The following is a 56,571-nucleotide window of genomic DNA, read 5'->3' as shown; positions in this document are numbered from 1 at the left end:
GGCGATGGCCTCGATCACGCGATCCTCGGCGGCCTCATGGGCCTTCGATTTCACCTCTTCGCGCATGTAGTCGCGGGTCTGGGCGATGGCCGCATCGACCAGATCGCGCACGATCTGTTCCACGTCCCGGCCGACATAGCCCACCTCGGTGAACTTCGTGGCCTCGACCTTGATGAAGGGCGCGCGGGCCAGTTTCGCCAGGCGGCGCGAGATCTCGGTCTTGCCGACGCCCGTGGGGCCGATCATCAGGATGTTCTTCGGATAGACCTCTTCGCGCAGGTCATCGGGCAGCTGCTTGCGCCGCCAGCGGTTGCGCAGGGCCACGGCCACTGCGCGCTTGGCGTCCTTCTGGCCGATGATGAACCGGTCGAGTTCGGAGACGATTTCACGGGGGGTAAGGTCTGTCATGATGTCCTTGCCTGTCTGTCTGTTCATGCCGGGCCCCGCGGGGCCCCGGCTGGCCCGTCAGGCGGGCGTCGGTGTTGCGATTGCGGTCTTGTAGGGGGGCAGCCGGTGCTTGCCGGGGAAGTCCGGCAGGGCGCGCATGATCTGGCCGCGCGCCTCGATCCAGAAGCTGCCCAGAAGGGTCAGCAGGACCCCGGTGCCGAGGAAGACGAAGACCCAGCTGCGTCCCTCGCCCGAACGGTCGGTGACGTAGAGCAGCAGGAAGATCAGGTAGCCGATCCCGGCGGTCAGGAAGCTGCGCCGGTCCAGCACCACGGCCAGCAGGGTGATCAGCGCCAGGGCGATGGCCATCAGCACGTACCCCAGCCCCGGGCCCATGGTCAGGAAGGTCTGAGCCACGGTGTTCACCAGAGCGGGCGCCGCCACCAGGTGCAGCCAGAAGCCCGACGACGACATCCGGCCCAGCCGGTGCGGGTCGCGCATGTCGAACCATATGCCCCCGGCCAGCGCCGCCAGGCCCAGCACCAGCGTGCCCCAGGCCACGGTCGAGCCTTCCAGCAGGTCGAAGGGGTTCTCGGTGCCCGCGATGTCGCCGGTGGCGCCCGCGATGGACAGCACCGCGAAGGCCCCGGTGACCCCCAGCAGGAACATGGTGAAGGGCACCCGGAAGACGCGGAACCAGGCGATCAGCCCGGCGGCGGTCACCGCGCAGACGACCAGGTGCTGCGTCAGGCTGGTGCGCGCATCGCCGAACAGGTCGTACATCGACGAGAACGGGTTATCCACGGACATCAGCGAGCCCACGATGGCCGCCAGCGCCGTGGCGAAGGCCGTCACCAGCAGGATCGAGGGCAGCATCATCCGCCGCCGCAAGGTGAAATAGCGCCCGAGGAAATAGAAGGCCACGATCGCTAGGGCCATGACCACCGGCACCGACAGGGCCAGCGCCAGGCCGAAGCCGCCGGCGATCAGGATGCCGAGCCCCACGGTGACGAAGATTTCCGAAAAGCCGCGAAACAGCTCGAAGGGTTCATCCTCCGGCGTGCGCAGCCCCGCGCGGGTTTCCGCCAGGGCCTTCAGCGACGCCGCCTGCGCCTCGGTCAGGTGACCGGCGGCGATGGCGGCGCGCAGATCCTCGGGGGTGATGTCAGCCGTCAATGGCTTCCACCGTCAGGTTGCCATTGGTGTAGACGCAAATGTCGCTGGCAATCGCCATGGCCTTGCGCGCGATCTTCTCGGCGTCGTCTTCGTGGTCGTAAAGACCGCGCGCGGCGGCCAGGGCGAAGTTGCCGCCCGATCCGATGGCGGCGATGTCATGTTCGGGCTCCAGCACGTCGCCCGCGCCGGTGATGACGAACAGGTCCTTGCCGTCGGTGACGATCAGCATCGCCTCCAGTTTCTGCAGGTACTTGTCGGTGCGCCAGTCCTTTGCCAGGTCGACGCTGGCCCGGGCCAGCTGGCCCGGCGTCGCCTCCAGCTTGGCCTCCAGCCGTTCAAGCAGGGTGAAGGCATCGGCGGTGGATCCGGCAAAGCCCGCCACCACGTCGTAGCCCCCGGGGCTGAGGCGGCGCACCTTCTTGGCGGTGCCTTTGATCACGGTCTGGCCCAGCGAGACCTGCCCGTCGCCTGCGACCACCACGCGCCCGCCCTTGCGCACGCCGATGATGGTGGTGCCGTGCCAGCCGGGAAATTCGCTTTCTGCCATGTCTGCCTCCTTTGGTCTGTCAGGCTATATGAGGGCGCCTGCGCCCCGGGGCAACCCGGACGCCCTCTTGCCCGGCCCGCAGGCGCAGCCTAGCCTGCCGCAATGGATGCGTCCCGTGACTTTCGCCTTTACCTGTCCCGCCGCCTGATCGCCGAGGTCGAGGCCGGGCGCCATGCCTTCCTGGCGCAGGTATCGGGAGTGCTGGAAAGGGGCGGCTATCGCGTGCGGCTTTGCCGCAATGACGCGGCGGCGAAGGAGGCGGCGCCGGATCAGCCCGGCTGGGCGATGTTTCACATGGAACACCCGACCCATGATCGCGCGCTGGTCTTCCGCAAGGTCTATCACGGGCCCTTCTGGGCCATCGAACGCCAGGCGCAACGCTGGCGCTGGCCAGTGGCGCAGGCGCGCTTTCCCCAGCACCGCATCGACCCGGAAAAGGCCGCCGCCTTCCACGCCCGCTGGCAACGCCGTCTCTTCGGCGAGGCGCCACAGCAGGCCCGGCGTGACGGGTTCGTCTACATCCCCCTGCAGGGTCGCCTGCTGGAACACCGCAACTTCCAGGACTGCGCGCCGATCGAGATGCTGGAACGGGTGCTGGAGGCGGAGTCCACGCGCCCGCTTCTGGCCACCCTGCACCCGAAAGAGAGCTACTCGGCCGAGGAACGCGCCGCGCTGGATGGCCTCTCGCGCCGCTTCCCCCGGTTGCAGCTGACCGAACGGCCCATGGCCGACCTGCTGGCCCATTGCGATTATGTGGTGACGGAAAACAGCTCTGCCGCCTTCTTCGGCTTCTTCTTCGGAAAGCCGGCGATCACCTTTGCCCGGATCGACTTTCACCACATCTGCCTGGGCCCGGAGGATTTCGACCGGATCGCCGACCATGCCCCGGATTATGACCGCTACATCTGGTGGTTCTGGCAGAAGATGAGCATAAATGCAGGCCGTCCCAACGTGGAACAGCAGATCGCCGCGCGGCTGCACCGCCTGGGCGTGCCGCTGGAGATTGACCCGGCGGACATGAAAAAGGGCGCCCCGTCAGAGGCGCCCCTTTCCAATTGATAGCCCGGTGCGGGTTCAGATCGTTTCGTCGATCCAGCTTTGCAGCGCGGCCTTGGGGGCGGCGCCGGTGCGGTTCGACACGATCTCGCCGTCCTTGAAGATGAACAGCGCGGGGATGCCGCGCACGCCCATGGACATCACGGATTGCGGGTTCGAGTCCGCGTCCAGCTTCACCACCTTCAGCTTGCCGTCCATCTCTTCCGAGATTTCTTCAAGCGCCGGGGCGATCTGGCGGCAGGGGCCGCACCACTCGGCCCAGATGTCGACCAGGACGGGGGTGTCGGATTTCAGGACTTCGGCTTCGAAAGTGTCGTCGGTGGCGTGAACGGTAGCCATTGATCTCGTCTCCATCGAGGGAATGTTGAACCGAACCTAGGTATCCGTGGGATAGGGGTCAAGAAGGGTCGCTGCGGCGCAGGGCCGCCATGACGAGATCGTGGGGCAGCTCCATCAGGGTTGCTGAACGGGTCCACAGAAGGGCGGTGCGGATGCGGTGATCGGGATAGATCTGCGTCAGCGCGGCGGCATAGGCGCCCATCTGGCGCAGCAGGCCTTCGGGGGTGTCCTCCGGCCGGTCGGGGATCGTGACGTTGGTCTTGAAATCCACCGCCCAGATCTCGGCTTCGCCGACGATCAGCCGGTCGATGGTGCCGTGGATGCGCCGCCCGTCCAGTTCTGCCAGCGTGGCGGTGACGGGCACTTCGGCCAGCGCCTCGGTGGCGAAGAACCGTGCGGTGGCGGGTTTCGACAGCACGCCGCGCGCCTCGGCCAGCAGCAGGGCCAGTTCCGCCGGTTCGGCCCGGTCGGGGCCCTCGCCCAGCAGGGTGTCGGCCATCGCCTCCCAGGTCTCCGGGTCGCTTCCGGGCAGGTGTTCCAGCAACAGGTGCACCTGCCGTCCGCGCCGTTTCGCGGCCTCCTCGTCCAGCCCGTCCTCTCCGGCCAGGGCCTTGGCCCCACCCAGATCGACCGAAGGCGACAGCGTCTGTTCCGGCCCCTCCGCCGGGGGCGCCACCTGGCGCGCCCAGTCGGGCAGCATGGGCCGCGGGCGGGGCGTGGGCGGCGTGTCGTCCATCGCCAGCCCGGCCCAGTCGCCGTTTTCCAGCCGCAGCCCTTCGCCGCCGGGGAAGGCGTGTTCGCCCGCGCCCATCTCGGCCATCTGGTCCTCGATCCGGGCGTACCAATCGCTGCGGTCCTTGGCGATCTTGCCCGCGCCGCAGACGATCAGCCATTTCTCCGCCCGGGTCATGGCCACGTACAGCAGCCGGTCGCGTTCCTCCTCGGCACGGGCGCGCCGCGCCTCGCGGGCCTCACGCATGGCGGCGGGCTCCTCAGTGGCCTTCACCTTCCACAGCGGCATGTCCAGCGTCGGCAGCACCTGGGCGCGGTCCTGGTCAGGGGAATTCAGACTGTCGGGCAGGATCACCACCGGGCTTTCCAGCCCTTTGGCACCATGCACCGTCATCACCCGGATCTGGTCGCTGGCGCTGTCCGCCTGCCGCTTGATCTGCAGCTCGTCCGCCTCCATCCAGACCAGGAAACCGGTCAGGCTGGGGATCTCGGTCTGTTCATAGACCAGCGCCTGACCCAGCAGGGCGTCGAGGCCATCCTCGGCCTCCTCCCCCAGCCGACCGAGCAGCTTGCGCCGCCCCTCGTGCCGGGTCAGCAGCCGTTCGATCAGATCGAAGGGCCGCAGGAAATCCGCCTGGTCGCGCAGGTCGTGCAACAAAGACAATTCGGCGGCGTAGGTTTCCGGGTTCTGCCGCAGCACCTGCCACAGCGTCCGCCGCCCCCGGCCTTGCGCCAGGTCGAAGAGGCGCTGTTCATCCCAACCGAACAGCGGTGATTTCAGCACCGCCGCCAGGCTCAGGTCATCCTGTTCCAGCGCCAGGAAGTTCAGCAGGGCGGTGATGTCGCGCACCGCCAGTTCCGCGGCCACCTTCAGCCGGTCGGCCCCGGCCATCGGCAGGCCAAGCGCCTTGCAGGCGGCGATCAGATGCGGGAAGACGCGCGAGCGCGACCGTACCAGGATCATGATGTCACCGGGCCGGATCGGCCGCGCCCGATACTGCCCCGTATGCCCCACCTCGACGGGCACCGGCACCCGGTCGTGCAGCATGCGCTGGATCTCTTCCGCGATCTGCCGGGCCAGCAGGACGTGGTGGTTGTTCTGCCCCGGCTTGTCCACCGGATCCCACCAGTCTTCCTTGTCCTCGACCTCGGGCTTTTCCACCAGCGGCCACAGATCCACGCGCCCGGGCATGGCATCCTTGAACGCCTTGTGCCGCTGGTCAGTGGTGAACCCGGCCTCTTCACGGCCATCGAACACGCGATCGACCAGCCCCAGGATCGCCCCGGCGGAGCGGAAGGAATACTCCAGTTCCAGCACTTGCAGGGGCTGGCCCGTCTCGGCTAGCTGGGCGCCGAAATCGGCGCGCATCCGGTCAAACCCCGAGGGGTCGGCGCCCTGGAAGGAATAGATCGACTGTTTCTTGTCGCCGACCACGAAAATGGTGCGTTCCACGCCATCGCGGGCGCCCGCGCCGGAGGTGAACTCGCGCGCCAGCGCCGCGATCACCTGCCATTGCACCGGGCTGGTGTCCTGCGCCTCATCCACCAGGATATGGTCGATGCCGCCGTCCAGGCGCCAGAGAACCCATTGGGACACAACGGTATTCGTCAGCAGCTCTCGGGTGCGCAGGATCAGGTCATCGAAATCCAGCCAGCCGCGTGCCTCTTTCGCGCGGGCATAACGGGGCAGGAAGGCGCGGGCGAAATCCTGCAGCACCTGCGCCTTGTCCCGGGCCAGCAGGGCCACCCGCAGCTCACGCGCCTCGGCCACGCGCGCCTGCCAGTCCTCGATCTCGGGCATCAGATGGGCGTTCGCTTTCTTCACCCCGGCAGAGGGGAAGCGGGAGGAGGGCGAGAAGGGCTCCTTCGCCGTGGCGCCGGTGAGGAAGACATCCTCCAGCACCGACAGGGCCGCCAGCGACGGCTCGGACAGCACCGACAGCTTGTGCAACGCGGTCTCATCGCCCTTGGTGGTGCCGCCGCGCAGCGCCTCGACCAGATGACCCAGCCGTTCCATGTCGGCGCGGGTGAAGGCCAGATCCAACACCGCCTCGGGGGTCATCCCCGGCGGCAGGTCCAAAAGCTCGTCCAGCGCGTCTCCATCCGGTTCCGTATCGAAAAGGTCGCGGTACTGGGCGATCTCGCCGGTCAGGCCGCGGAAATTCTCATCCGTGGTCAGCAGGGCCGCGCGGCTGAGGACCCCGGCGTCCTCGCTTTCCGCGATCTCCTCGACCACGGCGTCGCGCAGGATCAGGGCGTTGCGGTCGTCGACCTCCTGGAACTGCGGCGACACCCCGGCCTCCAGCGGGAAGCGGCGCAACAGGGCGGCGCAGAAGCTGTGAATCGTCTGGATCTTCAGCCCGCCGGGCGTCTCGATGGCGGAGGCAAAGAGCGTGCGCGCCCGTGCCAGCCGGGCGCCGTCGATCACATCCTCGACGCCCAGGCGCTGCAAGGCTTCGCGCAGATCAGCATCGTCCAGCATGGCCCATTCGCCCAGGCGCTGGAACAGGCGGTTCTGCATCTCCGACGCGGCGGCCTTGGTATAGGTCAGGCACAGGATGTTCTGCGGCGACACGCCGCCCAGCAACAGCCGCGCCACCCGGTCGGTCAGCACGCGGGTCTTGCCCGAGCCGGCGTTGGCGGCCAGCCAGGTGGAGCGGCCAGGTTCTGCCGCACGGATCTGCCGGTCGGAGGCGGGATCGCGTTTCATGGCTCGCCCCCTCGCATCACCAGCGGCGTTAACAAGGCCGCGTCGGTGTCGTCCCATTCGCCGAAGCGCGCCAGCTGGTCGTAATCGCTGCCCGTGCGCATCTCTTCCATGGCGCGCCGCGCGGTGTAGCCCTTCACCGGATCGGCCCAGGCGCGGGCCAGCTCGGTGAATTTCTCCCAGACCAGCGCCGGGCTTTCCTCGTCCAGCGGCGCCTCGACCTCCTTCGGGTTGGTGCCCAGCCCGATGTAGGTGGCGCGGGCCACGTCGCGGGGGCCGATGCGGGCAAATCCGGCCTGTTCGGCAATCGCGGCCTCCAGCAGCAGCTGCTTGTCGAAGGCCTTCTGCTGCGCCTTGCTGGGCGGCTCGCCGGTCTTGTAGTCGAAAAGATGCACACGGCCCTGGGCGTCGATGTCCACCCGGTCGGCCTTGGCGGCCAGGGTGATGCCCAACTCCGCAATCGTGGCTTCACCCTTCTCTTCCGTATAGACGGTCACGGCCTCAGCCTGGCGCGCCGCCTCGCCGGCGATGAACCAGTCGGCGTTGCGGTCCAGCCGCGCCAGCCACAGCGCGCGGGCCTCGCCCCAGGGCACGTCGGCGTCCAGCACATCGGCCACAGTGGACAGCAGCGCGCCGCGGGTCAGCGGGATCTGCCCGGCGTTGACGCCCTGCACAAAGGTTTCGATGGCGGTGTGGGACACGATCCCGCGCATCATCGCGTCGGGGTCGCGCATCAACGGGTTCAGCCGGCGCAGGCGCAGGATGCGCTTGGCGTAGATCGCGTAGGGGTCGCGGATCAGGTGGCGGATGTCGGTCACCCAGTAGGTGCGCGGCCGCGCGGCGACGGGCGGCGCGGGCGAGGGGCGCGGGGCCTTGGGCGCGCTGATCGGCGCCTCTACCTGGCGCACCAGGTCCAGCCAGTGGGCGCCGCGCGCCTCCATCTCGGCCAGCGCCTCGGGGCCGCCCTGGCCGGGCAGGCCGTTCAGCAGGTTGGTCAGCCGGTTCAGCCAGCGCGAGGGGACGGTTTCGGCGTCCTGGTTTCGGGTGGCGCGGGTCAGCCAGACCTCGCGCGCGGCGACGGCCTGTTGAAAATCATGGGCCGAAAGTCCGATCTTGCGTTCCGGCAGCAGCAGCCCCGCGGCCTTGCGCATCTGGCGGTTCAGCCAGGGATCGGGCTGTGTCGCCTCGGGCCAGCTGCCCTCGTTCAGCCCGCCCAGGATCACCAGGTCGGCGCCCTGCACACGCGCCTCCAGCGTGCCCCAGATCAGGATTTTGGGGTGCGGCTCATCGGGGTTGCGGACCTCCTCGGTGGCCAGAATGGCGCCGGCCAGATCGCCATAGTCGCGGGCCGAGAGAGCATCGCCATGGGGGGCATCCTCGGCCAGCCGGTCCATCACGCCGCGCGCCTTCTCGCCCGCGTCCCGCAGCCAGAGGGTGCCGCTGCTGGCCGGATCGGTGCCGCGCGCGATGGCCTCGGCCAGGGCGATGTGATCGGCCACGCGATCCTCCAGCGGCACCGGGTCGGGCGTCGCGGCGGCGAAGGCGGTGGTGCAAAGCCACTCGGCCCAGGGGGTGGCCAGCGCCTCTTCCCGGGTGGCGGCAAAGGCGCGGATGTCATCGGGGCCGGGATGGGGCCGCGCCTCTCCACGCAGGTAAAGCTCCAGCCCGCGCGTCAGGTCCAGGTGTGTGCCGCGCCCCTCGCCACTATGCGTCAGCGGATGTTTCAGCAAAGACAGCAGCTGCACCGCCGTCGGCGGCGCGTGCAGCAGGTCCGCCACCTGGCGCAGCAGGCGGCCCGGCGCGGTGGTTTGCAGGGGCGTGCCGCCGCTGTCGTCCGGGGTGATGCCCCAACGGGTCAACGCGGCGGAGACCTGGCGCGTCAGCATCCGGTCGGGGGTGATAAGGGCGGCGGTCTGTCCCTCTTCGGCGGCCATACGCAGGCGCAGGGCGATGGCCATGGCCTCGGCCCGCGGGCCCGGCGCCTTTACCAGGGTGATGCCTTCGGTGGGCGGGCCAAGGGCGCCCAGCCCGGGGCCTTCCTCCAGCCACTGGTGGGTGACGGGCGCGGGGCGCAGGGCCAAGGACAGCAGGCGGTTGCGCGCGCTGTCCTCGGCCTGGTCGGCGGCGGCGCCCTCGACCCAGTTGCCCACCTCGCCGGGCTCCAGTCCGAGGCCCAGCATCAGCTTGCGGAACCGGTACTGCGGGTGGTCCTCGCCGGTCAGCGGGTCGTCCAGTTCCGACCAGATCGCGTCGGGCAGGTCGAAATCATAGCCGGGCAGTACCACGGCGCCCTGCGGCAGCCGCGCCACGGCCTGCATCAGCAAGTGGGTGGCGCCGCGCGACCCGGTGGAGCCCGCCAGGATCACCGGATGCTGCGGCGGGTTTTCCTCCCACTCCGCGATCAGCGTCTCGACCACGCGGCGCTGGCGTTCCTCGGGGTCCGGCAGATCGTCGCTGCGCGGGATCTGCCCGACGATCTCCAGGAACCGCTGCGCCCGTGCCCAGTGGCCGGACAGGTCAGACACGTCCAGCGCGGCGATGTCGTCCAGCGTGACCCGCTCGCCCTGCATCTCGTCCAGCAGCCGTGCCAGGCTGTCGGCCAGGTCGTAAAGCGCGGCGCGCGGCGCCAGGTCCGGTTCCGCGTCCAGCAGGGCGGAGATCAGGCGGATCAGCTCCAGACGCCTGCGAATGGCAGAGACAGAGGGCGGGATCGCGGCGCGGCAGTCGAGGCCGGTCAGCAGGTCGATCCGCGGCAGCAGCCGGGCCGGGCCGCTATCGTAGAGGCGGCGCAGGCGACGGGCCATGCGGCGAGTGTTCACCACGATCTGCACCCGGGCGCGGGCATGGGGCGGGGCGTCGCCCAGCCGGTCCTCCAGCCCCCGCAGCAGTTCGGCGGGGAAATCCGCGCCGGGCGGAAGGCCGAAAAGGCGCGGCCCGGGCCGGTCGAAGAGGCGCAGCTCAGTCATCGGCCAGCATGTCCTCGGCCATGGGAATGCAGTCTGGGCGGCCGACGTCGCACCACAGGCCCGGGTAGGCCAGCAGGTAGAGCCGGTCATGGGCCAGGGCGCGGCGCCACAGCTCCCACATGGAGAAGGTCGGGCCCTCGATCCCGTCCATCAGCCGGGTGTCGATGATCTGTGCCCCGGAATAGATCGCGCCGGGTCCGGGGGTGCCGCGCCCTTCGTTGTCGGTGGTGAAATCCCCCGGTCCGACATGGCCGCGCGCCTGATCGCGCGGCACGCACAGCAGCAGGGCGTCCATCTTCGCCGGGTCCCAGGCGCGCGCGAGCAACGGCAAGGCGGCGGGGCCTTTCCAGACCGCATCGGTGTTCAGGGTGAAAACCGCCCCCTCGCCCAGGGCTGGCAGGGCATTGCGCAGACCGCCCCCGGTGTCGAGGATCGCGGGCGCCTCGCGCAGCACGGTCACGTCACTCCCGTCGAAATGCGCCTCTACCTGCTCGGCGCGGTAATGGGCATTGGCGACGGTCTTCAGCCGCAGGTCGCCGCGTTGCGCCAGGGCGTGGTCGATCAGCGGCCGGCCCGCGACCTCGACCAGGGGTTTCGGCCGGTCGTCGGTCAGGGGCCGCATGCGCGTGCCCAGACCGGCGGCGAAAAGCATCAGGGCTGCGGGACGGTCGCGCATTTGTCTCTCAGGGTCTGGAGGATCTCGGGGGTGGGCTCGGGCAGGTCGGTCAGGAGACGCTCGCGCAGCGGCTCCAGCCCCGGCCGATCGAGGCTGCGGCACAGCAGGCCCCAGACCCGGGGGATGAAATCGACGTAGCGCGGGCGGCCATAGTGCATCGACAGCCGGGCGAAGACGCCGAGGATGCGCAGGTTGCGCTGTACGCCCAGCAAGTCATAGGCGCGGCGGAAGGTGTCCGGGTCGCGGCCCGTGGCTGCGGCGAAACGGGGCACCATGGCGTCTTCCAGCGCCGGGTCCACATCACGCCGCGCGTCCTGCAGCATCGAGACGAGGTCATAGGCCGGGTGCCCCAGCATGGCGTCCTGGAAATCCAGCAGGCCGGTGCGGGCGGCGCCCTCGCGGTTGGGTAGCCACAGCAGGTTCTCGGCGTGGTAATCGCGCAGGATGACGACGGGCGGTTCGTCCTCCAGCGTGGCCAGCAGCGGTTGCAGGGTTGTGACGAAGAAGGGCAGGTTGCGCACCCCCTGCCCCGTGGCGCCCGCCTGATACCAGGTGTAGGCCAGCACGCTCATCTGCGTCATGGTGCCGGTGTCATAGGCGGCCAGCCGCTCGGGTGGTGGCGCGGCATGCAGCACGCGCAGCGCCTCGGCGGCGGCATCGTAGAGCGGTGCGGCCAGGGCGGGATCCTCGGCGATCACCCGGGCGTAGAGCGCATCGCCCAGATCCTCCAGCAGCAGCAGACCGGCCTCGGCGTCCTCCTTCAGCAATGCGGGCGCCGACAGGCCCAGGCCCGCGAGGTGCCGCGCCATGGCGCAGAAGGGGCGGATGTCCTCACCGCTGCCCGGAGGCGCGTCCATCAGAACGGCGGTGGCGCCGTCGGCGCGGTGCAGCCGCTGGTAGCTGCGCAGCGAAGCATCGCCGGCCAGCGGGCGCAGCTCTGCCCCCGCCCAGTCGGTGCCGGAGAGGAAGGCGCGTTTCTCGGCGTCGCGGCTCATGCGTCGGTCTCTTTCAGGATCTCGGTCAGAAGGGGCTGCCAGCGGGCGGGGGCATGGATCACCAGCCGCCGCGCCTCGCCGTCATTGTCGGGCAGGGCCGTCATTTCCAGCGACAGGGCGTCGGCGGGGGTCAGGTCGGCCAGGCGGTCGGGCCATTCGACCAGGCAAATGGCGGTCTCGAAGGCCTCTTCGAGGCCCAGCTCCACCACCTCCATCGGGTCGGACAGGCGGTAAAGGTCGGCATGCCACAGCGGGCCGCGCGTGGTGTCGTATTCCTGCACCAGGGTGAAGGTAGGCGAGGGCACATCCTCCGGCTCCGCCAGCAGGGACTGGATCAGCGCGCGGGCGAAATGGGTCTTGCCAGCGCCGATGCCGCCCGACAGCAGGATCACGTCGCCGGGCGCCAGGCGTGCGCCAAGGCGGCGGGCCAGCCCTGCGGTAGCCTCTGGCGCGGGAAGGAAGATGTCTTGAAACGGGGTGCTGCTCATCCCTGTCGACATTACCCGGCAGGCCAGCCCCCGCAAGCGGGTTTCGTGGGCGGCAGCCTCCCCCGGCGGTCAGGCGCGTGGATCAGGGCCGCGCATCGGCCCCCCTTGCCACGGACCTGCCGGTCAGGCGCTGTCGAGCCGTTCGGGCGATTGCAGCGGCACGAATTGACCCGGTCGCGCGCCGAAGCTGACCATGCGCGCGCCGCCGGCCAAGCATAGCACGGTGCAGCTGACCGGGCCGCGCCCTTTCAGGACGACCTCATGCCGGGCGCCATCGCCGCCGCGATAGAGTTCCAGCTGCCGGCGCACCGGTTCCAGCGCGGCACTGTCCTCGCTTTGCCCGGCCCAGAGGCGCAGGGCATCGTCGGTAGTGACCCCGGCCAGATCGGTGACCTCGGGCAGGCCGAAAAGCTGGCGATAGGCGCTGTTGCAGTAGGACAGCGTGCCCGAGGCGTCGAAGATGGCGATGCCGTCGGTGAAGGCGTCCAGCACGCTTTGCGACAGCGACAACTGCTGGCGGAAGCGGCGGGTCATGGCGATCTGGTCGGTGATATCCTCGAACAGGAAGGCCACGGCGCCATTGGGATGGGGCCGCCCGCTGACCCGGTAGATCGCGCCGCCGGGCAGGCTCCAGGTGTCCTGATAGCGGCCGTCGGTGGCGGCGCTGACCAGATGCGACAGGTGTTCGCGCCAGGTGGCGTAGTTCTTCGGCTCCGGCATGATCTGTCGGTCGCGCAGGTGGTCGAAGAAATGCGACAGCGCCGGGCGCGAGGCCAGGAATTCCGCGCTGAGTTGCGTGAGGTCCAGCAGCGCGGGGTTGAACAGGATCAGCTGCCGGTCGCGGTCGAAGATTGCCAGCCCGGTGGACAGCTGGGCAAAGGTCTTGGTCAGGGTCTGGACGAAGTCGCGCTGCGCCCGTTCGGCCTCGACCAGGGCGGTGACGTCCTGCGCGGCACAGTCCCAGGCGCCGGCACTGCGTCGGGCCGAGATGTCGAGCCACCTTTCGCCCTGGCGTCCGTCCACGGGGAGGCGGGCGCGGTAGGTGAAGCCGGGCCGTTCCTCGCTATGTTCGTCGCTGCGTCGCAGGGGCGCCAGGATGTCGGCAGAGGTTTGCAGCCGCGCCGCGATCTTCTCATAGGCCGCATTGCCATCCTCGATCAGCCCGTCGTCGGTCATCACCCAGCTGGGGATCGGCAGGTGTTCGAACCGGTCCTCCAGCGGGATCCCTGCGCCGCCTGTGGGGGGCGCGCCCAGGTCCGGGCCCGCCTGGAAACCGTCCGGCTCGAAACCGGCGTGGGATGGCGGTTTCATCTGAGACGGGCGCGCGCGCACTGGCCGGTCCCTTTGGCGCGATCGCACCAGGATCAGCGCGGCAAGGGTCAGCGCAAGGCTGAGTGGCAGGGCCAGGGCGAGTTCGAAAAGGGTCAGGCTCTTGAATGAGTTGACGTCAATTGGCGTCACGGGAAAATCCTCCTGCTCAGCCGGAAGCATGCTGAGGCAAGAGTAAAGAATTGATTAACCAATCTCTCCGACCCGGCGACCCCGGGCGACAAGAGATGCGACTGGGCGTCACACGAAGGGGATGTTGCGACCGGGGGGCAGGGCATTGTCCCCTTCGCGGGCGTCGATCACCCGGCGCGGCCATGTCACCTCTACGATGGCCCCGCGCAGGCCCGGGTGGGCGCCGTCGGTCATCTCCGCTGCCGGGGTGTCGGCATTGGCGAAGATCAGCTCGGCCCCCGTGCGTTCCAGTAGCGTCTTGGCGATGAAGAGCCCCAGGCCCATGCCTTCGTACCCCGGCCGTTCCTGGCTTTCGGAAAAGGACCAGCGCCGGCGCATGAAAGGGTCGCCGATGCGCCCCAGAGCCGTCTGCGAGAAGCCCCGCCCGTCGTCGAGGATCCGGACCGAGATCGTGTCCTCGGTCCAGCGGCTTTCGACACGCACCTCGGACCGGGCGAAATCGACGGCGTTCTGCACCAGGTTGCGCAGCCCGTGGATCAGCTCAGGCCGGCGCAGGATGGCGGGGGGTGGGGTGTCCCCGTCGCCGTGGGTGAAATGGATCTCGATCCCCCGGTCGCGGTGCGGTTCGGCGGCCTCCTCGACCACGGTCGACAGGGGCGCCTGGCGCATGTGCAGATCATCCTTCCCGGCCCGCCCCATCGACCGCAGGATGTCGCGACACCGGTCGGCCTGGTCGCGGATCAGCCGGGCATCCTCGGCCAGCTCTGGGTGATCCTCCAGCTCATCCATCAGCTCGGCCGAGGTCAGCTTGATCGTTGCCAGGGGCGTGCCCAGCTCATGCGCGGCGGCGGCGACCACGCCGCCGAGGTCGGTCAGCTTCTGCTCGCGGGCCAGGGCCATCTGGGTGGCCTGCAGGGCGTCGGACATGGAGTGCATCTCGTTCACGATCCAGCGCGAGTAGATGCCGAGGAAGATCACCGCGATGACGATGGCCAGCCAGTTGCCGAACAGGAAGACCTGCGCCACCTCCAGGATCTGCCCGTCGGCGGTGCGCAGCGGCAGGTGGAACTCGGCCAGCAGGGTGACCAGCACGATGGCGGTGGAACCGACGAACAGCGTCATCCGCGCCGACAGCGCCAGCGCCGAGACGGTCGCCGGCCCAACGATCAGGATCGAGAAGGGGTTGTGCAACCCGCCGGTGATGTACAGCAGCGCCCCCAGTTGCAGCAGGTCGAACAGCACCATGGCGAGGTTTTCGACCTCGTTCAGGCGCTTGCTTTCGGGGAAGACGAAGCCGGTGATCAGGTTGGAGATCACCGACAGGCCGATGACGAAGAGACAGGCGCCGTATTCCAGTTGCAGCCCGTAGATCTGCCCGGCCACCACCAGCGCCGACAGCTGGCCGCAGATCGCCCCCCAGCGAAGCAGGACCAGCGTGCGCAGACGGATCCAGTTGCCGCGGTACTGGCCCTGCGGCAGGGATATTTCGGCCGTGTCGGGGTGTGTGTCCGGCGAGGCCATGGCATGCTCCTGTCTGTCCGGCGCCTGCGGCGCCCGTCGTTGATAGGGGGCCGCGCCCACCAAGGCAATGCGACGGCCCGCCCCCGGTCGGTGCCGCGGGTCGGCGCCCTGCCCCTGCGGCAAAGTGATCCGCGCCGGTTTGACGGCTTGGAATCAGCACATTAATACTGTTTGAGGCGTGCTTCGGGCCGCCCTTTGACCACCTTCATGGGACAGGACGACATGACCGACCTGCGCGAGATCGGCGAAGACCGGTCGCTTCTTATTCTCGACGACGACGAGCCCTTCCTGAAACGCCTGGCCAAGGCGATGGAGAAGCGCGGTTTCGACGTCGAGACGGCCGAGACCGTGGCCGCCGGTCGCGCCATCGCCACCGCCCGTCCGCCTGCCTACGCGGTCTGCGACCTGCGGCTGGAGGATGGCAATGGCCTGGATGTGGTCGAGGTGCTGCGCGAAAAGCGCCCGGATGCCCGGATCGTCGTGCTGACCGGCTATGGCGCCATTGCCACCGCCGTGGCCGCGGTGAAGGTCGGCGCCACCGACTACCTGGCCAAACCCGCCGACGCGACGGACATCGTCAACGCCCTGCTGGCCACCGGCGATGAGCTGCCGCCGCCGCCGGAAAACCCGATGAGCGCCGACCGGGTCCGCTGGGAGCATATTCAGCGCGTCTACGAGCTCTGTGACCGCAACGTCTCCGAAACGGCCCGCAGGTTGAACATGCACCGTCGGACATTGCAGCGAATTCTCGCCAAACGCTCGCCGCGGTGAGGAATTGGTGACATCCCGGGCGAAAGCTCGCTATGTGCTGCGTTAACTATGTTTGCATCGGAAAAACGCACCGATGTTCCGGTTTCCTGTGGTGGACCGCTAGTGGATAGGGACGGCATCCCCGCTTCGGGAGGTGCCTCCGGGTCTTCCAGGCCGGCCCCCTGCCCCTAGTTGCCCCGACCCGGATCCGGGACGAGGCACGTGAGGTCTGAGGGGGCCGCGACCACTTGACGAAAAAGACACCTGTACCGCAGGAAACGCCCGCCTCGACCGGTGCGGGAGCAAACGAACGCACCGCTGTGCGGGCCGACGGCAAGGCGACCCGGGACAAGATCCTGGATGCGGCCGAGACGGCCTTTGCCACGGGCCCCTACGACGCGGTGTCCCTGCGCCGGATCACCGGCGAAGCCGGGGTGAACCTGGCGCTGGTGAAATACTACTTCTCGTCGAAGGAAAACCTGTTTGCCGCGGCCATCGCCCGCCGGGCGCCGGATCTGTCGCGCCTGCGCCTGGAGCGACTGGCAGAGCTTCGGGCGGCGGGTACGCTGGACAGCGAAACCCTGGTGGCCACCTACATGCGCCCGCTCTTCGACAAGATGAAATCGCAGGACCCCGGCTGGGTCAGCTATGTCCGGATGCTCGCCTACACTGTTCAGGACGGTCGTTTCGAGGCTCTGATCTCAGAACATTTCGACGAGGTGGCTCTGGCCTATGTCGAGGCGATCCGCGCCTCCCTGCCCGAAGCGCGGGAGGAAGATGTGCTCTGCGGGCTGACCTTCCTGCTGGCGCTGACGATGCGCTGCCTGTCGGGTGAAATGGGCCCGGCGACGGTGGCGCTCGGCCGGGTGGATTTCTCGGACCTCGACGCGATCTACGAGCGGCTGATGCCCTTCTGCAGCGCCGGCCTGATGCGGATGAGCGAGCTGCGCTGATCGACTTTCTGGACTAAACGCCAAGGTCGAATGAAAGACGGGCGGACCCGAAGGCCCGCCCGTTGTCTCTGTCCGGCCCGGTTGCGCCTGGCGCGCGGGCCTCAGGCCTTCAGCCGTGCGGCGTGCCAGTCCAGGTGCTCGCCCATGAAGGTCGAGATGAAGTAGTAGGAGTGGTCATAGCCTTCCTGCATGCGCAGGGTCAGCGGCTGGTCCTTCTCCTTGCAGACCTCTACCAGCAGCTCCGGCTTCAGCTGCCCTTCCAGGAAATTGTCCGCGCTGCCCTGGTCGACCAGCAGGTCGGGCAGACGGGCGCCATCCTCGATCAGGGCGCAGGCGTCATACTGACGCCAGGCGGATTTGTCCGCGCCGATGTAGCCGGTCAGGGCCTTCTCGCCCCAGGGGCAGTTCAGCGGGCTGACGATGGGCGCGAAGGCCGACACCGCCTTGTAGCGGTCGGCATTGCGCAGCCCGATGGTCAGTGCACCATGGCCGCCCATGGAATGACCCATGATCCCCTGGCGGGTCATGTCGGCGGGGAACTGATCGGCGATCAGCGCCGGCAGTTCCTCTTCGATATAGGCCTGCATGCGGTAGTTGGCGGCAAAGGGCTCTTCGGTGGCGTTGACATAGAACCCGGCGCCGAGACCGAAGTCATAGGCGCCTTCCGCATCATCCGCGACGCCCTCGCCGCGGGGCGAGGTGTCGGGGGCCACGAAGATCAGGCCGTGCTTGGCGCAATGGGCGCGAAACTCGCCTTTTTCCGTCACGTTGGCATGGGTGCAGGTCAGGCCCGACAGGTACCAGACCACCGGCAGGGTTTCCCCCTCCGCGTGATCGGGCACGAAGACCGAGAATGTCATCTCGGTCCCCGTCTCCGTCGAGACATGCTTGTAGACACCCTGCGTGCCACCGAAGGCGCGATTGGTGCTGACGGTTTCCATCAGAAGACCACCACGGAGCGGATGCTCTCGCCGGCGTGCATCAGGTCGAAGCCCTTGTTGATCTCTTCCAGCGTCAGGACGTGGGTGATCATCGGGTCGATCTCGATCTTGCCGTTCATGTACCAGTCGACGATCTTCGGCACCTCGGTGCGGCCCTTCATGCCGCCGAAGGCGGAGCCCTTCCAGACGCGCCCCGTCACCAGCTGGAACGGACGGGTGGAGATCTCCTTGCCCGCCTCGGCCACGCCGATCACGGTCGACACACCCCAGCCCCGGTGGCAGGCTTCCAGCGCCTGGCGCATCACCATGGTGTTGCCGGTGCAGTCGAAGGTGTAATCGCCGCCGCCGTCGGTCATGGCGATCAGGTGCTGCACGATGTCGCCGTCGATCTTCGAGGGGTTCACGAAGTCGGTCATGCCGAATTTGTAGCCCCACTCGGCCTTGGCGTCGTTCAGGTCCACGCCGATGATCTTGTCCGCGCCGACCATGCGGGCGCCCTGGATCACGTTCAGGCCGATGCCGCCCAGGCCGAAGACGATGACGTTCGAACCCGGCGTCACCTTGGCGGTGTTGGTCACCGCGCCGACGCCGGTGGTCACGCCGCAGCCGCAGTAGCAGGCCTTGTCGAAGGGCGCATCCTCGCGGATCTTCGCCACGGCGATCTCGGGCACCACGATGAAGTTCGAGAAGGTCGAGCAGCCCATGTAGTGGTAGATCGCCTCGCCCTTGTAGGACATGCGCGAGGTGCCGTCGGGCATCAGGCCCTGGCCCTGGGTCGAGCGGATGGCGGTGCACAGGTTGGTCTTGCCCGAGAGGCAGGATTTACACTGGCGGCACTCGGGGGTGTAGAGCGGGATGACGTGATCGTCCTGCTTGACCGATTTCACGCCCGGCCCCACGGCCCGGATGACGCCGGCGCCTTCGTGCCCCAGCACGGAGGGGAAGATGCCTTCGCTGTCGAGGCCGTCCAGGGTGTAGGCATCGGTGTGGCAGATGCCGGTGGCCATGATCTCGACCAGGACCTCGCCCTCCTTCGGGCCTTCCAGGTCGAGCTCGACGATTTCCAGAGGTTTCTTCGCCTCGAAGGCGACGGCTGCACGGGTTTTCATGGTAGCTCGCTCCGTAATGGGGATGCCTTCACAAACCACAGGTCGGCATGTCGGGAAAGACCAGAAACGAAGAGAAGGGCAGACGATTGCGACGCTTCACGCGCTGCCCGCGACATGGCGCGGCGATGCGGCATAGGCGGGACGAAAAACGGCGCCCCCGGGATGAGGGCGCCGCAAGTCATTGATAGTTATGGCCTATCGCGTGATAGCTCAGACGGCCTCAAGCGCCACGGCAATGCCCTGGCCGACGCCGATGCACATGGTCGACAGGGACTTCTCGCCCGACTTCAGCTGCAGCGCGGCGGTGCCGGTGATGCGCGCGCCGGACATGCCCAGGGGGTGGCCCAGGGCGATGGCGCCGCCGTTGGGGTTCACCCGCGGGTCGTCATCGGCAATGCCCAGATCGCGCAGCGTGGCGAGGCCCTGGGAGGCGAAGGCCTCGTTCAGCTCGATCACGGCGAAGTCTTCCTGGGCAAGACCCAGACGCGCCATCAGCTTCTTCGAGGCGGGCGCGGGGCCGAAGCCCATGATCCGCGGCGGCACGCCGGCGGTGGCGCCGCCCAGCACGCGAGCGATCGGGGTCAGCCCGTGTTTCTTCGCCGCCTCGGCGGAGGCCAGGATAAGACCCGCCGCGCCGTCGTTGACGCCCGAGGCATTGCCCGCCGTCACCGTGCCGCCTTCGCGGAAGGGCGTCGGCAGCTTGGCCAGCTTTTCCAGCGTGGAGGCGCGGGGGTGTTCGTCGGTGTCGAAGATCAGGTCGTCCTGCTTGCGACGCTTGATCGTGACCGGCACGATTTCCTGCGCCAGGCGACCATTGGCGATGGCGGCGGCGGCCTTTTCCTGGCTGTTCAGGGCGAACTTGTCCTGGTCTTCGCGGGAGATGTTGAAGTCCTCGGCGACGTTCTCGCCGGTTTCGGGCATCGATTCCACGCCGTACTGCTTCTTCATCAGCGGGTTGACGAAGCGCCAGCCGATGGTGGTGTCGTAGACCGCGTTGTTGCGCGAGAACGCGGTTTCGGCCTTGGGCATCACGAAGGGCGCGCGGGACATGCTTTCCACGCCGCCGGCGATCATCAGGTCGGCCTCACCGGCCTTGATGGCACGGGCGGCGGTGATGATGGCGTCCATGCCGGACCCGCAGAGGCGGTTCATGGTGGTGCCGGTGACATTGACCGGCAGGCCTGCCAGCAGCGCCGACATGCGGGCCACGTTGCGGTTGTCCTCGCCGGCCTGGTTGGCGCAGCCGAAGATCACGTCGTCGACGGCTTCCCAGTCGACGGAGGTGTTCCGCTCCATCAGGGCCTTTAGCGGCAGGGCGGCCAGATCATCGGCCCGGACGGTGGCCAGCGTGCCGCCGAAACGGCCGATGGGGGTGCGGATGTAGTCGCAGATGTAGACTTCGGTCATGTGATCCTCCTCGGGCCCTGTCGACCCGTTTCAACTGGTCCGCCCGGCGGCACGCCGGGCAGCCCCCGACCTCCCCCCAGGGAGGGGGCTATCGCCCCCTCCCGAGGTCGGGCGCTGCCCTTCGTTCCGAAGCGGCGCCCATGGGTCTTTCGTTGGGCGGGGGCCACCCCGCCCCGGTTGTCAAAGCTCGGGCACCACCAGATCGGCCACGTCGCCCTCGGTGTGCAGCGGCGCGCCGGTGACGGCCTGCAGATCGTCCATGGACATCCCGGCCAGCTTCTCGCGCAGGACGAAATGGCCATCCACGATGTCCACCACCGCCAGCGAGGTATAGACGCGGGTCACGCAGCCCACCCCGGTCAGCGGGAAGGTGCAGGCATCGACCAGCTTCGGGTCGCCCTTCTTGGTGACGTGGTCGGTCAGCACGGCCACGCGTTTCGCGCCATGCACCAGGTCCATCGCGCCGCCCACGGCCGGAACACCCTTGTTGCCGACGCGCCAATTGGCCAGGTCGCCGTTCTGCGCCACCTGCAACGCGCCCAGTATGGCCACGTCCAGATGCCCGCCGCGCACCATGCCGAAGCTGTCGGCGTGGTGGAAGAAGGACGCGCCGGGTTTCAGCGTCACGGCCTTCTTGCCGGCGTTGATCAGGTCCCAGTCCTCGGTGCCCGGCTCGGGCGCAGGGCCGAAGCCCAGCAGGCCGTTTTCCGTGTGGAAGACCGGCGTGCGGCCCTCGACGGTGTATTGCGCCACCATCTCGGGGAAGCCGATGCCGAGGTTGACGTAGGCGCCATCCTCGATGTCCTGCGCCGCGCGCCAGGCGATCTGGGCGTTGGAAAGCTTAAGCTCGCTCATATTCAACTCCTGCGCGGATAAGGGCCTCTTCCTGCTGCGGATCGGCCACCTCGACGACGTGATCGACGAAGATGCCGGGGGTATGGACCTGCTCGGGGTCGATGCCGCCGGGCTCCACAACCTTGGTGGCCTGTACGATGGTCGTCGTCGCCGCCGCGGCCATCAGCGGGGAGAAGTTCCGCGCCGCCATGCGGTAGGTCAGGTTGCCGAAATGATCGGCCAGCTCGGCCTTGATCAGGGCGAAATCGGCCTTCAGCCAGCGTTCCTGCACGTAGTGCTTGCCGTCGAATTCGGCGGTCGGCTTGCCCTCTGCAAGCTCGGTGCCATAGCTCGCCGGGGTATAGAAGGCGGGGATCCCCGTGCCTCCGGCGCGGATCCGCTCGGCCAGGGTGCCCTGGGGCACCAGCTCCAGCTCGATCTCACCGGCCATGTAGCGGTCGGTGAAGGCGCGCGGATCGCTCGACTTGGGGAAGGAGCAGATCATCTTCTTCACCATGCCGGCGTCGATCATCGCCGCGATGCCGATCTTGCCGTTGCCGGCGTTGTTGTTGATGACGGTCAGGTCCTTGGGGCCGGCGTCGATCAGGGCGTGGATCAGCTCGATCGGGTTTCCCGATCCGCCGAAGCCGCCGATCATCACCGTGGCGCCATCCTTGATCCCGGAAACGGCCTCTTCCAGGCCGGGGAGTCTCTTGTCCATGCGGATCCTCCTTTGCTGAGGCGAGTCATACGCCCCGACAGGGATCGACGTCCACGGGGTTTGTGCGTTATGCTCCCTTTGTACGGATAGCGCACAAAAGACCCGACAGGAGGCTCCATGGCCCTGAACCAACGCGACATGATCTCTGGCCTCGCGAAGGGGCTGCGGGTGATCGAGGGGTTCACCGCCGACCACCCGCGCCAGTCGATCAGCGACGTGGCGGAGGCGACAGGGCTGGATCGCGCCACCGCGCGGCGCTGCCTGCTGACCCTGACGGAGCTGGGATATGCCGCCCATGACGGCAAGTATTTCACCCTGACGCCCCGGGTCCTGCGTCTGGGCACCGCCTGCCTGGCCACCCGGCCCCTGGCTCAGATGGTGCAGCCCTGGCTGGATCAGCTGTCGGAGGAGCTGGGCGAAAGCTCTTCCGTCTCGGTGCTGGACGAGGGCGAGGTGGTCTATGTGGCCCGCGCCGCACAGCGCAAGGTGATGTCCATCGCCCTGATGCCCGGATCGCGCCTGCCGGCCTATTGCACCTCGATGGGGCGTGTCCTGCTGGCCGCCCTGCCCGAGGCGGAGGCCCGCGCCCGTCTGGACGCGATGAACCTCGCGCCGCGCACGCCGCTGACCCAGACCGACCCGGAGGCGCTGATGGCGCGGCTCGGGCAGGTTCGGGCGCAGGGCTATGAGGTCATCGATCAGGAGGTGGAGATCGGCCTGCGCTCCATCGCCGTGCCGATCGTGGACGCCCACTGCCGCACCGTCGCCGCCCTGAACCTGGGCCTGCCGGTGCGCGACATGCCCGTCGACGACATCCCCACCCGCTACCTGCCCGCCCTGCACCGCCTCCAGGCCGAGTTGAAACGCGTGCTGCGCTAGGGGTAGTATTTTCAAAGAGAAGAGGTGAGGCCGGTCAGCCCCTCACAACGCCGGGCTGCTGCCTTCGACCACCGCTTCCATCGACACGAAGGTGGTGGTGGAGGTGACATGCGGCAGGGTGCTGACTTCTTCACCCATGACGCGGCGGTAATCGGCCATGTCGTGGGAACGCACCTTCAGCAGGTAGTCGAATCCCCCTGCAATCATGTAGCATTCCTCTATCTCGGGCACGCGGCGCACGGCCGCGTTGAAGGCTTCCAGCGCCGCGGGGCGGGTATCGTCCAGGCGCACCTCGACGAAGCTGACATGGGTCAGGCCCAGTTTCCGGGGCGACAAGGTGGCGCGGTAGCCGGTGATGACACCGCTGTCTTCCAGCGCCTTCAGACGGGCCGCAACAGGGGTTTTCGACAAACCAACCTTGCGCGCCAGCTCCGCCACCGGGATGCGGGCATTTCCGGTGAGTTCACGCAGGATCTTTCGATCCGTCGAATCCAGGTTTGATGTGCGCATCGCCTGCCAATACCTCGAAGAAAAGTTCTATCGCCGCCATCATGGCATATCTTTGGGCGAAAGGACTATCGCGAAGTCGATACAACAGCCCTGACCCGGGACGTGCCCGGCGACCGCCCGCCAGGGGGATCACAGAAGGGAGACGACCATGCAGGACCAGACCGCAACGCCGCGTTTCGACGCCCTCGAAGGGGTGGCCAAGCATACCGCCGAAGCGCCGCTGATCGCCGCCCTCGCTGCCGAGGCCGATCTGAGCGAGCAGGCCCGGGCGATGATCTCTCACCGCGCTGCCGACTTGGTGCGCAAGATCCGCACGACGCAGAAACCCACCCTGATGGAGCATTTCCTGGGGGAATACGGGCTGTCCACCCGCGAGGGCGTGGCGCTGATGTGCCTGGCGGAGGCGATGCTGCGGGTGCCGGACCGGCTGACCATCGACGCGCTGATCGAGGACAAGATCGCCCCCAGCGACTGGTCCGCCCACATGGGCCGGGCGTCCTCGCCGCTGGTCAATGCCTCCACCTGGGCGCTGATGCTGACCGGGCGCGTCCTGGATGACGAGGGTCCCCGCATGGCGGCCACCCTGCGCGGCGCCGTGAAACGCCTGGGCGAGCCGGTGATCCGGACCGCCGTGGGCCGCGCCATGCGCGAGATGGGCCGCCAGTTCGTGCTGGGCCAGACCATCGAGAAGGCCATGGACCGCGCCCAGACCCGCGAGGAGCAGGGGTTCACCTACAGCTATGACATGCTGGGCGAGGCCGCGATGACCTCTGCCGATGCGGCGCGCTATGCCCGGGAATATTCCGACGCCATCGACGCCATCGCCAAGGCCTGCACCCATGGGTCGGTCGAGGACAACCCCGGCATCTCGATCAAGCTGTCGGCCCTGCACCCCCGCTATGAGGTCGCCAACGAGGAACGCGTCATGGCCGAGCTGGTGCCCGTGGTGCGCGAACTGGCCCGCAAGGCGCGCGCCGCCGGCATGGGCCTGAACATCGACGCCGAGGAACAGGACCGGCTGGTGATCTCCCTGAAGGTGATCGAGGCGGTGATCTGTGACGAGGCCCTGGCGGGCTGGGATGGCTTCGGCGTGGTGGTGCAGGCCTATGGCAAGCGCGCCAGCCAGACCATCGACTGGCTCTACAAGACCGCGACGAAATACGACCGCCGCATCATGGTGCGCCTGGTGAAGGGCGCCTATTGGGACACCGAGATGAAGCTGGCCCAGGTCGAAGGCCTGCCCGACTTCCCCCTCTTCACCTCCAAGGTTGCGACGGACGTCAGCTATATCGCCAACGCCAAGAAGCTGCTGCAGCGCGCCGACCGGATCTATCCACAGTTCGCCACCCATAACGCGCACACCGTTGCGGCCATCCTGGAGATGGCGGGGGACGAGAAGTACGAATTCCAGCGCCTGCATGGCATGGGCGAGCGCCTGCATGACATCGTGATGAAGGGCACCAAGCATCAGGGCGGCCCGGGCCGTTGCCGGATCTACGCCCCCGTGGGGGCGCACAAGGATCTGCTGGCCTACCTGGTCCGGCGCCTGCTGGAAAACGGCGCCAACAGCTCCTTCGTGAACCAGATCGTCGATGAAGAGGTCTCGCCCGAGGAGATCGCCCGGGATCCCTTTGCTGACCTGCCCGAGGCCCATGCCCCGGCGGGGCTGGTCGCGCCGTCCGAGATCTTCGGCGAAGGCCGGGTGAACAGCCGTGGGTTCGACCTGACCGATGCGCGAACCCTCAGCATGATCGAGGCGGCGCGCGATATCACCGTGCCGGACGCCGGGCCGATCACCGTGGGTCCCGCAAGCGGCACCGCGCGCGACGTGCTGAACCCCGCTGACGGCACGGTCGTGGCGCAGGTCACCGAGGCCGACGAGGCCTGCGTGACGGCCGCCATCGACGCGGCCGCGCCCTGGGATGCCACCCCCGAGGAGCGCGCCGAGGTGCTGCGCCGCGCCGCCGATCTCTACGAGGCGAACTTCGGCCCCTTCTTTGCCGTGCTGGCGCGCGAGGCGGGCAAGTCGCTGCTGGATGCGGTGGGCGAGTTGCGCGAGGCCGTGGATTTCCTGCGCTACTACGCGGGCGAGGGCGCCCGGCGCGAGGATGCCGCGCGCGGCATCTTCACCGCGATCAGCCCCTGGAACTTCCCGCTGGCGATCTTCACCGGCCAGATCTCGGCCGCGCTGGCCGCGGGCAACGGGGTTCTGGCGAAACCGGCCGAACAGACCGGGCTGACCGCCGCCATGGCCGTGCGCCTGCTGCATGAGGCCGGGGTGCCGGCCTCCGCGCTGCAACTGCTGCCCGGCGACGGCCGCGTGGGTGCCATGCTGACCGGGTCCGGGAAGGTGCAGGGCGTGGCCTTCACCGGCTCGACCGAAACGGCGCAGACCATCCGCCGCGCCATGGCCGAGGTGATGGACCCCGGCGCGCCGCTGATCGCGGAAACCGGCGGGCTGAACGCCATGATCGTCGACAGCACCGCCCTGCCCGAACAGGCCGTGCGCGACATCGTTGCCTCCGCGTTCCAGTCGGCCGGCCAGCGGTGTTCCGCCCTGCGCTGCCTCTACGTGCAGGAAGACGTGGCACCCGGCATGATCGAGATGATCCGCGGCGCCATGGACGAGTTGTCGGTGGGCAACCCCTGGTATCTGTCGACCGACGTCGGCCCGGTGATCGACGAGGAGGCCCGGTCCGGCATCGCCGCGTACATCGAGGCCGCCCGCGCCGAGGGCCGGCTGCTGCATGCGCTGGACACGCCCCAGGGTGGCACCTTCATTGCCCCGACCCTGCTGAAGGTCGGCGGCATCGAGGAGATGGAGCGCGAGATCTTCGGTCCCGTCCTGCATGTGGCGACCTTCAAGGGTAAGGACCTGGGCAAGGTGATCGCGCGGATCAACGCCACGGGCTACGGCCTGACCTTCGGCTTGCACACCCGCATCGACACCCGGGTGCAGGAGGTGACGGATGCGATCCATGCCGGCAACCTCTACGTCAACCGCAACCAGATCGGCGCCATCGTCGGGTCCCAGCCTTTCGGCGGCGAGGGGCTGTCGGGCACCGGGCCGAAGGCCGGCGGGCCGAACTACCTCGACCGGTTCCGCGCCGCACCCGCGCCGCAGCATGGCAGCGAGGATGGCCCGGTCAGCGCCGATGCCATCGCGGCGAAGCTGAAGGGCGGTCGCGAGGGTGAGCTGGTCAACGAGGAGCTGCTGCCCGGCCCGACCGGCGAGCTGAACCGTCTGGCTGCCTTCCGCCGTGCGCCGCTGCTGTGCATGGGGCCGGGGGCCGAGGCTGAGGCGGCCCAGGTCGCCGCGGTCGAGGCGCTGGGCGGTCAGGCGCTGGCGGCGGGCGGTGTGCCCGATGCCAAGGCGCTGACCGATCTCGACGGGTTCAGCGGTGCGCTCTGGTGGGGCGACGCGGAGGCGGCGCGTGATTTCGCCCGGGCGCTGGCCGCCCGAAAGGGGCCGATCCTGCCGCTGGTCACCGGCCAGCCGGACCGCGGTCATGCCCTGCACGAACGGCATCTGTGTGTCGACACGACGGCTGCGGGCGGCAATGCCGCCCTGCTCGCCGGCGCTGGGGAATAGGCTCCTGTTCCCTTGCCTGGCGTCCGGGGCGGCACATCCCTTCCTGCCCCGGGCGTCCCTTTTGTCCCAGCGACCTGACAGGGGCGATGGCCCCTAATCCAGGTCGTAGCGTTTCAGCACCTTGTCGACGACACGACCGTCGCCCAGGCGCTTGCCGGTGATCCGCCCGTACTCCTCGAAGCCGCGCGACTGGTAATAGGCCAGGCCGCCCCCGTTGTCGGCGCGGATCTCGGCGTTGATCCAGGCATATCCCGCGGCGCGGGCGGCGGTGGCCGTCGCCTCGAACAGGGCCGATCCGATGCCCAGCCCGGTGCGGCCTCTGCGGGCGAAGGTGGCGATCGTGCCCACTTCCTCGCCCAGTTCGGCGTGCGGTTCAACGTATTGAAAGCCCAGGATCTCGCCCGCGTCATCCTCCGCCACATGCCAGATCGCCCGGTCGGAACGGGTCATCCAGGCCGAAATCTCCGCCCGGGTGACGGGATCGGTCATCGCCGTTGTGCCGCCCGCGCGGATAATCTCGTTCAGCAGTGCGGCCATGGGGCCGCAATCCAGCGCCCCGGCGCGGCGGATATGCGGCCTCTGCCCCATCCCCTCAGATCGCCGCCAGCAGCGCGGCGTGGCGGGCGGTGAATTCGTTGCGCGCCTCGACCGGCGGGCGCAGCACGATGTCCAGCCCCTCGATCACCTCCGGCTTGGGGCGGCCGAAGAAGCGGCTGGCCTCGGCCTCGGTGAAGCCGGCGATCTGCGTGGCCTCCATCCAGGCCGACACCTTGTCGGCCTTCTTGATCCGTTGCTTCAGCCGCACCGGCGTTGCTGCCGGCAGGCCGAAGCGGATGTGAATCGCCGCCGTCAGCCGCTCGTCTAGCTTGCCGTAGTCAGGGCCCACGGCCGCCTTCACCGGGCTGATCATGTCGCCGATGACGTATTCCGGTGCGTCATGCAGCAGCGCCGTCAGCAGCTCGGCCGGCTTGGCCGCAGGCCACATGCGGCGGAACAAGGCCTCCACCAGCAGGGAATGCTCGGCCACGGAATAGGCGAAATCGCCCTTGGTCTGGCCATTCCAGCGGGCGACGAAGGCCAGGCCATGGGCGATGTCCTCGACCTCGATGTCCATCGGGGTCGGGTCCAGCAGATCGAGGCGGCGACCGGAGAGCATCCGTTGCCAGGCGCGGGGAGGTTTCATCGGGAATGTCCTTTCGCGCCCTGATTAGGCCGCCCGGCGGCGGCTGTAAATTCGCCCCTTTGCAAACTGCCGCATTTGCAGGCACCGACCCGCCGAGGGCGCCCCCGAGAGGCCGCTTTGGCAGGCAGTCGTCGGCCCCGTCTGCGCCCTGCTATGCTTTGCTCTGCTCGATATTCTGGCCAGTTCCGTGCGGCCGACTGCACCCCTTTGCCTATGCTGGGCAGAGCTGTGGAAATTAACAACCGATCAAGGCTGCCGACCGTATGAAAGGGGCCTGCGTCGGTCTACCAAGTTGTACCTACCAGCCGCCGGTGCTACCCCTTTGCGCGACCGATCGAACCCTTTTGGAGTGACGGATGACCCAAGACTACATTGTCAAAGACATCGCCCTGGCGGACTACGGCCGCAAGGAACTGGATATTGCCGAAACCGAAATGCCGGGCCTGATGGCGCTGCGCGAAGAGTTCGGCGAGACCAAGCCGCTGAAGGGCGCGCGCATCGCCGGGTCTTTGCACATGACCATCCAGACGGCCTGTCTGATCGAGACGCTGGTCGCCCTGGGCGCAGAGGTCCGCTGGGCCTCGTGCAACATTTTCTCCACCCAGGACCATGCCGCGGCCGTCATCGCCGCCTCGGGCACCCCGGTCTTCGCCGTGAAGGGCGAAACGCTGGAGGAATACTGGGACTACTGCGACAAGATCTTCGCCTTCGAAGACGGCGCCAACATGATCCTCGATGACGGTGGCGATGCCACCATGTACATCCTGATCGGCGCCCGCGTCGAAGCCGGCGAAACCGACCTGATCGAGACGCCGACCTCGGAAGAAGAGGAATACCTCTTCGCGCAGATCAAGAAGCGCATGAAGGAAACCCCCGGCTTCTTCACCAAGCAGAAAGAGCTGATCAAGGGCGTGTCCGAAGAGACCACCACCGGCGTTCACCGCCTGTACGAGCTGTCCAAGGCCGGCCAGCTGCCCTTCCCGGCGATCAACGTCAACGACAGCGTGACCAAGTCGAAGTTCGACAACAAGTACGGCTGCAAGGAATCGCTGGTCGACGGCATCCGCCGCGCCACCGACACCATGATGGCCGGCAAGGTCGCCGTGGTCTGCGGCTATGGTGACGTGGGCAAGGGCTCCGCGGCATCGCTGCAAGGCGCCGGCGCCCGCGTTCTGGTGACCGAAGCCGACCCGATCTGTGCCCTGCAGGCCGCCATGGACGGCTTCCAGGTTGTCCTGCTGGACGAGGTGATCTCGGACGTCGACATCATCATCACCACCACCGGCAACAAGGACATTGTCCGCATCGAGCATATGCGCGCGATGAAGGACATGGCGATCCTCGGCAACATCGGCCACTTCGACAACGAGATCCAGGTTGCCGCGCTGAAGAACCACAAGTGGACCAACATCAAGGAACAGGTGGACATGATCGAGATGCCCTCGGGCAACCGCATCATCCTGCTGTCCGAAGGTCGTCTGCTGAACCTCGGCAACGCCACCGGCCACCCGTCCTTCGTGATGTCCGCCTCCTTCACCAACCAGACGCTCGCCCAGATCGAGCTGTGGACCAAGGGTGAAGAGTACGGCAACGACGTCTATGTCCTGCCCAAGCACCTGGACGAGAAGGTCGCGGCCCTGCACCTGGACAAGGTCGGCGCCAAGCTGACCAAGCTGAGCCCGGAACAGGCCGCCTACATCGGCGTCGGCGTCGAAGGCCCGTTCAAGCCGGAACACTACCGCTACTGATCCCGCGGGGCCGCCCGGCCCCCGGATCCGCATCGGAAACCCCCGTCGAGCGATCGGCGGGGGTTTTCTCATGGCGCCGCCGGTCCCTTGATCGCCACGCCTCCGGGGCCATCTGAGAGGAATGAGACCCCTGCCCCGCCTTGTCCCGCTGATCTGCCTTGCCGCGCTGAGTGCCGGTGCCGCCCTGCCCGCCTGGGCGCAGGGCCTGGGCACGACCGCGGCTGATCGCCTGCGGACCGAGCAGCAGAACCGCCTGCTGACCCGCAGCAATCCCACCCTGGGCCGCATCGACCAGCGCCTGAACCTGCATTTCGACCAGAGCGACGCCATCCGGCGCGGTGACCTGGCCGATCTGGCGGAGATCGAGCGCCGCCGGCGCCTGTTGATGCTGGAGCGGCAGAAGGAGCTGTCGGAGATCGAGACCCCCTCTGCCGCGCCGACGGATGGGCGCGAGGATCGCACCTCGATCTCCGGAGCGCCCGGCGCGCCCTGACCCGACACCCCTGCCCCGCCGACGAAAAAGGCCCCGGTCCTGCGACCGGGGCCTTCGTGTGTCGCCAGGGGCCGTCCAGCCCCGGATCAGATCAGGTGAACTTCTTGATCTCGCCCGACTTCAGCCGTGCCACGTAATGGGCCAGTTCGGCCTTCACGATCGGCATCAGCAGGTAGAGCGCAATGATGTTCACGATCGCCATCGAGAAGAGCATCGCATCGGAGAAGTCGATGACCGGGCCCAGGCTGGCCGCCGCGCCGATGATGATGAACAGACAGAAGATGACCTTGAAGATCACCTCGCTCGCCTTGCTTTCCCCGAAGAGGTAGGTCCAGGCCTTCAGCCCGTAGTAGCTCCAGGAGATCATCGTCGAGAAGGCAAACAGCACCACGGCGATGGCCAACATCACCGGGAACCAGGAGAACGACTGCGCATAGGCGCGGGAGGTCAGCTCCACCCCCGAAACGCCGTCCTCGGTCGAGATCATGCCTGCCGCTTCGTCCCAGACGTACAGGCCGGTGTCGGCATCCACGTTCAGCACGCCGGTGATGACGATGACCAGGGCGGTCATGGTACAGATCACCACGGTGTCAATGAAGGGTTCCAGCAGGGCCACGTAGCCCTCGGTGATGGGCTCCTTCGTCTTCACGGCAGAGTGCGCGATGGCGGCCGAACCGATGCCTGCCTCGTTGGAGAAGGCGGCGCGGCGGAAACCCTGGATCAGCGCGCCGGTGAAGCCACCCGCGACGCCCAGGCCGGTGAAGGCGCCCTGGAAGATCTGGCCGAAGGCCCAGAGGATCATGTCGTAGTTCATGATCAGGATGATCAGCGACACGACGACATAGAAGATCCCCATGAAGGGCACGACCTTCTCGGTGACGCGGGCGATGGATTTGATCCCGCCGACGATGACGATGAAGGTGATGCCGGCCAGGATGACGCCGGTGATCCAGCCCGGGTAGTCGCCGATCACGTTGGACAGCTGCGCATGGGCCTGGTTGGCCTGGAACATGTTGCCGCCACCCAGGGCACCAAGGATGGTGAAGATGCAGAACAGCACCGCCAGGATCTTGCCGCCCGGCAGGCCGCGTTCCTTGAACCCCTTGGTGATGTAGTACATCGGCCCGCCAGAGACGTGGCCGTCCTCGTATTCGTTGCGGTACTTCACGCCCAGCGTACATTCGGTGAATTTCGTCGCCATGCCGAAGAGGCCCGCGATCACCATCCAGAATGTCGCGCCGGGGCCGCCGATGCCCACGGCCACGGCGACGCCGGCGATATTGCCCAGCCCCACGGTGCCCGACAGCGCGGTGGCCAGCGCCTGGAAGTGACTGACCTCGCCGGCGTCATTGGGGTCGGAATAGTCCCCCTTCACCAGCCGGATCGAATGGCCGAAGCCCTTCAGCTGGATGAAGCCGAAATAGAAGGTGAAGATCAGGGCGCCGACCACCAGCCACAGCGCGATCCAGCTGAAGTTGGTGCCGGGCAGGTCGGCGAAGATCAGGCCGACATACCAGCCGGTGTAATCGGCGAAGATGGAGTTGATGGTCTCGTCGATGCCCTGCGCGGCGGCGGGCAACGTGCCGAATAGGAAGGCCGCCAGCGCGGCGGCAAATGTCGTTACGCGGTTCATGGGGGACTCCTCAGGGCACGATGACGGTGGGAACGGGGGCGATCTGGGCCAGGCCCAGAGGCACCGAGCCAAAGACCCGGGCGGAGATCGAGTTCGACCCCGAACGCCCGACGAAGATCATCGCGGCGCTCTTCTGCCGGGCGATCTCGGCGATCAGTTCGACCACCTGGCCATAGCGGATGTCGCCGGTGGCGCTCAGCCCCGCGTCGGAAGCCTTGACTACCGCGGGGTCGATGATGACCGCCTTGGCGCGGGCCAGCTCTTCCTTGCGGCGGGAATGGCGTTCCTCGACCTCCTCGGGCGTGAGGAAGGAATAGGGCGACCATTCGAGAACGTGCACGATATGCAGCGCCGCGTCCTCTTTCTTCGCCCGTTCGATGGCGTACTCCAGCAGTGAGCCGGAGTCGTCGTCGCCCTCGTAGGCCACGACGAAAACTTCCTGTGACATGTCTTGTCTCCCTGTTCCCGGCCCTGTCGTTGTCCTGCAGAGCTGTGTCTGCGGCATGGCGCCACATGGCATCAGGGTGCCCCTGCAGGGCGCGCTTGTCATGAAATATTTGCAAAAAACCGGGGTTGCAGAGGCGTTCGCCCGAAAATTCGTGCGGCCGCATGAAAAAATGGGATTACTTCCGCGTGGATTTGCCGATTAACTTCTTGTTAGGGAACGCATTGGGTGGGCCTGTAATCGAAGAGGGGAAAGAGATGGGCAAACGGGATGAGCTGATCGAGAAATACGCCGAGGATCTGAAGACGAAATGCGGCATGGAGCCGGACATGGACCTGCTGACGAAGGTGACCATCGGCTGCGGTCCGACGATCTACGACGCGGATGCCTCGACCGTCGCCTCCAGCCAGCCGGGGGAGCTGGAGACGGTGAAAAACAACTTTCTGATCAAGAAGTTGGGCCTGTCCGACGGGCCGGAGCTGATGACCGCGATCGACAGCGTGGTGGAGACATACGGCAAGTCGGAGCGCAACAAGTTCCGCGCCGTGATCTATTACATGCTGGTGAAGCATTTCGGCAAGGAATCGGTCTACGGCTAAGCCGTTACATCGCATTCTAATCATTGATCTTTTGTCGTGGTGCGGGATCTCGTGCTAGACCCGTGCCACGGCCAGTACGGCCCGACCAATTCAGAGATCACGTGTGGTGTGTAGGGAGCACGTGGGGTGACGAAGGGGTTGGGCGCTGTCCGACCCCTTCGTTCTTTCCGCATGTCAGGTCCGCCGCGCGACTTTCGCCTCACGCGCGACCGGTCCACCTATCGCGCCCCCGCGACGGCGCCGCCCCGACACCCTCAGTCCGGGTCGGTCTCGCCCAAGGCACAGACGATGCGCCATTCCTCTGCCGTCACCGGCTGGACCGACAGGCGGGAGTTTTTCACCAGCACCATCTCGTCCAGACGGCCGTCGGCCTTGATCTGGTCCAGGGTGACAGGCCGCTGAAAGGGCCGCACTGCCTGGATATCCACGCATTCCCAGCGGGGATCATCCGTCTTGCTGTCGGGATGAGCCTCGGCGATCACCTCGACGATACCCACCACCTGCTTTTCATTCACCGAGTGATAGAAGAAGCCGCGGTCACCGACCTTCATTTCGCGCATGAAATTGCGCGCCTGATAGTTGCGCACGCCGTCCCATTCCTCACCGTCCGTGCCCTTCGCCACCTGGTCGTCCCACCCCCAGGTGTTCGGCTCGGTCTTGAAGAGCCAGTAGCGCATCAGAGACCCACCACCTGCTTGAACCCCTTGATCTCTACGCTGTCGAACAGGCCCGCCTTGGCATAGGGGTCGCCCGCCGCCCAGGCCTCGGCTGCCGCCATGTCCGCCACGTCGAGGATCAGCATCGAGCCGCACATGTTGCCGTCGGCATCCAGCATCGGGCCACCGAAGGTGCCGACGCCGGTTTCCTTCAAATAGGCCAGATGCGCGTCGCGGTTGGCCTTGCGGATTTCCAGCGCGCCGGGCTTGTCATGGGCGATCAGGATAAAGGTCATGGGGTTTCCTCCTTCAGGGGGCGCGCCAGAAGTTGCGCCATGGCAGTTTTCACATCCAGCCGCTGTTCCACAAGGCCGGTGACGACCTCGGTGATCGGCATGTCCCATCCCTCGCGCTGCGCCAGGGCATGGGTGGCCTGGGCGGTGGCGGCGCCTTCGACGGTGACGGCGGGGTCGAAGTCCTCTCCGCGTCCGATGGCGAGGCCGAGGCGGTAGTTGCGCGACCCCTCCGAGGTGCAGGTCAGCGCCAGGTCGCCGAAGCCCGAGAGCCCCGCCAACGTCGCCGGGGAGGCACCTAACGCCTTGGCCATGCGCGACATTTCCGCGTAGCCCCGGGTCATCAACGCGGCCCGCGCGCTGTCGCCCAGCCCGGCACCGATCGCCGCGCCACAGGCGATGGCGATGACGTTCTTCATTGCCCCGCCCAGTTCGGCCCCGGTCACATCGGTGGTGCGGTAGAGGCGCAGGTGCGGTGCCTGCAGCTGTTCCTGAAGCTCTTCGGCGCAATCCGCGGTCTCGCAGGCCAGGGTCAGCGCCGTGGGCAGGCCGCGGGCGATGTCCGCGGCGAAGCTGGGGCCCGTCAGCACGGCCAGCGTCGCCTCGGGCAGGGTCTGGGCCAGCACCTCGCTGGCGCGCAGCCCGGTCGACAGCTCGATCCCCTTGCAGCACAGGACCAGCGTCCGATGCGCCAGCTGATCGGCAAAGCGCGTGGTGACGGCGCGCAGTTGCTGCATCGGCACGGCCAGCAGGACGGGGCCGGAGGCGGGCAGGGCGGTGATGTCGCTGGCGCAGGTCAGCCCGGGGTCCAGCGTCACGCCGGGCAGGCGCGGGCAGGTCCGGTCGGCCTGCATCTGCGCCATGACCTCGGCGTTGCGCCCCCACAGCCAGACCGGCGCATGGGCGGCAAAGGAGGTGGCCAGCGCGGTGCCGAAGGCCCCGGCGCCGAGAACGGAGATGGGGACCGAAATGGGGGCGGAACTCATGCCTTGGCTCCCTTCTTGCCTGACCCCAGGAGGGCGGGCGCGCGTTTGTCCAACGGCCAGCGCGGGCGGGCCGCCAGGGTCATGTCGTCGGTCTCTCCGGCGGCGAACCGCTCCAGCCCGGCGTAGGCGATCATCGCCGCATTGTCGGTACATAGCGCCAGCGGCGGCGCGGTGAAGGCCACGCCCCGTTCGGCGCAAAGCCCGGTCAGGGCCGCGCGGATGGCGCCATTGGCCGCCACGCCGCCCGCCACGGCGATCATCGGCTGTGCGGGCGCCTCGGCCAGGTAGAGATCCAGCGCGCGGGCGGTCTTTTCTCGCAGCACGTCCACCACGGCCTGCTGGAACCCGGCGCAAAGATCGGCACGGTCGCCTTCGCGCAGGGTGTTGTCCTGCATCAGCGCGTCGCGCTCGCGCAGCAGCGCGGTCTTCAGCCCTGAAAAGGACATATCGCAACCGGGCCGGTCCAGCAGCGGTCGGGGGAAGCGGAAGCGTTTCGCGTCCCCGTCCCGCGCCGTGCGTTCGACCGAGGGGCCGCCGGGCTGGGGCAGGGCCAGCAGGCGGGCGGTCTTGTCGAAGGCCTCGCCGGGGGCATCGTCGATGGTGCCGCCCAGCCGGGTGAAGCGGTCGGGGGCGTGGACCAGCAGGAACTGGCAATGCCCGCCGGAGACCAGCAGCATCAGATAGGGGAAGGGCGCGCCATCGGTCAGCCGCGGGGTCAGGGCATGGCCCGCCAGGTGGTTCACCCCGATCAGCGGCTTGCCCGTCGCCGCCGCCAGCCCCTTGGCGCACATGACGCCCGACAGGACGCCCCCGATCAGCCCCGGCCCGGCGGTAACGGCGATGGCATCCACCTCGGCCAGTGTCATGCCGGCCTCCTTCAGCGCGCGGGCGACGCAGCTGTCGATCCGTTCGGCATGGGCGCGGGCGGCGATCTCGGGGACCACACCCCCGAAGGCCGCGTGCAGCTCCGCCTGGCCCTCGACGACCGAGGACAGGACCCGCGCTGCGCCGGGCTGGCCGGTGACCAGCGCCGCGCCGGTGTCGTCGCAGCTGCTTTCGATGCCGAGAAGGGTCAGGGAAGGGGGCATGGCACGTCCGTTGCGAAACCTCTGTGCGGGAGGTAGCACTGGCAGGAGCCGGGAACAATGACGACCACCGTCCCGGGCAGGAGAGCGGATGGCCCCCATCGTGATGATCACACGGCCCGAGCCGGAGGCGACGGCGCTGGCCGCGCAGCTGGCGGGGCAGGGCGCGCGGCTGGTGGTCTCGCCCCTGCAACAGATCCGTTTTCACGCCCTCACCCTGCCCGAAGGCCCGTTCGAGGCGATCTTCACCTCGCGCAACGGGGTGCGGGCCTTGGTCCGTGCCGGGGCCGCGGCCCGCCGCGCCTGGTGCGTGGGTGAGGCCACCGCCCGGGCCGCGCGTGAGGCGGGGATGCAGGCCATGTCTGCCGACGGCGATGCGGAGGCCCTGCTGGCCCTGCTGTTGAAGGAGCGTCCCGCAGGCCCGCTGGTGCATCTGCGCGGCGCGCAGCATCGCGGCGATCTGGTGGGGCGACTGATCGCGGCCGGGCTGCGCGCCGAGGCGGTGGAGGCCTATGCCCAGACGCTCCTTGCCGCCACGTCGGAGGCGCGACAGGCGATGCAGGGGGCGGCGCCGGTCGTCGTGCCGGTCTATTCGCCGGGCGCCGCGCGCCGGTTGGCGGCGGAATGGCAGGGCGGCGCGGCGCTGTTGGTCACCGCCATCAGCGCCGCCGCCGCCGCGCCGCTGCGGGCCATGTCGCCGGCCCGGCTGTCGGTTGCCGCCCGACCAAGCGGCGAAACCATGCTGAACGAGATCACTGGACTTATCGCCGCAGCGCATCAGCTTGAGAACAAAGGGGGCGGCGTCTAAGCTGCCCGTGATGCGCCGTGGTGGGCGCCCAGAATCGAACGCCCAGAAGCGAAGGGGTTGATCATTGGCTCAGACCAGGGACGACGAGACCGAAAAACGCAGCCAGACGGATGCGGAGGCCAGCCAGGAGACGGGCCGGCCAGAGGAAGACGTCGCCACCGGCCCCGCGCCGGAGGGCACCGAGGCGGAACTGACCGCACCGGAGCATGACCCGACGGACAGCGCACCGGAACTGGTCGCGCCCGAACACGACCCCGCCGACGAGGCGACCGCGCTGGTCGCGCCCGAGCATGATCCGCGCGAGGAAGTCGCCGATCCCGCCGCGGCGGTCGCCATTCCCGAGGAAGAGCTGGCCGACCTGGACGAGGAAAGCCCGCTTGCCGCGGGCGACGACCGGCTGCAGGCGGAGGAGACCCCGAACGGTCCTCCCGCCGATACGCCGCCGCCCGCGGCCGAGGCGGAACCGCCCGCCCGCCGTGGGGGCTTCGGCCCGGCCCTGCTGGGGGGCGTGGTCGCCGCCGGCATCGGGTTCGGCGCCGCGATGATCGCCTTCCCGCCTGTCGACATCACCTCGCTGGAACAGACGCAGCGCAGCCAGGCCGACACGTTGTCGGATGTGCAGGCACAGCTGGACGCCGGCCCCGACCTGTCCGCGCTGGATGATGTGACCGCCAGCGTCAGCGACATGGAGGCAAGCTTCGCCGAGCTGCAGCAGAGCGTCGAGAGCACCCGGTCGGACCTGGATGCCCTGGCGGCCCGTGTCGACGAGCTTGAAAAACAGCCCCTGGCCGAAAGCGTCTCTGACGCGGCCATTGCCGCCTACGAGGAGGAGCTGGCCCGCCTGCAACAGGCCATGGAAGACCAGCGCGCCGAGATCCAGGAAATGGTCACCGACAGCCAGCAGATGCGCGAGGACGCCGCCGCCACCGCGCGCGACACCCGCGTCCGTGCGGCCCTGGTGCGCCTGGACGGCGCCCTGGCCGATGGCGGGACCTTCGAGGATCCGCTGAAAACCTTGGCGGAACTGGGCCTGGAGATCCCCGCGCCCCTGGAGGCCAACGCCGCCACCGGCGTGCCCACCCTGGCCCGCCTGCGCGATGATTTCCCCGATGTCGCCCGCGACGCCCTGGCCGCGACCCGCGACGGCAGCCTGGGCGGGTCCTTCAACGATTTCCTGAAGAACCAGCTGGGCGCCCGGTCCCTGACCCCGCAGGAGGGCGAGGATACCGACGCCGTCCTGTCGCGCGCCGAGGCGGCGCTGAAGGACGGTGATCTGCAGACCGTGCTGGTCGAACTGGACGGCCTGCCGGAACCGGCGCTGGCCGCCATGAGCGACTGGATGGACCTGGCACGCACCCGGGCCGAGGCCGTCGCCGCCGCCGAAACGCTGTCCGAACAGACGAATTGAGGAAGAACTGATGCTCTGGTCCCTGGTCAAAATCCTCGTCTTCGTCCTGCTCGTGGGGGCGGCCACCTTTGGCGCCGCCTACCTGCTGGAATTGGACGGCGGGGTGCGCATCGCCTTTGGCGCGATGGAATTCAACCTGACCCCGATCCGCGCGGTCATCGCCCTGCTGCTGCTGGTGCTGGCCATCTGGCTGCTGCTGAAACTGGCCGGGCTGCTGATCGCCCTGCTGAAATTCATCAACGGCGATGAAACCGCCCTCAGCCGCTATTTCGACCGCAACCGCGAACGCAAGGGTTTCAACGCGCTCAGCGACAGCCTTATGGCGCTGGCCTCGGGTGAGGGGCGGCTGGCCATGTCCAAGGCCACCAAGGCCGAAAGGTACCTCGACCGGCCCGATCTGACGACGCTGGTGATCGCCCAGGCGGCCGAGGTCGCGGGCGACAAGCGCCGCGCCGAAGAGGCCTACAAGCGGCTGGTGACCGATGAACGCACCCGCTTCGTCGGCGTGCGCGGTCTGATGAAGCAGAAGCTGGAGGCGGGCGACACCGACAAGGCGATGAAGCTGGCCGAGAAGGCCTTCGCCCTGAAGCCGCAGCACGTCGAGGTGCAGGACACCCTGCTGAAGTTGCAGGCGGCCAACCAGGACTGGTCCGGCGCCCGCGGCACGCTGAAGGCGAAGCTGCGCCATGGCGCCCTGCCGCGCGACGTGCACAAGCGCCGCGATGCGGTGCTGGCCCTCAGCGAGGCGAAGACCGTGCTGGCCGAGGACAGCACCATCGAGATGCGCGAGGCCGCGATCGAGGCCAACCGCCTGTCGCCGGACCTGATCCCTGCCGCCGTCTTTGCTGCCCGCGCCTATGCCGAGCAGGGCAAGCCGAAATACGCCACCCGCGTCCTGAAGAAGGCCTGGGAGGCCCATCCCCATCCCGACCTCGCCGCCGCCTTTGCCGCGCTGCACCCCGAGGAGGATGCCGAGGCCCGGCTGAAGCGGTTCAAGACCCTGACCCGCATCCACCCCGAGCACCGCGAGACCCGGCTGCTGCAGGCTGAGCTGCTGATCGCGGCGGAGGATTTCCCCGCCGCCCGCAAGGCCCTGGGCGATCTGGCAACCGAGAAACCCGATGCCCGCGCGCTGACCATCATGGCGGCGATCGAACGCGGCGAGGGCGCCTCGGACGCCGTGGTGAAGGGCTGGCTGGCACGTGCCGTCTCCGCCCCGCGCGGCCCGCAGTGGACCTGCGAGAACTGCCACCACATCCACGCCGAATGGGTGCCGGTCTGCGAGAACTGCCAGGCCTTCGACACGCTGGCCTGGAAGGACGCGCCGGCGGCCGATTACCAGACGCCCATGTCCAGCGCGATGCTGCCGCTGATCGTCGGCCGGGTGGATGAGGGGGCCGGTGTGCCCGCCGCCGCCCAGGCCGCCACCCCGCCCGAGATGCCGGGCGAGACGGGCACGGCAGAGGCGCCCGACAGCCAGGCGCAGGAGGCCTCCGACGGCATCCCCGAGGCCGAGGTCATCCCGCCCGAGCACAGCCCGGGGGACCCCTCCGGCGATCGCCGCTGAAAGGTCCCGGAAAAGCGCGCACTTTGCGCTTTTCCAACCGCCGCCGGGGTGCTATAGCCCCGGCCCACGAGGCCCCGTTCGCGGGCCCTCCGAGGGAAGTGCCGGTGTAGCTCAGCTGGTAGAGCACGTCATTCGTAATGATGGGGTCGTAGGTTCGAGTCCTATCACCGGCACCACTTCCCACCCTACCCCATTGGTTTCGCGTCAGGTCCTCGTGTGTGTCAGGCGCCGCAGACCATGTCGGAGACCATTTCCTTCATCACGTTCACCTCGCAAGGCCGGAGTTTTCTACGCCAGCCGTCGTGTGCCCTTTGCCCTGAGGCCGCATTGCCCTGCTTCTCCTGTTTGCTCAGGGCCTGCAGTGAACAACGGGCCGGTGAAGCCCGCGCGAAGAAGGCGGCAGATCAGCTCGGGGGCATCTGGTGACCCGTGGAACGGCGCGCCATCTTCGCCGATTTTCCGTCTCTTTTCCTGCCGAGACGCACTGAAAACCGCAGTCTGCTGGCCCCACCTTCACACCAAAGTTCTTTGGCCGTCCTGAGAAGTGTCTAGCCGACTGTAGTGCAGGAGCAGTGAATAGCCTAACGCCCAAGGATCAATGCAGAACAGCGCGTCTTCTCGTTTTCGACGGAGGGCCTGGCCGAGGGTCTGGCTGCGTTGAAGCCGACACCCTAGTCTGGGGGACTGAAGGTAACATCGCCGATCTAAATTCCGGCTACGGTGCCTTCTCGTGAGGTCGGGCGATGGAGACCGAATTCCTCTTCGATACCCAATACGCCGGCGGTTGTATCGAGAGTTTTGACGATCCGGGCGACTACATTGATCCGATCGCCGGGCGGTGTTGCGTAACGTGCATGCGAGCCGAACAGGAACTGGCGGGGGGATGTGGGGGCTCGGGCCTCAGTGGTGCGCCCGTGCATCTGACCCTGCCTTGAACGCCAATTCAGCCCCCAAAAGCATCGCGTCAGCCTGCCCCGGAGAAAAGCTGTCTGCCTTCGATCTGCAATAGGCGCTGTTTGCGCCACAGGCCACCGCCGTAGCCGGTCAGCGTTCCGTCGCTACCGATCACCCGATGGCAGGGGATGACCAGGGCGATCTGGTTGGCGCCGCTGGCACGAGCCACGGCGCGATGCGCATCGGGGCGGCCAATGGCGCGGGCCAGATCCGCGTAAGACCGGGTTTCCCTGGCCGGAATGCGGCGCAGCTCTTCCCAGACCTGCCGGGTGAAGGCCGAACCGTGCAGCGCCAGCGGTGTGTCGAACCGCGCGTCCCCGCCATCAAAGTAGCGGGCCAGTTCCTCGCGGATCTGCGCGCCGGGCGCATGGGAGCCCAACCCCAGCGAGCCCCGGGCGTAGCTGGCCAGCTTGCGCACCTCGGCGCCCAGGGCGCGGCGGTCAGCGAATTCCAGCAGGTGCAGATGGCGGGCGCAGGTCACCGCGACCATGTCACCCAGGGGCGTCGGGATCCATTCGGCACGCAGCAGGGCGTCGCGTTTCAGGTGGCCCGGGGCGACTCCCAGGTGCCGGGCAAAGGCCGCGCGGAAGGCCGATGGGCTGTCGAACCCCGCCTCCAGCTGTGCTTCGATCACCTTGCCGCCCCGCGCCAGCGTCAGGAAGCCGTCGCGCAGCCTGCGCTGGCGCGCCATGTCGAGGAAGGTCATCCCGAAGGTACGCTTGAACGCCCGGCGCACGGTGGAAGGATCGAGGCCCATGGCGATCACGCAGGCCTCGCTCCAGCGGTGATCGGGCCGGTCGTCCAGTGCCGCGAGCAGGGCCAGCACCGCCGGCTCGCCCTCGCCCGCCGCCCGAAGGGGGTGGCAGCGCTTGCAGGGGCGGAACCCCTCGGCGATGCAGTCGGCCAGGGTGGCGCGGAACAGGCAGTTCTCCCGCCGCGGCTTGCGGGCCGGGCAGGTCAGCCGGCAGAAGATACCGGTCGACGTGACACAGACCCAGGCGCGGTCTTCGTAGGTGGCGTCCCGCGCCAGCAGCGCGTCGTAGAGGGTGTCATCGGAAGGCAGCTCGAACATCATGAGGCGATCCTAGCGCAGGACACGCCGGGGCGGCGCCGGAAATCGGGCGCCTATTCCGCCTTTTCGGCCTGATCATCCGGGATCGCTGCGGGATCGAAATGCCATTTTCCTCGGATGGCGGCGTCCAGATCCACGTCGTTCTGATGGGCCACCAAAAGCACCATGCCAAGGAGATCGGCCAACTCGTCCTCCAGGTCTCGCGCCAGGTCCGAGGCGCTGGCGTCGCGGCGGCGGCCGCGATGGGTCAGCCTGTTCCAAGCCTTGGCCACCTCGCCCGATTCCTCAAGCATCTTGAGGACATACCAATCCCTGTCGCGGTCGATCCCGTAGTGGCGGGCGTAGCTGTCCGAGGCGCGCTGGACGCGCGCAGCATGGGATCTCCAGTCGGTGTGACTTCCCGGGGGATAACCCCGGCGCAGGCCATGCCGCAAGCGGCCCGATGCGTCAGCCGGGGTGCCCGCCCGGTTTGCGCGCCCCGGCCCGCATGGGCAGCAGGCGGCCTGGGCCGTCTTCGGGGGCGGGGATGAATTCGTCGCGGTCGTCCACGGGCAGGTCGAACAGGCCCTGGCCCCAGGTGCCGCGGCGCCAGTCCAGCTTGGCCGCTTCGATCCGGTCGGGATCGGAGGCAACGAAGTTCCACCAGATGTAGCGCGGGCCGGGCAGGGTGGCGCCGCCGAGGGCGAGGAACCGTGCGCCTTCTGGCGCGGCGCGCAGGGTGATCGCATCGCCGGGGCGGAAGACCATCATCCGGCCCGGATCAAACCGATCGCCCGCCACCTCGACCGCGCCATGGGTGACATGCACGCCGCGGTCCTCGTGGTCGTCGGGCAGGGGGAAGCGGGCGCCGGGGGCCAGGGTCACGTCCAGGTAGAAGCTCTCGGAAAAAAGCTGCGCCGGGGCGCTTTCACCGAAGGCGTCGCCCAGGATCAGCCGGGCCTGGATGCCCTCGGCCTCCAGCTCGGGCAGGGCGGCCTTGGCAAAATGTTCGAACAGCGGCGCGCGGGTCTCCTCCGCCTCGGGCAGGGCGATCCAGGTCTGCAGGCCGTGGATCGCGCCGCCCGCCTCGACCGAGGGGGAGCGTTCGGAATGGCTGACCCCGCGTCCGGCCACCATCCAGTTCACGTCACCCGGGACGATCACCTGATCGGACCCGATGGAATCGCGGTGCCGGAAGCTGCCCTCGAACAGGTAGGTCACGGTGCCCAGCCCGATATGGGGATGTGGTCGCACGTCGATCCGGTCGCCGGCCAGCAGTTCCGCCGGGCCCATCTGGTCGAAGAAGATGAAGGGGCCGACCATCTGCCGTCGGGGTGCGGGCAGGGCGCGGCGCACCTCGAAGCCGCCGATGTCACGGCTGCGGGGGATGATGAGGGTTTCCAGCGCCGAGGCGGCGATCAGGTCGGGGTCGGTCAGAAGGGCGTCGGGATTCCAGCTCATAGGGGCCTCCTTTGGTCCCAAGATAGGCCGAAATCCCCCGCGCGCAGCCCCGCATCCGTGCACAGGGGCTGCTCACCCCTGGACGGGGCGTCAGGCAGCCTCCTGCTGGACGGCGCGGCAGCGGCGCAGCCAGAAGAAATGCTCCTTCGGGTCGCCGGGGCCGAAGCGTTCCAGCGCCTCGTCCACCAGGGCCAGGGCGCCCCCCGCATCGCCACTGCGGATTAGCAGCCGGGCGCGGACCAGTTCGATGTAACGGGTGTCGTGCCCGCCCTCGCGGAACAGCGACAGCAGCCGATCGACCCGGGCCAGGGCATCGGTCGGGTCCAGGTCTTCCCAGCGGCCCGCCTCCGCCAGGGCGTGGGCGGGGATCGACTCGCGCAGGCGCAGCAGGATGGAATCGTCGGCGCGCGGCTCCATCAGCTCGAAATAGTCGATCAGGTGACCCAGCGAGCAATGGATCCACGGGTTGTCGGCATTGTGGAAATCCTGGTTCACCAGCAGGCCCGGGCCGGGGCGCAGCGCGGGCAGGAACCGCTCCAGCACGACGCGGTTCAGTTCGGCCGTCTTGGCGATGTCGACGAAGACCAGATCCACCGCGCCGCCGTCCCAGCGGGCCTGGGCGAAGTCGCCCTTGTGGATCTCGATCGCCGGGGCGACCTCTGCCGTCTGGGCCTCGAAGAGGTGCTGGAAATCCTCCCCCTCGCGGAAGTCGGGGTCGATGCGGGTGCGGATGAATTCGGCCATATCGCCGAACTTCGCCTCGAAGATGTCGAAACAGTGCAGCCGCGTGGTGCCGTCCCAGTCGGGGTTGGCCATCAGCCCGGCCCCGGTCAGAGAGGCGCTGCCCCCCAGGAAGGAGCCGAGCTCCAGCAGGGGGTGCCGCCCCGACACCCAGTCGCGGGCGATGTAGTAGAGCATGGCCCCTTCGGCGGCGCCAAGCTGGGCATGGCCCAGCTTCTTCATCGGCCAGGCAATCTTCTGGTCGTCGCGCCAGGTCATCGGCGGGTGGTCGATCGTCTGCATGGGAACCTCCTGTCACAGGGCAGCGGGGCCATTTCGCCGCAGCTTCCCTAATCAATGATTAAAACTGCTGGGGGACCCGGCCTGACCCGCCGGTTTTTTGGGCCAAGCGCCAGCAGGCCGGGCCGTCAGGATCATGTCAGGATCACGGGGGAGTTTACAAAACCCGCCGGCTGGCCCCATGTCGGGGTATGCCGGACAAGCTTTCCATCATCGTCGTCGAACCGGATCGGGACCGGGCCATGCTGATCGTTGACAGCCTGGCCGAGGCCGGGGATTACGATCTGCACGTGATATCCGAGGTGACGGGCCTGGCCCGCAAGGTCACCGCGCTGAACCCCGACGTGGTGCTGGTCGATATCGCCAACCCGTCGCGCGACATGCTGGAGGAGCTGACGCTTGCCTCCGGCCCGCTGGACCGCCCCGTGGCGATGTTCGTGGACCAGTCCGACGATGGCCTGACCCGCGCCGCGATCGAGGCGGGCGTGTCGGCCTATGTCGTCGCCGGGCTGAAGCCCGAGCGGGTGAAGCCGGTGATGGATGCTGCCGTGGCGCGGTTTCACATGTTCCAGCGGATGCGCACCGAACTGGAGACGACCAAGCGCGCGCTGGAGGAACGCAAGGTCATCGACCGCGCCAAGGGCCTGCTGATGAAGGCGCGGGGCCTGGGCGAGGATGAGGCCTATGCCCTGCTGCGCAAGGCGGCGATGGACCAGGGCAAGCGGGTGGCGGATGTCGCCCAGGCGCTGGTCACCACGGCGGGGCTGCTGGGATGACGCCGCAGGTTCTGAACGTGGGGTTCATCCCGCTGGTGGATGCCGCCCCCCTGGTGGTGGCGCAGGAGATGGGTTTTGCCGCCGAGGAAGGCATCACCCTGGACCTGCAGCGCGCGCCCAGCTGGTCCAGCTTGCGCGACATGCTGGTCTTCGGCCGGGTCGAGGCGGCGCATATGTTGTCGCCCGTCCCCGTGGCCTCGGCCCTGGGCCTGGGGGGCACGGGGGCGGCACTGTCGGCGGTTTCGGTCCTGTCGGTGAACGGCAACGTGATCGGGGTCAGCAACGCCCTGGCCGAGCGGCTGCGCGCCGTGGGCCATGACTTCGCCTTTGACGATGCACGGGCGGCGGGCGAGGCGCTGATCCGCGCCAAACCGCAGGACCGGCCTTTGCGCCTGGGCGTGCCCTTCCCCTTCTCGATGCACGCAGAGCTTCTCTATTACTGGCTGTCCGCCCTGGGCCTGCCCGCGCCGCAGGGGGTGTCGATCCACACCGTGCCGCCGCCGCTGATGGCCGATGCCATGGCCGCGGGCGAGCTGGACGCCTTCTGCGTCGGTGAACCCTGGGGCAGCATCACGGTGGAAAACGGCGCTGGTGAGTTGCTGTTGCCGGGCCGGGCGATCTGGCAGATGGCGCCGGAAAAGGTGCTGGCGATGCGCACCGACTGGGCCGAGCGGGAAGGCGCGCTGGTCGGCCGCCTGGTGCGCGCCTGCTGGCGGGCCGGGCGCTGGCTGGCGGAGCCCGGCGCGCGGGATCTGGCGGCTGAGCTGCTTTCGCGGCCCGAATACCTGAACCTGCCGGTCGAGGTGCTGGAACGGTCGCTGTCGGGGCGCATGGTCATCAACGGGCGCGGCGATACGCGCGCCGTGCCGGGCTTCGTCGGGTTCCACCGGGGCTGTGCCAGCTTCCCCTGGCGCAGCCAGGCGGAATGGATCGCGCATCAGCTGGCCGCGCGCACCGGGCTGGACCGCGACGCGGCGGCCCGCGCGGGCGCGCAGGCCTTCCGCAGCGACCTGCACCGCGCCGCCCTGTCGGGGACCGAGGCCGATCTGCCCGGTGCCTCATCGAAGATCGAGGGAGCGGTGACCGGCGAAACCTCCATCGCCTCGGCGGCGGGTCACCTGTCGCTGATCCCCGATTCCTTCTTCGACAGCCGCGTTTTTGAGCCGTCGTCGCAGGAATAGCCCCTGAAACGGCGCTTTTTGCGGCAGAACCTGTCTAATCGCGAAAAATGGGGCGTCCGCGCACATCCAACCTTTGCTTTTGCGCACCGAGTCCCGCATCAAGGATCACAGGTAGGCAATGGCGCCCACCTGACGAATTTCTCCCACCGACTGGGTTTGACTGAGCAGAGCCGCTCGACACTTCGGATGCACCCGCATCCGGGATTGTCAGAGTGGCTTTTCGTGTTTGGCCCGGGTGAGGAAAAACCATCCCCGGGTTCCTGAAAAAGAACAGATGACGGGGTATGAAGATGAAGAAACTGCTTCTTTCGCTGGCGGCCTCCACCGCCCTGGTCGCACCGGCAAACGCCGAGATGCTGGACCTGGAAAAGGACGTGCTGACCTTCGGGTTCATCAAGCTGACCGACATGGCGCCGCTGGCCGTGGCCTATGAACAGGGCTTCTTCGACGACGAGGGCCTGTTCGTCACGCTGGAGGCGCAGGCCAACTGGAAGGTGCTGCTGGACGGCGTGATCTCGGGCACCCTGGACGGCGCGCACATGCTGGCCGGTCAGCCGCTGGCGGCCACCATCGGCTATGGCACCGAGGCGCATATCATCACCCCCTTCTCGATGGACCTGAACGGCAACGGCATCACCGTGTCGAACGAGGTCTGGGAGATGATGAAGCCCAACCTGCCCACCAATGACGCGGGCCTGGTGGCCCACCCCATCGGCGCCGAACACCTCAAGCCGGTGATCGAAAGCTTCAACGCGGAAGGAAAGCCCTTCAACATGGGCATGGTCTTCCCCGTCTCGACCCACAATTACGAGCTGCGCTACTGGCTGGCCGCCGGTGGGATCGAACCGGGCTATTATTCCCCCGAGAACGTCACCGGCCAGATCGGGGCCGAGGCCTTCCTGTCGGTCACCCCGCCGCCGCAGATGCCCGCCACCCTGGAGGCCGGCACGATCAGCGGCTACTGCGTGGGGGAACCGTGGAACCAGCAGGCCGTCTTCAAGGGCATCGGCGTGCCGGTGATCACCGACTACGAGCTGTGGAAGAACAACCCAGAGAAGGTCTTCGGCCTGTCGGCAGAGTTCCAGGAGGCCAACCCCAACACCACGCTGGCCATCACCAAGGCGCTGATCCGCGCCGCCATGTGGCTGGACGAGAACGACAACGCCAACCGTCCCGAGGCGGTCGAGATCCTGTCGCGCCCCGAGTACGTCGGTGCGGACTACGAGGTGATCGCCAACTCGATGACCGGCACCTTCGAGTATGAGAAGGGCGACACCCGCGAGGTGCCCGATTTCAACGTCTTCTTCCGCTACAACGCCACCTATCCCTTCTACTCGGATGCCGTCTGGTACCTGACCCAGATGCGTCGCTGGGGGCAGATCCCCGAGGCGAAGTCGGACAGCTGGTACGATGAGGTCGCGAAATCGGTCTACAAGCCCGAGATCTACCTCGAAGCCGCGCGGATGCTGGTGGACGAGGGCCTGGCCAACGAGGCCGACTTCCCCTGGGACAGCGACGGCTACAAGGATCCGACGCCCGCCGCCGATATCATCGACGGTATCCCCTACGACGGCCGCACCCCGAACGCCTACCTCGACAGCCTGCCGATCGGCCTGAAGGGCGAACAGAAGGTCGTCGGCAACGAGGTTCAGGGCTGAGCGCCCCGGGGGGGCGCAGAGCAGGCGCACCCCCGGCCGCCGCAGACCAGACCCACCCATGACACCCTGAGGTTGGCGGACCGCCCCGCCAACCGGACCCCAAACCGAACGCGGGCCATCCCGCCGGATCCAGGAGAAGACCGATGACCACTGTCGATCCCGAATTTGCGCGCGCAGAGGCCCGTGAGGCCCGCCGTGCGAAGCTGTTCACCCGCATCAATTCCGCCGACAAGTGGTTCCAGGTTCTGGGGCTGGCGTGGATCACCCCGATGCTGAAGGCCGCCGCCGGCGACAACCCCAAGGTCCAGGCGAAAGAGGTCTGGCGCCTCTTGGGTGTGCCGCTTCTGGCCATCGCCATCTTCCTGATGCTCTGGGGCACGCTGGCGCCGAAGGTGCAGACCTCGCTGGGCGCCGTGCCGGGGCCGGCGCAGGTCTGGACCGAGGCCGTGGGCCTGCATGAGGCCGCGGTGCAGACCGCCGCCGACAAGGCCGAGTTCGAGGCCCGGGTCGATGCCCGCAACCAGCGTTTCATCGAGAACGGCCAGCCCGAACGGGTGAAGGACATCCCCTATACCGGCGCGCCGAGCTACTACGCGCAGATCTGGACCTCGATCAAGACGGTGTTCTTCGGCTTCCTGATCGCCAGCGCCGTGGCCATTCCGCTGGGCATCCTGGCGGGGCTGTCGCTGACCGCCAATGCGGCGCTGAATCCGATCATCCAGATCTTCAAACCCGTCTCGCCGCTGGCCTGGCTGCCCATCGTCACCATGGTCGTCTCGGCGGTCTACACCACAAATGATGGCCTCTTCGCCAAGTCCTTCCTGGTTTCGGCCATCACCGTGACGCTGTGCTCGCTCTGGCCCACGCTGATCAACACCGCCCTTGGCGTGGCCTCGATCGACAAGGATCTGATCAGCGTCTCGAAGGTGCTGAAGATGGGCACCTGGTCGAAGATCACCAAGCTGGTCCTGCCTTCGGCCCTGCCGCTGATCTTCACCGGGCTGCGCCTGTCGCTGGGCGTGGGCTGGATGGTGCTGATCGCCGCCGAAATGCTGGCGCAGAACCCCGGCCTGGGCAAATTCGTCTGGGATGAATTCCAGAACGGCAGCTCCTCCTCGCTGTCGCGGATCATGGTCGCCGTCTTCACCATCGGCATCATCGGCTTCCTGCTGGATCGGGTGATGTACGCGCTGCAATCCCTCTTCACCTTCTCGAACCAGCGGTGAGCGATATGGGCGTGATCAACTTTACCAACGTTTCCAAAAGCTACGGCGAGGGAACCCGCGCGACCCATGTCCTGAAGGACATCGACCTGAGCGTCGAAGAGGGCGAGTTCCTGGTCCTGCTGGGGTTCTCGGGCACCGGCAAGACCACCCTGATCAACCTGATGGCGGGGCTGGAAATGCCCAGCCGGGGCGCGGTCACCTTCAAGGGCCAGCCGGTCACCGGGCCGGGGCCGGAACGCGGGGTGATCTTCCAGAACTACTCGCTGATGCCCTGGCTGACGGTGCAGGGGAACGTGATGCTGGCGGTCGACACGATCTTCCCGGGTCTGTCGAAGAAAGAGAAAGAAGCGAAGGCGGCCAAGTATATCCAGATGGTCGGCCTCAGCCACGCCACCACCCGCCGTCCGGCGGAACTGTCGGGGGGCATGCGCCAGCGGGTCAACGTGGCCCGCGCCCTGGCGATGAACCCCGAGGTGCTGCTGCTGGACGAGCCGCTGTCGGCACTGGACGCCCTGACCCGCGCCAACCTGGGCGACGAGATCGAGGCGATCTGGAACGAGGAGAAACAGACCTGCGTGCTGATCACCAATGACGTGGACGAGGCCATTTTGCTGGCCGACCGCATCATCGCCCTGACGCCCGAGGGCACCCTGGGCGAGGAATTCCGCGTCGACATGCCCCGCCCGCGCGACCGCGGCGCGATGAACAGCGACGAGACTTTCAAGGCGCTGCGCGCCCGGGTCACCACCTACCTGATGGATCTCGGTATCGAGGCCAAGGCCGAGGGCACCCGCACGCTGCCCAACGTCGAGGCGATCCATAATGTGCCCAAGGCCGTCAGCGACGCCCAGAAGGGGCTGATCGACAATCGCTTCCTCAGCTTCGAGGGGCTGCACAAGGTCTATCCCACCCCCAAGGGCCCGCTGACCGTGGTCGAGGATTTCAACCTGAAGATGGACCGGGGCGAGTTCATTTCGCTGATCGGCCACTCGGGCTGCGGCAAGTCCACCGTGCTGACCATGACGGCGGGGCTTAACGCGATCTCGAAAGGGGTCATCAAGCTGGATGGCTTCGACGTGCAGGGCGCCGACCCTGAACGCGCCGTGGTCTTCCAGTCGCCCAATCTCTTCCCCTGGCTCTCGGCCAAGGAGAACGTGGCGATCGGCGTCGACAAGGTCTATCCCCGCGCCTCCCAGGCCGAGAAACAGGACGTGATCGAATACTACCTCGAACGCGTGGGCCTCGCGGATGCGATGGACCGCCCGGCGCATTCCATGTCGAACGGCATGAAACAGCGCGTTGGCATCGCCCGCGCCTTCGCCCTGTCGCCCAAGCTGCTGCTGCTGGATGAACCCTTCGGGATGCTGGACAGCCTGACACGCTGGGAACTTCAGGAAGTTCTGATGGAAGTGTGGTCGCGCACCAAGGTCACCGCGATCTGCGTCACTCATGATGTGGACGAGGCGATCCTGCTGGCCGACCGCGTGGTGATGATGACCAACGGCCCCCGCGCCACCATCGGCAAGGTGACCAAGGTCGATCTGCCGCGCCCGCGCACCCGCAAGGCGCTGCTCGAACACCCCGATTACTACCGCTACCGGCAGGACGTGCTCGACTTCCTCGAAGAATACGAACACGGCGCCACGCCGAAACCCAAGGCCGCGCAAACGGCCCGGATCGCGGCCGAATAGGCGGCGCCCCTCTTTCGAACTGCTTCGCAACGCGGCGCCCGGGCGGGCACCACGCGACCCGCAACACCCTTCTGACGGAGGAACGACATGGCACAGAAACTGATTGTGATCGGTGCCGGCATGGCCTCGGGCCGGATGCTGGAACATCTCTTCGAGCGGCACACCGACTGGGACGTGACCCTGTTCAACGCCGAACCGCGCGGCAACTACAACCGGCTGATGCTGTCGCCGGTGCTGTCCGGCGAAAAGACCTATGAAGAGATCGTGACCCATGATGCGGCCTGGTACGAGGGCCACGGTGTCACCTGCCGCTTCGGCGAAAAGGTGGCGGGCATCGACCGCGCCGCGAAGACCGTGACGTCGGAAACCGGCGAGGTGCTGGCCTATGACAAGCTGGTCATCGCCACCGGGTCGAACCCCTTCATCATCCCGCTGCCGGGTCACGACCTGGAAGGGGTGATCGCCTACCGCGATCTGGAAGACACCAACCGCATGATTGCGCTCGGAGAGCAAAAGGGCGCCCGTGCGGTGGTGATCGGTGGCGGCCTGCTGGGGCTGGAGGCCGCCGCCGGGCTTCATGCGCGGGGCGTGGACGTGACCGTGGTGCATCTGATGGGCCACCTGATGGAACGCCAGCTGGACGAAGCCGCGGGCTATCTGCTGCGCAAGGAACTGGTGGGGCGCGGCATCAAGGTGCTCTGCGCGACCAACTCCAAGGAGATCCTGGGCGAAAACGGCCATGTCACCGGGCTGGCGCTGGACAATGGCACCGTTCTGCCCTGCGATTTGCTGGTCATGGCCGTGGGCATCCGTCCCAACGTGGCGCTGGCGCAGCAGGCCGGGCTGGCGGTGGGCCGGGGCGTGCATGTGGACGACCAGATGATCACCTCCGACGCCGACATCCTGGCGCTGGGCGAATGCGTGGAACATGGTGGCGCCCTCTTCGGCCTTGTCGCGCCGCTCTATGATCAGGCCAAGGTGGCGGCGGCGACGCTGTCGGGCGAAGAGGCGGCCTTCGTGCCGCGCAACGTCTCGACCAAGCTGAAGGTGACTGGGTGCGACCTGTTCAGTGCGGGCGATTTCGCGGAAGGAGAGGACCGCGAGGACATCGTCTTCCGCGACCCGGCGCGCGGCGTCTACAAGCGGCTGGTCCTGCAGGACAACCGACTGATCGGCGCGGTGATGTACGGCGACACGGCCGATGGTAACTGGTTCTTCGGCCTGATGAAGGAGGGTGAATGCATTGAGGAGATGCGCGACACCCTGATCTTCGGCCCGGCCTTCCAGGGGGGGGCCGCCGCGGACCCTTTGGCAGCCGTTGCAGCCTTGGCGGATGACGCCGAGATTTGCGGCTGCAACGGCATTTGCAAGGGCACCATCGTCAAGGCGGTGCAGGACGGCGCCCATACGCTGGGCGATGTGAAGGCGATCACCAAGGCCTCCAACTCCTGCGGCACCTGCACCGGGCTGGTGGAACAGGTGATGGCGGTGACCCTGGGCGATGATTTCGTCCTGCCCGGGGCGCAGGGCATCTGCGGTTGCACCGATCTGTCCCACGAGGACGTGCGGCGGCTTATCAAGTCGCAGGAGCTGAAAAGCCAACCGGCGGTCTGGCAGGAGTTGGGCTGGTCCACGCCGAACGGTTGCCACGTCTGCCGCCCGGCGGTGAACTATTACCTGCTGGCCGACTGGCCGCTGGACTACCACGATGATCTTCAGTCGCGTTTCGTCAACGAACGGAACCACGCCAACATCCAGAAGGACGGGACCTATTCGGTGATGCCGCGCATGTGGGGCGGGATCACCACCCCGGATGAGTTGCGCGCCATTGCGGATGCCGCCGACAAGTACAAGGTGCCCACGGTAAAGGTGACCGGCGGCCAACGTATCGACCTTCTGGGTGTGCGGAAGGAGGATCTGCCCGCGATCTGGTACGATCTGAACCAGGCCGGCATGGTCTCTGGCCACGCCTATTCCAAGGGGCTGCGCACGGTGAAGACCTGCGTCGGCACCGACCATTGCCGCTTTGGCACCCAAGACAGCACGGGCCTTGGCATCAAGCTGGAGAAGAAGCTGTGGGGGTCGTGGACCCCGCACAAGGTCAAGCTGGGCGTGTCGGGCTGCCCCCGGAACTGCGCCGAGGCGACCTGCAAGGACGTGGGCATCATCTGCGTCGACAGCGGCTATCAGGTGTCGGTGGCGGGCGCCGCGGGGATGGAGGTGAAGGAGACCGAACGCCTGGTCGACGTGCCGACCGAGGCCGAGGCGATCGAGTGGACCACCGCCTTTGTGCAGCTTTACCGCGAACAGGCGCGCTATCTGGATCGGCCCTACAAATGGGTCGCCAAGGTGGGCCTGGACTGGGTGAAAGAAGTGCTGGCCGAGCCGGCCGAACGCGCCGCCCTGAACGAACGTTTCGAAATCTCGCAATCCGTCTATCGCAAGGATCCCTGGGCCGATCACGCCGAACACCGCGCCGATCTGTACCAGCCCCTGGCGGACATCACCCTGGAGGCCGCGGAATGAGCTGGATCGACATCGGACATATCGACGACGTGCCCCTGCGCGGCGCGCGCCTGGTGAAAACCCCCGTGGGCTGCATCGCCGTCTTCCGCACCGCCGAGGCGGAGGTGTTCGCCGCCGCCAATAGCTGCCCGCACAAGGGCGGGCCCCTGTCCGAGGGCATCGTGCATGGGCGCCATGTCACCTGCCCGCTGCACAACTGGGTGTTCTCGCTGGAAACCGGCGCGGCCCAGGGCGCGGATGAGGGGCAGATCGCCACCTATCCCATCCGCCTGGAAGAGGGGCGGCTGCTGCTGGACGCGGTCGCCGTCGGCAAGCGGAGCGCGGCCTGATGGGCGCTCCGGTCACCCGCTCCACCTGCGCCTACTGCGGCGTGGGCTGCGGCGTGTTGCTGTCGCCCGACGGGCAGGGCGGGCTGTCGGTGAAGGGCGACCCGGCGCATCCGGCGAATTTCGGCCGGCTGTGTTCCAAGGGGACGCAACTGGGCGAGACCGTGGGGATGGAAGACCGCCTGTTGCAGCCGATGCTGCAGGGCGCCCCTGTCGGTTGGGACGCGGCGATGGCGACGCTGGCCGAGAAATTCCGCGCCGCCATCCGCGATCATGGGCCCGACAGTGTCGCCCTTTACGTCTCGGGGCAGCTGCTGACCGAAGATTACTACATCGCCAACAAGCTGATGAAGGGCTTCATCGGATCGGCGAATATCGACACGAACTCAAGGCTTTGCATGGCCAGCTCGGTGGCCGGGCACAAGCGCGCCTTCGGTACCGACACCGTGCCCGGCACCTATGAGGATCTGGAACAGGCCGATCTGGTGGTGCTGACCGGGTCGAACCTGGCCTGGTGCCATCCGGTTCTGTACCAGCGGCTGATCGCGGCGAAAAAGGCCCGGCCCCAGATGCGCGTGGTGGTCATAGACCCGCGCCGCACCGCCACCTGCGACATCGCCGATCTGCACTTGGCGGTGAAACCCGGCGGCGACGTGGCGCTGTTCAACGGACTGCTGGCGCAGATCCACGAGCAGGGCGCGGCGGATGCCGCCTATCTCTCCCGGATCGAAGGCTATGACGCCGCCGTCTGCGCCGCCTCGACCACGGATCTCACCGCCACCGGGCTGGACGCCGCCGATCTGCGCGCCTTCTACGACCTCTGGGTGCGGACCGAGAAGGTCGTCACCGTCTATTCCCAGGGCGTGAACCAATCCAGCAGCGGCAGTGACAAGGTGAACGCGATCCTCAATTGCCACCTGGCGACGGGGCGCATCGGGCGGCCGGGCATGGGGCCCTTTTCCGTCACCGGACAGCCCAATGCCATGGGTGGGCGCGAGGTGGGCGGGCTGGCCAATATGCTGGCCTGCCACATGGATCTGGAAAACGCCGATCACCGCAACGCCGTCCGCAGCTTCTGGGACGCGCCCACCATTGCCGACCGTGCCGGGCTGAAGGCCGTCGATCTGTTCCGCGCCGTGGGCGAGGGGCGGATCAAGGCGCTGTGGATCCTGCACACCAACCCGGCGGTGTCGATGCCCGATGCCGACGCGGTGCGCGACGCCATCGGCGCCTGCGATTTCGTCGCCGTCTCGGACATCACCGGCGCCACGGATACCGCGCGGCTGGCCGACCTGCTGCTGCCCGCCACCGGCTGGGCCGAGAAATCCGGCACCGTCACCAACTCCGACCGCACCATCAGCCGCCAGCGCGCTCTGCTGCCCGCCCCGGGCGAGGCGCGCCCCGACTGGTGGCAGATCTGCGAGCTGGGCCGCCGCCTTGGCTGGTCCCGCGCCTTCGATTTCGACGGCCCCGCCGAGATCTTCCGCGAATATGCGGCGCTGTCGGGAATCGCGGGGGGCTTTGGCCTCGACTTCGACATCTCGGGCCTGGCGGGGCTGACCGACGCCGCCTATGACGCGCTGGAACCGATCCGCTGGCCGGTCACCGATGGCCGCCAGGGCGGGCGCTTTTTCGGTGACGGGCGGTTCTTCACCCCCTCGGGCAAGGGCCGGATGCTGCCGCTGCACCAGCGCGGCCCGGCGGTGGAGGTCAGCGAGACCTTCCCCTTCCGCCTGAACACCGGGCGCATCCGCGACCAGTGGCACACGATGACCCGCACCGCGCGCTCCGCCCGGCTGTCGGCGCATCTGCCCGAACCGTTTCTGGAGATCCACCCCGAGGACGCTGCCGCCCGCGGCATCGCGCCTGCCGATCTGGTCGAGGTCACCAGCCCCACGGGCCGCGCGATCCTGCGCGCCCTGCTGACCGACCGCGTGCAGCCGGGTGAGGTCTTCGCCCCCATGCACTGGACCGGCGAAACCGCCCCCTCCGCGCGGATCGACACGCTGGTGGCCGCCGTGGTCGACCCGGTCTCGGGCCAGCCCGAAAGCAAGGCGGCCGTGGCCCAGGTGGCGCGCTGGCAGGGGGGCTTTTACGCCTTCGCCGTGGCGTCTGACCGTTTCACCCCCGATGCCGCCTACTGGGCGCAGGCGAAGACCGGCCAGGGCTGGCGGGCCGAGATCGCGGATCATCATTGCCCCGAGGACTGGGGGCGTTACCTTTGCGGCATGTTCGACTGTGCCGAGGACGAGATGCAGGTGGTCACCGACCCCGCGCGTGGCAGCTACCGCGCCGCCGTGATCCGCGACGGGCGGTTGCAGGCGGCCTTCTTCGCCGCGCCCGAGCCGGTGGCGGTGATGCGCGACTACCTGGCCGGCCTGCCGGGCACCGAGGCGCCGACCGCGCTGTCGGGCCGCGCGGGCGCCGACCGCCCCGACCCGGGGCCAGTGCTGTGCTCGTGCTTCGGCATCGGGGTGAACACCATCCTCACGGCGATCGAAAGCGACGGGCTGATGTCGGTCGAGGCGATCGGCGCGGCCCTGGGCGCGGGCACCAACTGCGGCTCCTGCCGGCCGGAACTGGCCGATCTGCTGGCCCGTGTGGCGCCCCCCGCCCGCGCCGAAGCGGCGGAGTGAGCGCGCGATGAGCCTGGCCCCCTATACCCGCATCCTCGCCCGTGGCCCGGGCCGATCACGCTCCTACACGCAGGAGGAAGCGGCGGAGGTCATGCGCCTGATGTTGGCCGAGGGGGCCGACCCGGAGGCCGTTGGGGCCATCCTGATGCTGCTGCGGATGAAGGGGGAAACCGCCGACGAGATCGCGGGTTTCGCCGAGGCGGCCCGCGAGGCCCTGCCACAGATCCCCCGCCCTGCGCTGGACTGGCCCAGCTATGCCGCCGGGCGCACCCGGGGGTTGCCGTTTTTCCTGCTGGCCGCCCGGCTCGTGGCCCAGGCGGGGCATCCGGTGCTGCTGCACGGCTGGAATTCCGAACACCACATGGCCGAGGCGGCGTCGGTCCGCAGCGCGCTGCTCCATGCCGGCATTCCCGT

49 protein-coding genes and 1 tRNA gene (2 of these 50 cut by a window edge) are annotated in these 56,571 nt (G+C 67.9%); 21 read left to right on the top strand and 29 right to left on the bottom strand.

What is annotated here, in order from left to right:
- The 3 genes in view from hslU to hslV are tightly spaced (at most 57 nt apart) and all read right to left on the bottom strand, a layout consistent with a single transcriptional unit that may run on beyond the window.
- Window positions 1–408 carry the 5' end (the start) of an ATP-dependent protease ATPase subunit HslU gene (hslU, locus tag LC066_RS09870; protein ID WP_222475728.1) on the bottom strand. 903 nt of this gene lie to the left of the window's left edge, so only the first 408 of its 1,311 coding nucleotides appear in the window; it begins with the start codon at window positions 406–408; its stop codon lies beyond the left edge, outside the window.
- A 57-nt stretch (window positions 409–465) separates the two neighbouring features.
- Window positions 466–1,563, bottom strand: a complete 1,098-nt coding sequence (locus tag LC066_RS09865) for a hypothetical protein (RefSeq protein ID WP_224898368.1) — start codon at window positions 1,561–1,563, stop codon at window positions 466–468.
- The gene (hslV, locus tag LC066_RS09860) at window positions 1,553–2,110 is read right to left on the bottom strand and encodes an ATP-dependent protease subunit HslV (protein WP_224898366.1); all 558 of its coding nucleotides are present in this window, start codon (window positions 2,108–2,110) and stop codon (window positions 1,553–1,555) included. Before hslV ends, LC066_RS09865 begins: the two co-directional genes overlap by 11 nt.
- Window positions 2,111–2,212: 102 nt before the next feature.
- Here hslV and LC066_RS09855 point away from each other — a divergent pair, with 102 nt between their 5' ends.
- Window positions 2,213–3,169, top strand: coding sequence for a hypothetical protein (locus LC066_RS09855; RefSeq protein WP_224898365.1), 957 nt, complete (start codon window positions 2,213–2,215; stop codon window positions 3,167–3,169).
- A gap of 15 nt (window positions 3,170–3,184) precedes the next feature.
- Here the strand turns inward: LC066_RS09855 and trxA are convergent, their stop codons facing one another.
- The 8 genes from trxA to regB form a co-directional block, all read right to left on the bottom strand.
- Window positions 3,185–3,505, bottom strand: coding sequence for a thioredoxin (gene trxA, locus LC066_RS09850; protein ID WP_085889525.1), 321 nt, complete (start codon window positions 3,503–3,505; stop codon window positions 3,185–3,187).
- A gap of 58 nt (window positions 3,506–3,563) precedes the next feature.
- Window positions 3,564–6,947, bottom strand: coding sequence for a double-strand break repair helicase AddA (gene addA / locus LC066_RS09845; protein WP_224898363.1), 3,384 nt, complete (start codon window positions 6,945–6,947; stop codon window positions 3,564–3,566).
- Entirely contained in the window at window positions 6,944–9,910 is a 2,967-nt protein-coding gene (addB, locus tag LC066_RS09840) for a double-strand break repair protein AddB (RefSeq protein WP_224898361.1), read from the bottom strand. Before addB ends, addA begins: the two co-directional genes overlap by 4 nt.
- The gene (locus LC066_RS09835) at window positions 9,903–10,586 is read right to left on the bottom strand and encodes a nucleotidyltransferase family protein (RefSeq protein ID WP_224898359.1); all 684 of its coding nucleotides are present in this window, start codon (window positions 10,584–10,586) and stop codon (window positions 9,903–9,905) included. The genes addB and LC066_RS09835 overlap by 8 nt, the downstream gene beginning before the upstream one ends.
- The gene (locus tag LC066_RS09830) at window positions 10,562–11,581 is read right to left on the bottom strand and encodes an aminoglycoside phosphotransferase family protein (RefSeq protein WP_224898357.1); all 1,020 of its coding nucleotides are present in this window, start codon (window positions 11,579–11,581) and stop codon (window positions 10,562–10,564) included. The genes LC066_RS09835 and LC066_RS09830 overlap by 25 nt, the downstream gene beginning before the upstream one ends.
- Complete coding sequence (gene tsaE, locus LC066_RS09825) at window positions 11,578–12,069, bottom strand: tRNA (adenosine(37)-N6)-threonylcarbamoyltransferase complex ATPase subunit type 1 TsaE (RefSeq protein ID WP_224898356.1); 492 nt, start codon at window positions 12,067–12,069, stop codon at window positions 11,578–11,580. Before tsaE ends, LC066_RS09830 begins: the two co-directional genes overlap by 4 nt.
- A 123-nt stretch (window positions 12,070–12,192) precedes the next feature.
- Window positions 12,193–13,530: a PAS-domain containing protein gene (locus LC066_RS09820; protein ID WP_224898354.1), complete on the bottom strand. Its 1,338-nt coding sequence runs from the start codon at window positions 13,528–13,530 to the stop codon at window positions 12,193–12,195.
- Between the two features lie 108 nt (window positions 13,531–13,638).
- A complete protein-coding gene (gene regB, locus LC066_RS09815) occupies window positions 13,639–15,051 on the bottom strand; it encodes a sensor histidine kinase RegB (RefSeq protein ID WP_224898352.1) in 1,413 nt (470 codons plus the stop codon).
- A gap of 222 nt (window positions 15,052–15,273) precedes the next feature.
- On the opposite strand from regB, the gene LC066_RS09810 reads away from it, so the two are divergent.
- Window positions 15,274–15,822: an ActR/PrrA/RegA family redox response regulator transcription factor gene (locus tag LC066_RS09810; RefSeq protein WP_085889517.1), complete on the top strand. Its 549-nt coding sequence runs from the start codon at window positions 15,274–15,276 to the stop codon at window positions 15,820–15,822.
- 227 nt (window positions 15,823–16,049) lie between these two features.
- Window positions 16,050–16,754: a TetR/AcrR family transcriptional regulator gene (locus LC066_RS09805; protein ID WP_224898350.1), complete on the top strand. Its 705-nt coding sequence runs from the start codon at window positions 16,050–16,052 to the stop codon at window positions 16,752–16,754.
- Between the two features lie 101 nt (window positions 16,755–16,855).
- On the opposite strand, the gene fghA is transcribed toward LC066_RS09805, so the two are convergent.
- From fghA to LC066_RS09780, 5 genes are all read right to left on the bottom strand, one after another.
- Window positions 16,856–17,695, bottom strand: a complete 840-nt coding sequence (fghA, locus tag LC066_RS09800; RefSeq protein ID WP_224898348.1) for an S-formylglutathione hydrolase — start codon at window positions 17,693–17,695, stop codon at window positions 16,856–16,858.
- Complete coding sequence (locus LC066_RS09795; protein ID WP_224898346.1) at window positions 17,695–18,804, bottom strand: S-(hydroxymethyl)glutathione dehydrogenase/class III alcohol dehydrogenase; 1,110 nt, start codon at window positions 18,802–18,804, stop codon at window positions 17,695–17,697. The genes fghA and LC066_RS09795 overlap by 1 nt, the downstream gene beginning before the upstream one ends.
- A gap of 210 nt (window positions 18,805–19,014) precedes the next feature.
- Complete coding sequence (gene pcaF / locus LC066_RS09790) at window positions 19,015–20,211, bottom strand: 3-oxoadipyl-CoA thiolase (protein ID WP_224898344.1); 1,197 nt, start codon at window positions 20,209–20,211, stop codon at window positions 19,015–19,017.
- 180 nt (window positions 20,212–20,391) lie between these two features.
- The gene (locus LC066_RS09785) at window positions 20,392–21,066 is read right to left on the bottom strand and encodes a 3-oxoacid CoA-transferase subunit B (RefSeq protein ID WP_224898343.1); all 675 of its coding nucleotides are present in this window, start codon (window positions 21,064–21,066) and stop codon (window positions 20,392–20,394) included.
- On the bottom strand, window positions 21,053–21,766 hold the full coding sequence (locus LC066_RS09780; RefSeq protein WP_224898341.1) for a 3-oxoacid CoA-transferase subunit A: 714 nt from the start codon (window positions 21,764–21,766) through the stop codon (window positions 21,053–21,055). Before LC066_RS09780 ends, LC066_RS09785 begins: the two co-directional genes overlap by 14 nt.
- Window positions 21,767–21,883: 117 nt before the next feature.
- Here LC066_RS09780 and LC066_RS09775 point away from each other — a divergent pair, with 117 nt between their 5' ends.
- On the top strand, window positions 21,884–22,645 hold the full coding sequence (locus LC066_RS09775) for an IclR family transcriptional regulator C-terminal domain-containing protein (protein ID WP_224898339.1): 762 nt from the start codon (window positions 21,884–21,886) through the stop codon (window positions 22,643–22,645).
- Window positions 22,646–22,687: 42 nt separating this feature from the next.
- On the opposite strand, the gene LC066_RS09770 is transcribed toward LC066_RS09775, so the two are convergent.
- Window positions 22,688–23,155, bottom strand: coding sequence for an Lrp/AsnC family transcriptional regulator (locus tag LC066_RS09770; RefSeq protein WP_222475684.1), 468 nt, complete (start codon window positions 23,153–23,155; stop codon window positions 22,688–22,690).
- Between the two features lie 148 nt (window positions 23,156–23,303).
- Between LC066_RS09770 and putA the strand changes: the two genes are divergently transcribed.
- On the top strand, window positions 23,304–26,747 hold the full coding sequence (gene putA / locus LC066_RS09765) for a bifunctional proline dehydrogenase/L-glutamate gamma-semialdehyde dehydrogenase PutA (protein WP_224898336.1): 3,444 nt from the start codon (window positions 23,304–23,306) through the stop codon (window positions 26,745–26,747).
- A gap of 93 nt (window positions 26,748–26,840) precedes the next feature.
- Here putA and LC066_RS09760 read toward each other — a convergent pair whose 3' ends face one another.
- Together LC066_RS09760 and LC066_RS09755 are read right to left on the bottom strand one after the other, a co-directional pair.
- Window positions 26,841–27,284 (bottom strand): GNAT family N-acetyltransferase, encoded by a 444-nt coding sequence (locus LC066_RS09760; protein WP_224898334.1) that lies wholly within the window; start codon window positions 27,282–27,284, stop codon window positions 26,841–26,843.
- A 55-nt stretch (window positions 27,285–27,339) separates the two neighbouring features.
- Window positions 27,340–27,930, bottom strand: coding sequence for an HD family hydrolase (locus LC066_RS09755; RefSeq protein WP_224898332.1), 591 nt, complete (start codon window positions 27,928–27,930; stop codon window positions 27,340–27,342).
- A gap of 356 nt (window positions 27,931–28,286) precedes the next feature.
- Between LC066_RS09755 and ahcY the strand changes: the two genes are divergently transcribed.
- Window positions 28,287–29,678 carry an adenosylhomocysteinase gene (ahcY, locus tag LC066_RS09750; RefSeq protein ID WP_224898331.1) on the top strand — a complete coding sequence of 464 codons (1,392 nt, stop codon included), beginning with the start codon at window positions 28,287–28,289 and terminating at the stop codon, window positions 29,676–29,678.
- A 121-nt stretch (window positions 29,679–29,799) separates the two neighbouring features.
- The gene (locus tag LC066_RS09745; RefSeq protein ID WP_224898329.1) at window positions 29,800–30,171 is read left to right on the top strand and encodes a hypothetical protein; all 372 of its coding nucleotides are present in this window, start codon (window positions 29,800–29,802) and stop codon (window positions 30,169–30,171) included.
- A gap of 91 nt (window positions 30,172–30,262) precedes the next feature.
- On the opposite strand, the gene LC066_RS09740 is transcribed toward LC066_RS09745, so the two are convergent.
- Together LC066_RS09740 and LC066_RS09735 are read right to left on the bottom strand one after the other, a co-directional pair.
- On the bottom strand, window positions 30,263–31,804 hold the full coding sequence (locus LC066_RS09740) for an alanine/glycine:cation symporter family protein (RefSeq protein ID WP_224898327.1): 1,542 nt from the start codon (window positions 31,802–31,804) through the stop codon (window positions 30,263–30,265).
- Between the two features lie 10 nt (window positions 31,805–31,814).
- Window positions 31,815–32,252: a universal stress protein gene (locus LC066_RS09735; protein WP_222475664.1), complete on the bottom strand. Its 438-nt coding sequence runs from the start codon at window positions 32,250–32,252 to the stop codon at window positions 31,815–31,817.
- 254 nt (window positions 32,253–32,506) lie between these two features.
- On the opposite strand from LC066_RS09735, the gene LC066_RS09730 reads away from it, so the two are divergent.
- Window positions 32,507–32,848 (top strand): DUF2853 family protein, encoded by a 342-nt coding sequence (locus LC066_RS09730; RefSeq protein WP_085888929.1) that lies wholly within the window; start codon window positions 32,507–32,509, stop codon window positions 32,846–32,848.
- 254 nt (window positions 32,849–33,102) lie between these two features.
- Here LC066_RS09730 and LC066_RS09725 read toward each other — a convergent pair whose 3' ends face one another.
- From LC066_RS09725 to tsaD, 4 genes are read right to left on the bottom strand one after another with little or no spacing between them, the layout of a single operon-like run.
- Entirely contained in the window at window positions 33,103–33,525 is a 423-nt protein-coding gene (locus LC066_RS09725) for an EVE domain-containing protein (RefSeq protein WP_222475662.1), read from the bottom strand.
- Window positions 33,525–33,800 carry a YciI family protein gene (locus tag LC066_RS09720; RefSeq protein WP_224898325.1) on the bottom strand — a complete coding sequence of 92 codons (276 nt, stop codon included), beginning with the start codon at window positions 33,798–33,800 and terminating at the stop codon, window positions 33,525–33,527. Before LC066_RS09720 ends, LC066_RS09725 begins: the two co-directional genes overlap by 1 nt.
- On the bottom strand, window positions 33,797–34,783 hold the full coding sequence (locus LC066_RS09715) for an NAD(P)H-dependent glycerol-3-phosphate dehydrogenase (RefSeq protein ID WP_224898323.1): 987 nt from the start codon (window positions 34,781–34,783) through the stop codon (window positions 33,797–33,799). Before LC066_RS09715 ends, LC066_RS09720 begins: the two co-directional genes overlap by 4 nt.
- Window positions 34,780–35,871 (bottom strand): tRNA (adenosine(37)-N6)-threonylcarbamoyltransferase complex transferase subunit TsaD, encoded by a 1,092-nt coding sequence (gene tsaD, locus LC066_RS09710; protein ID WP_224898321.1) that lies wholly within the window; start codon window positions 35,869–35,871, stop codon window positions 34,780–34,782. Before tsaD ends, LC066_RS09715 begins: the two co-directional genes overlap by 4 nt.
- An 88-nt stretch (window positions 35,872–35,959) precedes the next feature.
- Here tsaD and LC066_RS09705 point away from each other — a divergent pair, with 88 nt between their 5' ends.
- The 4 genes from LC066_RS09705 to LC066_RS09690 all read left to right on the top strand — a co-directional run bounded on the left by LC066_RS09705 (window position 35,960) and on the right by LC066_RS09690 (window position 39,827).
- The gene (locus LC066_RS09705; protein WP_224898320.1) at window positions 35,960–36,676 is read left to right on the top strand and encodes a uroporphyrinogen-III synthase; all 717 of its coding nucleotides are present in this window, start codon (window positions 35,960–35,962) and stop codon (window positions 36,674–36,676) included.
- A 64-nt stretch (window positions 36,677–36,740) separates the two neighbouring features.
- On the top strand, window positions 36,741–38,084 hold the full coding sequence (locus tag LC066_RS09700; protein ID WP_224898318.1) for a COG4223 family protein: 1,344 nt from the start codon (window positions 36,741–36,743) through the stop codon (window positions 38,082–38,084).
- A 10-nt stretch (window positions 38,085–38,094) separates the two neighbouring features.
- Entirely contained in the window at window positions 38,095–39,651 is a 1,557-nt protein-coding gene (locus LC066_RS09695; RefSeq protein WP_224898316.1) for a heme biosynthesis protein HemY, read from the top strand.
- 100 nt (window positions 39,652–39,751) lie between these two features.
- A tRNA-Thr gene (locus LC066_RS09690) sits at window positions 39,752–39,827 on the top strand.
- Window positions 39,828–40,615: 788 nt separating this feature from the next.
- Here the strand turns inward: LC066_RS09690 and LC066_RS09685 are convergent.
- The 4 genes from LC066_RS09685 to LC066_RS09670 form a co-directional block, all read right to left on the bottom strand.
- The gene (locus LC066_RS09685; RefSeq protein ID WP_224898314.1) at window positions 40,616–41,680 is read right to left on the bottom strand and encodes a bifunctional transcriptional activator/DNA repair enzyme AdaA; all 1,065 of its coding nucleotides are present in this window, start codon (window positions 41,678–41,680) and stop codon (window positions 40,616–40,618) included.
- 50 nt (window positions 41,681–41,730) lie between these two features.
- Entirely contained in the window at window positions 41,731–41,970 is a 240-nt protein-coding gene (locus tag LC066_RS09680) for a MazG nucleotide pyrophosphohydrolase domain-containing protein (RefSeq protein WP_224898312.1), read from the bottom strand.
- 154 nt (window positions 41,971–42,124) lie between these two features.
- Window positions 42,125–43,117 carry a pirin family protein gene (locus LC066_RS09675; protein ID WP_224898310.1) on the bottom strand — a complete coding sequence of 331 codons (993 nt, stop codon included), beginning with the start codon at window positions 43,115–43,117 and terminating at the stop codon, window positions 42,125–42,127.
- A gap of 90 nt (window positions 43,118–43,207) precedes the next feature.
- Window positions 43,208–44,140, bottom strand: a complete 933-nt coding sequence (locus tag LC066_RS09670) for a class I SAM-dependent methyltransferase (RefSeq protein ID WP_222475631.1) — start codon at window positions 44,138–44,140, stop codon at window positions 43,208–43,210.
- Window positions 44,141–44,328: 188 nt separating this feature from the next.
- Here LC066_RS09670 and LC066_RS09665 point away from each other — a divergent pair, with 188 nt between their 5' ends.
- The 9 genes from LC066_RS09665 to LC066_RS09625 form a co-directional block, all read left to right on the top strand.
- Window positions 44,329–44,913: an ANTAR domain-containing response regulator gene (locus tag LC066_RS09665; RefSeq protein WP_222475629.1), complete on the top strand. Its 585-nt coding sequence runs from the start codon at window positions 44,329–44,331 to the stop codon at window positions 44,911–44,913.
- Window positions 44,910–46,094, top strand: coding sequence for a CmpA/NrtA family ABC transporter substrate-binding protein (locus LC066_RS09660; protein ID WP_224898308.1), 1,185 nt, complete (start codon window positions 44,910–44,912; stop codon window positions 46,092–46,094). Before LC066_RS09665 ends, LC066_RS09660 begins: the two co-directional genes overlap by 4 nt.
- Window positions 46,095–46,384: 290 nt before the next feature.
- Window positions 46,385–47,752, top strand: coding sequence for a CmpA/NrtA family ABC transporter substrate-binding protein (locus LC066_RS09655; RefSeq protein ID WP_224898306.1), 1,368 nt, complete (start codon window positions 46,385–46,387; stop codon window positions 47,750–47,752).
- Window positions 47,753–47,895: 143 nt separating this feature from the next.
- Window positions 47,896–48,978 carry an ABC transporter permease gene (locus LC066_RS09650; protein WP_224898304.1) on the top strand — a complete coding sequence of 361 codons (1,083 nt, stop codon included), beginning with the start codon at window positions 47,896–47,898 and terminating at the stop codon, window positions 48,976–48,978.
- A gap of 5 nt (window positions 48,979–48,983) precedes the next feature.
- Window positions 48,984–50,669 carry an ABC transporter ATP-binding protein gene (locus LC066_RS09645; RefSeq protein WP_224898702.1) on the top strand — a complete coding sequence of 562 codons (1,686 nt, stop codon included), beginning with the start codon at window positions 48,984–48,986 and terminating at the stop codon, window positions 50,667–50,669.
- An 87-nt stretch (window positions 50,670–50,756) separates the two neighbouring features.
- Window positions 50,757–53,195: a nitrite reductase large subunit NirB gene (nirB, locus tag LC066_RS09640; protein ID WP_224898302.1), complete on the top strand. Its 2,439-nt coding sequence runs from the start codon at window positions 50,757–50,759 to the stop codon at window positions 53,193–53,195.
- Window positions 53,192–53,524 carry a nitrite reductase small subunit NirD gene (gene nirD, locus LC066_RS09635; protein ID WP_222475614.1) on the top strand — a complete coding sequence of 111 codons (333 nt, stop codon included), beginning with the start codon at window positions 53,192–53,194 and terminating at the stop codon, window positions 53,522–53,524. The genes nirB and nirD overlap by 4 nt, the downstream gene beginning before the upstream one ends.
- Window positions 53,524–56,157 carry a nitrate reductase gene (locus LC066_RS09630; protein ID WP_224898300.1) on the top strand — a complete coding sequence of 878 codons (2,634 nt, stop codon included), beginning with the start codon at window positions 53,524–53,526 and terminating at the stop codon, window positions 56,155–56,157. Before nirD ends, LC066_RS09630 begins: the two co-directional genes overlap by 1 nt.
- Before the next feature lie 7 nt (window positions 56,158–56,164).
- Window positions 56,165–56,571 carry the start of a glycosyl transferase family protein gene (locus LC066_RS09625; RefSeq protein WP_224898298.1) on the top strand. The gene runs 562 nt beyond the window's last position, so only the first 407 of its 969 coding nucleotides appear in the window; the start codon lies at window positions 56,165–56,167; the stop codon falls past the right edge of the window.

Origin of the sequence: Pseudooceanicola marinus, from assembly GCF_020177265.1 — a bacterium.
Classification (GTDB): Bacteria; Pseudomonadota; Alphaproteobacteria; order Rhodobacterales; family Rhodobacteraceae; genus Pseudooceanicola; species Pseudooceanicola marinus_A.
Note: the sequence above shows the minus strand (reverse complement) of the source record. Positions and strands in the feature narration are given on the sequence as shown.

Excerpts from the sequence above, each read along its gene's own strand:
- LC066_RS09650 (WP_224898304.1), top strand. The coding sequence starts at position 47,896 with ATGACCACTGTCGATCCCGAATTTGCGCGCGCAGAGGCCCGTGAGGCC.
- LC066_RS09770 (WP_222475684.1), bottom strand. The coding sequence starts at position 23,155 with ATGCGCACATCAAACCTGGATTCGACGGATCGAAAGATCCTGCGTGAA.
- LC066_RS09735 (WP_222475664.1), bottom strand. The coding sequence starts at position 32,252 with ATGTCACAGGAAGTTTTCGTCGTGGCCTACGAGGGCGACGACGACTCC.
- nirB (WP_224898302.1), top strand. The coding sequence starts at position 50,757 with ATGGCACAGAAACTGATTGTGATCGGTGCCGGCATGGCCTCGGGCCGG.
- LC066_RS09660 (WP_224898308.1), top strand. The coding sequence starts at position 44,910 with ATGACGCCGCAGGTTCTGAACGTGGGGTTCATCCCGCTGGTGGATGCC.
- fghA (WP_224898348.1), bottom strand. The coding sequence starts at position 17,695 with ATGGAAACCGTCAGCACCAATCGCGCCTTCGGTGGCACGCAGGGTGTC.
- LC066_RS09785 (WP_224898343.1), bottom strand. The coding sequence starts at position 21,066 with ATGAGCGAGCTTAAGCTTTCCAACGCCCAGATCGCCTGGCGCGCGGCG.
- trxA (WP_085889525.1), bottom strand. The coding sequence starts at position 3,505 with ATGGCTACCGTTCACGCCACCGACGACACTTTCGAAGCCGAAGTCCTG.
- LC066_RS09775 (WP_224898339.1), top strand. The coding sequence starts at position 21,884 with ATGGCCCTGAACCAACGCGACATGATCTCTGGCCTCGCGAAGGGGCTG.
- LC066_RS09655 (WP_224898306.1), top strand. The coding sequence starts at position 46,385 with ATGAAGAAACTGCTTCTTTCGCTGGCGGCCTCCACCGCCCTGGTCGCA.
- LC066_RS09830 (WP_224898357.1), bottom strand. The coding sequence starts at position 11,581 with ATGAGCCGCGACGCCGAGAAACGCGCCTTCCTCTCCGGCACCGACTGG.
- LC066_RS09645 (WP_224898702.1), top strand. The coding sequence starts at position 48,984 with ATGGGCGTGATCAACTTTACCAACGTTTCCAAAAGCTACGGCGAGGGA.
- ahcY (WP_224898331.1), top strand. The coding sequence starts at position 28,287 with ATGACCCAAGACTACATTGTCAAAGACATCGCCCTGGCGGACTACGGC.
- LC066_RS09630 (WP_224898300.1), top strand. The coding sequence starts at position 53,524 with ATGGGCGCTCCGGTCACCCGCTCCACCTGCGCCTACTGCGGCGTGGGC.
- LC066_RS09720 (WP_224898325.1), bottom strand. The coding sequence starts at position 33,800 with ATGACCTTTATCCTGATCGCCCATGACAAGCCCGGCGCGCTGGAAATC.
- putA (WP_224898336.1), top strand. The coding sequence starts at position 23,304 with ATGCAGGACCAGACCGCAACGCCGCGTTTCGACGCCCTCGAAGGGGTG.
- LC066_RS09705 (WP_224898320.1), top strand. The coding sequence starts at position 35,960 with ATGGCCCCCATCGTGATGATCACACGGCCCGAGCCGGAGGCGACGGCG.
- LC066_RS09665 (WP_222475629.1), top strand. The coding sequence starts at position 44,329 with ATGCCGGACAAGCTTTCCATCATCGTCGTCGAACCGGATCGGGACCGG.
- LC066_RS09685 (WP_224898314.1), bottom strand. The coding sequence starts at position 41,680 with ATGATGTTCGAGCTGCCTTCCGATGACACCCTCTACGACGCGCTGCTG.
- hslV (WP_224898366.1), bottom strand. The coding sequence starts at position 2,110 with ATGGCAGAAAGCGAATTTCCCGGCTGGCACGGCACCACCATCATCGGC.
- addA (WP_224898363.1), bottom strand. The coding sequence starts at position 6,947 with ATGAAACGCGATCCCGCCTCCGACCGGCAGATCCGTGCGGCAGAACCT.
- tsaE (WP_224898356.1), bottom strand. The coding sequence starts at position 12,069 with ATGAGCAGCACCCCGTTTCAAGACATCTTCCTTCCCGCGCCAGAGGCT.
- LC066_RS09740 (WP_224898327.1), bottom strand. The coding sequence starts at position 31,804 with ATGAACCGCGTAACGACATTTGCCGCCGCGCTGGCGGCCTTCCTATTC.
- LC066_RS09695 (WP_224898316.1), top strand. The coding sequence starts at position 38,095 with ATGCTCTGGTCCCTGGTCAAAATCCTCGTCTTCGTCCTGCTCGTGGGG.
- LC066_RS09725 (WP_222475662.1), bottom strand. The coding sequence starts at position 33,525 with ATGCGCTACTGGCTCTTCAAGACCGAGCCGAACACCTGGGGGTGGGAC.
- LC066_RS09755 (WP_224898332.1), bottom strand. The coding sequence starts at position 27,930 with ATGAAACCTCCCCGCGCCTGGCAACGGATGCTCTCCGGTCGCCGCCTC.
- LC066_RS09760 (WP_224898334.1), bottom strand. The coding sequence starts at position 27,284 with ATGGCCGCACTGCTGAACGAGATTATCCGCGCGGGCGGCACAACGGCG.
- nirD (WP_222475614.1), top strand. The coding sequence starts at position 53,192 with ATGAGCTGGATCGACATCGGACATATCGACGACGTGCCCCTGCGCGGC.
- regB (WP_224898352.1), bottom strand. The coding sequence starts at position 15,051 with ATGGCCTCGCCGGACACACACCCCGACACGGCCGAAATATCCCTGCCG.
- LC066_RS09730 (WP_085888929.1), top strand. The coding sequence starts at position 32,507 with ATGGGCAAACGGGATGAGCTGATCGAGAAATACGCCGAGGATCTGAAG.
- LC066_RS09835 (WP_224898359.1), bottom strand. The coding sequence starts at position 10,586 with ATGCGCGACCGTCCCGCAGCCCTGATGCTTTTCGCCGCCGGTCTGGGC.
- LC066_RS09675 (WP_224898310.1), bottom strand. The coding sequence starts at position 43,117 with ATGAGCTGGAATCCCGACGCCCTTCTGACCGACCCCGACCTGATCGCC.
- LC066_RS09680 (WP_224898312.1), bottom strand. The coding sequence starts at position 41,970 with ATGCTTGAGGAATCGGGCGAGGTGGCCAAGGCTTGGAACAGGCTGACC.
- LC066_RS09855 (WP_224898365.1), top strand. The coding sequence starts at position 2,213 with ATGGATGCGTCCCGTGACTTTCGCCTTTACCTGTCCCGCCGCCTGATC.
- LC066_RS09715 (WP_224898323.1), bottom strand. The coding sequence starts at position 34,783 with ATGAGTTCCGCCCCCATTTCGGTCCCCATCTCCGTTCTCGGCGCCGGG.
- addB (WP_224898361.1), bottom strand. The coding sequence starts at position 9,910 with ATGACTGAGCTGCGCCTCTTCGACCGGCCCGGGCCGCGCCTTTTCGGC.
- LC066_RS09780 (WP_224898341.1), bottom strand. The coding sequence starts at position 21,766 with ATGGACAAGAGACTCCCCGGCCTGGAAGAGGCCGTTTCCGGGATCAAG.
- LC066_RS09670 (WP_222475631.1), bottom strand. The coding sequence starts at position 44,140 with ATGCAGACGATCGACCACCCGCCGATGACCTGGCGCGACGACCAGAAG.
- tsaD (WP_224898321.1), bottom strand. The coding sequence starts at position 35,871 with ATGCCCCCTTCCCTGACCCTTCTCGGCATCGAAAGCAGCTGCGACGAC.
- pcaF (WP_224898344.1), bottom strand. The coding sequence starts at position 20,211 with ATGACCGAAGTCTACATCTGCGACTACATCCGCACCCCCATCGGCCGT.
- LC066_RS09810 (WP_085889517.1), top strand. The coding sequence starts at position 15,274 with ATGACCGACCTGCGCGAGATCGGCGAAGACCGGTCGCTTCTTATTCTC.
- LC066_RS09795 (WP_224898346.1), bottom strand. The coding sequence starts at position 18,804 with ATGAAAACCCGTGCAGCCGTCGCCTTCGAGGCGAAGAAACCTCTGGAA.
- LC066_RS09745 (WP_224898329.1), top strand. The coding sequence starts at position 29,800 with ATGAGACCCCTGCCCCGCCTTGTCCCGCTGATCTGCCTTGCCGCGCTG.